Here is a 49,309-nt window from a genome sequence, read left to right on the forward strand (position 1 = left end):
CCCGGGATCGGGCCGCCAGGGGGTGTTCACGGCGGCCCTGGCGGACCTCCTCGCCCAGCGGCACAGCGCACGGGTGCCGTGGTCGGTGCTGATGTCCCGGATCCGCGACCGCATCGCCCAGCAGCAGATACGCCAGTGGCCCGACGCCGGGGGACCCTGGGGGCGGCTGCCCTTCACCACGGAGGAGCCGGCCGAGCCCGAGCGGCTGCCGCTGACGCGCAGGGACGGCCGGTTCCTCGTACCCGGCGGTGCCGTGTTCGGCCTCGGGGAGTGCGACACCGTCAGCATGGTCCTCCCCGGTGGCGACCCGGGCGAGACGACGGAGGCCGAACCAGGGCCTTTGGCAGCGGAGATCCGTGTCCCGGCGACGGTGTACGGGCTGAGTGCGGGCGACGCCCTGCTCAGCCCCCGGCCGGAGGAGGCCACCTGCGACCGGACGGACGTCGACCGCCCACCGGTCACGGCGGGCGAACTGCGCACCGCCCTGCTGCCGCCGGGCTCCTACGCGTTGCCGGTACGGGTCCACGACCGCAGGCGCGTGGCCGTCGACGCCGAGGGCCCCTTCGCGGACGCACTGCGCGAAGGGATCGCACGCTGCCCACGGCTGACCTGCACCGAAGAGGAACGGGAGGTGTTCGCCACCGTCCGGGTCCGCGACGGAAGGTACGAAGTACGGAACCCGGAGGGCCGGCCCTGGCGGGCACCGTCGCCGGTGAACCCGGCCGACCCGTCCCCGACGATCACCCTGCTGGAGGAATTGGCCCGAGGAGACCGCGTGCGGCAGTTGCGCACCCCCGAGGGATCGGCCCTGCTGCACTCCGTACCGGAGATCCTCGTCGAGCGGGAGCACGCGACCGGCGACGGCGCCAGGCGACCGCTCGCCCCGGAGGGGGAGTTCCTGTACGACGGCGACCGCTACTGGGTGACCGTGACGAACACCTCCGACGCACCGCTCCACTTCTGGGTCGTCGGTGTGGGACTGAGCGGCCGCACCGCCCTGATCACCAACGACCAACCGAGCGGCTACCGGCTCGAACCCCGGGACGCCGAACACGGCAGCAGCCGTACAACCCCCGGGGTGAAGGTGTACTGGCCGTCCGACGTACCCGAGCAGGGACCGTGCCGGGAGACCATCCACGTCCTCGTCGGCGACCGGCAGATGGACCTCGGCGGGCTGGCCTCGCGCACGGACTTCGAGCGCTCCGTGCGCGCGGGGGACTCCGCCCTGGAGGCGCTGCTCACGGAGGTCTGGGACGGCGTCCGGGACCAACAGCCCGTGGCGGGGGACGAGTTCCACTACCGGGTACGGACCGTGCACGCGCAGGCGGTGCCACCCTCGTCGGCACGCGGCCGGTCAACTACCCAGGGAAGAAAGGGTGGTTGGTGACACGCCGGTGGATATGCTGACAAGTACGCGAGTGCCGGAGAGGTACGCAGAGGCCCGTGCGGGAGGTGCTGTCGTGCCGTCACACAGGTCCACCACGGGGCCGGAATCCGCCGCCCGCTGGCCGCACGGCACCTTCCTGGCCGAGCTCTCCGTCTCCCCGGCGGCCACGAAGTCCCTGCTCTGCCTGGGGACACCGCACACGTACGACCAGGGGGAGATCCTGCTCGCCGAAGGGCGGGTCGAGACCTTCGTACTGCTGCTGATGAGCGGCGTCACCAAGGTCACCGCCCTCATGGAGAACGGGGACACCGCCCTCCTCGCCGTACGCCTCGGCGGTGACCTGGTGGGGGAGTTCGCGGCGTTCGACGACAGACCGAGATCCGCCACGGTCACCGCCGCGGGCAAGGTCGTCGCACGGCGCATCGGACAGCGGGACTTCCTCGGCTGCCTCGACGGGCACCCCGCCGCCGCGATGGCCGTCAGCCGCATGCTCGTGCGCAAGAACCGCTGGTCGGTGCGGCGCAGGGCCGACTTCGGCGGCAGCCCGGTGGCCATCCGGGTGGCCCGGGTCCTGGTCGACCTCGTCGAGGACTACGGACAGCCGCGACGCGGCGGTGCGCTGACCGGGCCGCGCCTCACCCAGGCCGAGGTCGCGGGACTGGTGGGTGCGAGGGAGCGGAGGGTGCACCACGTGCTAGGCGAACTCGCGGAACGGGGAGTCATCGAGGTCGGCTACAGCCGGGTGACCGTCCTGTCGCTGAACGAACTGCGGGATGCCGCACGACTGTGGGAACCGGGCGGCTGACGGACCGGAAGCTGGAAGGGGAAGCCAGGATCATGACTGCCGCAGACTCGGAGGACACCGCCTTCCCGGACGTACTGGCCGCTGTGGACCTGCTCGCCGTCGACGGAGCGGTGCCCAAGGGGGGCGAGGCCCCGGCCGACAGGCTGGGCGGCGCCTCGCTGGGACGCCCACTCGCGTACTCCCTCTCCCATACGGCCACGGACGCGCACCACGACGTACTCCTCTGCTTCCCCTTCGACCTGGAGGAGCCGGCGGAGGCTCTCGGCTACCAGGAGGCCACCCTCACCGTCCGGTTCGAGGACGAGGCGTACGCACGGTCCCTGTACCCGGCAGCGGCCACGACCACGGCTGACGGCGCGGAGATCTCCGCGTTCGGGCTCGGCCAGAACCGGCTGCGCTGGACCTTCCGGGCCCCCGGTCGCGGCGGAATCCTCCGGCCCGACGGCCGCTGGGCCCAGACCGTCGTACGCCTCCCGGCCACCTCGGACGCCGTCTCCGGGCAACTGGACCTGAGCGTGGTGACCGTGCAGCCGGTGCTCGGCGGTCTCCTGCGGCGCCGCGAAGCACAGGCGGTGACCGGGACGCGATTTTGGATCCCGGCCGAGGACGCCTGGCGGTCGACGACCGGAATCACCGAGGACGGCATGCTGCCGGGCACCTGGGCGCTGGCACGCCACGAGGACGACGAAGCCGACGAGACCGCCGGGGAGCCGGCGCGCGAAGAGCTGCCACCGGGGCTCCGCAGGCTGTGCCTCGCCGTGGACATAGAGAAGTACAGCGCGCGCGACACCGCGGACATGATCCGCCTGCAACGCGTGCTGCTGCACACACTGCGGACGGCCTGCCGACGTGCCGGTGTGGACTGGCACCGTTGCGGACGGCAGGCCCAGGGCGACGGCTACCTCCTGGTCCTGGAACCGGGCATCGACGAATCCCGGGTCGTACCCGCCCTGCTGGCAGGCCTGGCCGGCGCACTGGCCGAGGCGAACGCGCACGCGGCCACCGAGGACGTACGCATGCGCGCGGGCCTGCACCAGGGCATCGTCCACGAAGCGGACAGCGGGTACGCGGGCAACGCGGTGATCCTCCTCTTCCGTGTCCTCGACTCCGACGCCGTCCGCCGGACCCTCGCCGAGACCGGCTCCACCCACCTGGTGGCCGCCTTCTCGGACGCGCTCTACCACGACCTCGTCGCCCACGGGTACGCAGGACTGTCCGCCCAGGGCTTCCAGCGCGTCGAGATCGAGATCAAGGCCAAGAACTTCACCGGCGTGGCGTGGATCCGCGCGGTACGGCCACCGCGGAATCACCAAGAGGCGCACGGATGAGGTTGCCCGGAGCGCAACGCGCCGTCCGGGCAACCGAGGCGAAGCTCTAGAAGAACCCGAGCTTCTTGGGGCTGTAGGAAACCAGAAGGTTCTTCGTCTGCTGGTAGTGGTCCAGCATCATCTTGTGCGTCTCGCGGCCGATGCCGGACTGCTTGTAGCCGCCGAAGGCGGCGTGTGCCGGGTAGGCGTGGTAGCAGTTGGTCCAGACGCGGCCCGCCTGGATGGTGCGGCCCGCCCGGTAGGCGGTGTTCATGTCGCGGGTCCACACGCCCGCCCCGAGCCCGTACAGGGTGTCGTTGGCGGTCTTCATCGCGTCGTCGAAGTCGGTGAAGGAGGTGACGGCGACGACCGGGCCGAAGATCTCCTCCTGGAAGACCCGCATCCGGTTGTCGCCCTCGAAGATGGTGGGCTGCACGTAGTAGCCGCCCTCCAACTCGCCGCCGTGCTCGATGCGCTGACCGCCCGTCAGGATTTTTGCGCCCTCCTGCTGGCCGATGTCCAGGTAGGACAGGATCTTCTGGAGCTGGTCGTTGGAGGCCTGCGCCCCGATCATCGTGTCCGTGTCCAGGGGGTGGCCCGGCTTGATGAGTTCGGTGCGGGCGATGGCGGCTTCGAGGAACTCGCTGTAGTGCCCGCGCTGGATGAGTGCACGCGAGGGACAGGTGCACACCTCGCCCTGGTTGAGGGCGAACATGGTGAACCCTTCGAGCGCCTTGTCGCGGAAGTCGTCGTCCGCGCTCCAGACGTCGTCGAAGAAGATGTTCGGGCTCTTCCCGCCGAGTTCCAGGGTGACCGGCTTGATGTTCTCCGAGGCGTACTGCATGATCAGCCGCCCCGTCGTGGTCTCTCCGGTGAACGCGATCTTCGCGACCCGCGGGCTGGACGCGAGAGGCTTGCCCGCCTCCACGCCGAAGCCGTTGACGATGTTCACCACGCCCGGCGGCAGCAGGTCGGCGATCAGGCTCATCCAGTAGTGGATGGAGGCGGGCGTCTGCTCGGCGGGCTTGAGGACGACGGCGTTTCCTGCCGCCAGCGCCGGCGCCAGTTTCCAGGTCGCCATCAGGATGGGGAAGTTCCACGGGATGATCTGGCCGACGACGCCCAGCGGCTCGTGGAAGTGGTACGCGACCGTTTCGTCGTCCAGCTCGCTGAGAGAGCCCTCCTGGCCGCGCAGGGCGCCCGCGAAGTACCGGAAGTGGTCGATGGCCAGGGGGATGTCGGCGGCCAGGGTCTCGCGGACCGGCTTGCCGTTCTCCCAGCTCTCCGCGACCGCCAGCTCCTCCAGGTGCGCCTCCATCCGGTCGGCGATCTTCAGGAGTACGTTCGCGCGCTCGCCGGGTGCGGTGCGTCCCCAGCCGGGGGCCGCGGCGTGCGCGGCGTCCAGGGCGAGTTCGACGTCCTCGGCGGTGCCGCGTGCCACCGCGGTGAAGGGGAGACCGTTCACCGGGCTCGGGTTCTCGAAGTAGCCGCCGCGCACCGGGGCGACGTACTCGCCGCCGATCCAGTGGTCGTAGCGGCTCTGGTACGACATGATCGCGCCGTCGCTGCCGGGGGCGGAGTATCGGGTCATGGCACGGCCTCCTTCGGGCGGTGCCGCCCGCCGTTGGACGGCACCGGCAGGGACGCTAGGCGGGCGGACGTTGCAACACCGTTGCAGGGGGCGTCGCGGACGCCGGCGCCGGTGATGGGTTCGCGCGCACCGGCGCCGGTGATGGCGTCCCGTGCACCGGCGCCGGTGCACGCAGTTCGGCCTCCAGTGCGCGTACGCGTGCGTGCACAGAAGGGTGCTGCCGTACGGAGGTCACCTCCGCCAGCGCCTGCCACACCGCCACGTCGTCCTCGCCCCACGGGCTGTGCACCCAGTCCGACAGCAGCCCCGGGTCCGCCCGCGCCACCAGCGCCGCCCGCAACTCGCCCTCCAGCCTGCCGCGCAGCCGTACGACGGCGGGGGCCTGCGACCCCGGCAGCAGCGGGCCCGCGTACGCGCCCATCGCGGCGGCCACCGCACCGGAGCCCAGCCGCCGGGCCACCACGGTGAAGTCCGCCTCCACCGGCACCGTCAGCCGGTAGGGGCGCGAGCACAGCAGGTCGGGTCCCAAGAGTCGCCGCAGCCGGGAGAGTTCCGCGCGCAGCGTCACCGGTGTCACCGACTCGTCCTCGTACAACTCGCACAGCAGCCGGTCGCCGGACAGCCCCTCGGGGTGGCGGGAGAGCAGCACCAGGATCTCGCTGTGCCGCCTGCTCAGGCGCACCTTGGAGCCGCCCGCCACCAGCAGTGCTTCGTCCCGCCCGAGGGCGTACAGCAGCGCGGTGTCGTCGTCCGCGCGCGGGGCGGGCCCGGACAGTGCCAGATGCGATTCGGCTGCCCGTGCCACCGCCTGCACGAACGCCAGGCTGTGCGGGTGGGCGAGGCTGTCGCCGCCGGTGATGTCGACGGCGCCCAGCAGCCGCCCGGTGTACGGGTCGTGCAGCGGGGCCGCCGCGCAGGTCCACGGGTGCACGGGCCGCAGGAAGTGCTCCGCCGCGAACACCTGCACAGGGCGGTCCAGCGCGAGCGCCGTCCCCGGTGCGTTCGTGCCCACCGACGACTCCGCCCACCGGGCACCCGGTACGAAGTTCATCCGCCCCGCCCGCCGCAGCGACCGCGCGTCGCCCTCCACCCACAACATCCGCCCGAACGCGTCGCACACGGCGACCAGGTGCTCCCCGTCGTGGGCGTACGCACCCATCAGTTCCCGGAACAGCGGCATCGCCCGCGCCAGGGGGTGGCTGTCGCGGTACGCGTCCAGGTCGTCGTTCGCCAGCTCCACGGGCGCGGTGCCGTCGGGGCTCACCCGGGCCCGTGCGGAACGCCGCCAGGAAGCGGCCACCACCGGGCGCACCGGGCGCTCCACCCGGCCCGCCGAGGTGAACGTCTCGTGCGCCCGGCGCAGCAGGCCGAGCCGCTCATCGGGATCGGCGCCCGGTTCCAGAGCCACCCAAGCGTCGGTCAACTCGTCCTCCCCGGCGAAGACTTCGGACGGCAGCGGGCCCCTCGGGCACCGAAAGCCCCATCGTCGTCCCGCCGGGGGAGGGCGGCAAGCATCCCGGCAGCGGCAACCCCGGTGCGGGCCCGGCTAGCCCTCCGACTGCGCGGCGATGATCAGTTCCTTCATCAGCTCGCGGCTCAGCTCCGGATCGTCCTCGAACGGCAGCCAGTCGTACCCGCACCGGCACCGCATCCGCACCACGTCCCCCCACCTGCCCCCGGCGGAGAACCCGGTGACCGCCTCGCAGCCGGGACAGGCCATCGGTCCCTCGCCCGCCACCACGATCGGCGCGAGCATCTCGATCGACCAGGGGTCGAGCAGTTCGAACTCCTCCACGACCGCGCGCCTACCGGGGCGGGATCTCGCCGAGCTGGGCGCTCAGCGTCCGCAGATCGCCCGTGGGGATCCCCGAGAGGGCGGTCACCTCGTCCAGGTCCTGCCCGGCCTGCGCGGCCGCCACGGCCTCGGTCTCGACGTCCGCGCGGGCCGCGTTCAGCGCGACCTCCGCCTCCCGCAGCCGCTGTACGGCCAGTTCCAGCGCAGCCAGGCTCTTCTCGGTGTCCATGCTGCGGATACTGGCACGGGAGGGGAGCGCACGGCCAACCGGCGACGTGGACTAGACGAGACCACCGAGCGTCCCGGCCACCTCCCGCAGGTGCCGGTGCAGCCCCCGGTGCGGGTCCCCGGACGGCAGCCACTCCTTGCGGATCTTGGCCACGCACGTGTAGTTCGTGTCGCAGACGTTCGCCAGCGGCGCCTCACCGGCCTGGCTGACCAACTGGTACGCGTCCAGCTCGGACAGCCCGTAGTCGCGCGCCAGCCACTGCACCAGATCCAGTTGCGAGATCCGGAACGCGTCCTCCAGAGGGCGCGCGGACCCCGTCGACAGCAGATGCGTGTCCGACTCCAGCCGAGGCCACGGCGTCGCCACCCCCTTGAGCAGCTCCACGACCACCACCGTGTTCATCGCGCACTCCACCGCCACGCCACAGGTCTCGCCCTCGCCCTGCCGGGCGTGCCCGTCGCCCAGGCTGAGCAGCGCCCCCTCCACGTTGACGCCGAGGTAGCAGGTGACACCGGCCCGCATCTCCGGGGTGTCCATGTTGCCGCCGTGCGCGTCGGGCACCAGCGCCGAGCGCACCTCCAGGTTCGCCGGGGCCACCCCCACGGTGCCGTGCGTCGGGTCCATCGGCAGCTCCACCTCGATGTCGCTGTCCCGCGCCCGGAACAGACAGGTGCGCCTTGCGCGATCCAGCTCCCACATCCACACCACCTCCGGCAGTGGTGCTTGCAGGGAGGCCGTGGTGTGCGTCGAGGTCAGCGCCCCGAACAACGGCACCGTCGTCGACGCCGCCCAGTCGCGGGCCGGCTCGATCGACACGAAGTGCACCGCCACGGTGTCGCCGGGCTCGGCGCCCTCCACGTAGAAGGGCCCCGTCTGCGGATTCAGGAACGGGAACTCGCACACCTGCGACACCAGGTCCTTCTCGGAGCGCACCCGCCCCGCGAAGCAGTCCTCGGTGTACAGATCGAGCACCGTGCCCGGTGCGATCCGCGCCACGGGCGCGGCCCCGCCGAACGTCCAGGCGTACTCGCCCTCTTGAGGCCGTACGGTCACCACGCGGGGATCGGTCATCGCTGAGCTGCTCCACTTCCGGGGCGGGACGGGTCGGACCCTTCGTACAGGTCGCAGGGGAGGCCGTCCAGGTGCACGCGCCCCCACAGCATCCGGAATGTTGCGGTCCGCCACGGGCTGGGCCGCAACTTCGGCACAGGGCTCGCGAGTTGTCCCCGTACGGCCGACCCTGGAGGGTATGGCCACGCCGCCCGTACCACCGCACCAGCCGCCCGGAGGAGGCTTCGGCCCTCCTCAAGGCCCCCCGCAGGGCCCTCCGCAAGGACCACCCCCAGGAACGCCTCCAGGACCCCCCGAGGGGCCGCCCCAGGGCCCGCCGTACGACGCACCGCCCGGCGGCTACGGCCCGCCGTCCGTCGGCGGCGGCCACGGTTGGCCCCCCGAGGGACCGCCGCCGGACGGGCCCGCAGGACCGCCCGGCGGATCCGGCGGCGGCCGGCGCTCCCTGGTGCTCGTCCTCGCCGCCCTCCTGGCGATCGCCGCCGTCGTGGCCGTCGTCCTCGTCGTGACCGGGGGCGACGACTCGAAGAAGCCGGTCACGCCCACGACCACCAGCCCCGCACCGAAGCCGACCTTCAACCTTCCGACGGAGTTTCCCACCAGCCTCCCGACGAAGCTTCCCTCCGGATTCCCCACGGAACTGCCGAGCGACTTCCCCACGGGCATCTTCGACGACCTCCCCACCGACATCCCCTCGGACCTGGAATCCCTCTTCCCCTGACACCGGCCCCGGTGCCAGGACGGGGTGCACCCCACCCCTCGGTGTCACGGGTGCTGGCCCCCCACCGGCTCCGGGGGGTGACGCCATGGCCGGGACAGGACGTGCTCCGTAGCGTTCCCGGGAGACGCGCGCCGCAGACGCGGTGCGCGCCTCCACAGACCGGAGCCCCCACATGCCTCAGGCCGTCGACGCTGCGCCGGTGCACCCTGCCGGCACCACCCCCGGAAGCGATTTCGCACCACTGTTGCGCACGGTCAGAGGACAGGGGCTGCTGGAGCGCCGCCACGGCTGGTACACCGCCCGCGCGGCCGTGAATCTGTGCTCGCTCGCCGCCGTGGTCACCGGGGTGATCCTGCTGGGACACACCGGGTGGGTGCTCCTGCTGGCCGTCCCGTTCTCCTTGGTGTGGACGCGCACCGCCTACCTCGCCCACGACGCGGGGCACGCGCAGATATCCAGCAGCCGCCGCACGAGCCGCTGGATCTCGCTCATGCACGCCAACCTGCTCCTCGGTATGAGTCAGTCGTGGTGGAACTCCAAGCACGAGAAGCACCACGCCAACCCCAACCACGTCGACAAGGACCCGGACGTCGGCGTCGGCGCCCTGGTGTGGACGCAGCAACAGGCCGCAGGACGCGAGGGTTTCGCCCGCTGGCTCACCCGTAACCAGGCCCGGCTGTTCTTCCCCATGCTGCTGCTCGAAGGTATCGCCCTGAAGGTGTACGGGTTCCAGGACCTGCGCCGCCAGGACCGGCGCGAGCGCCGCACCGAAGGCGCCCTGCTGGTCGTCCACCTCGCCCTCTACGCGACGCTGCTGCTGACCGCCATGTCACCGCTGACGGCGCTCGCCTTCGCCCTCCTGCACCACGCCCTGTTCGGCCTCCAGCTCGGCATGGCCTTCGCCCCCAACCACAAGGGCATGGAGATGCCCGACCCCGACGGCGAACGCTGGGGACATCTGCGCCGCCAGGTCCTCACCTCGCGCAACGTCCGCGGCGGCCCCGTCACCGACTGGTTCCTCGGCGGCCTGAACTACCAGATCGAGCACCACCTCTTCCCGAACATGCCGCGCCCCCACCTGCGGCTCGCCCAGCCCCTGGTGCGCGACCACTGCCGGGCGGTCGGCGTCCCGTACACCGAGACCGGACTGCTCGACTCGTACCGGCAGGCCCTGGGCCACATGCACGAAGTGGGCGCACCCTTGAGGGAGAAGCCTGCCGTCCCGAACGGGTGAACCACTGCCGGAGGGAACCTCACCGGCCCGCATTGCGTTCTCAGAAGCAGGAGCGGCGACAGCCGCGGAGGAGGCGTCGAAGATGTCGAAGAGTTCGAAGGTCGCGGCCGGCGGTGTCGTCGTCGGCATCGCCCTGATCTGGATCATCGGTTTCTGGCCCGCGCTGCTGGTCATGGTGGGCGTGCCCGTCGCCGCCTACCTGATGCTGGACAAGACCCAGCGCCGCAGGCTCCAGCGGATCACCCGCAAGGAACTGGGCCGCTGAAGCTCCGCCGCGACGCCGCCCGCACCCCGGGGCGAAGCCTCCCCGGCGAGCCCCCGCAGCCGCCCGTATAGGCTCGCGATCGATCATCTGTACGGAGAAGGGGGCCCTCATGGGCGCGGCAGTCACGGCGGTCAGCAGCAACGGCACCTACACGTTCACCAAGCCCAACCGCGACAGCATCACCCTGCTCGCCGGGCTCGGCGTCGAGGGCGACGTCCACTGCGGGGAGACGGTCAAGCACCGTTCCCGCGTCGCCCAGGACCCCACGCAGCCCAACCTGCGCCAGGTCCACCTCATCCACGGGGAACTCTTCGACGAGGTACGGGAAGCGGGCTTCGACGTGACCCCCGGCCAGCTCGGCGAGAACGTCACCACCCGCGGCATCGACCTCCTCGCCCTGCCCACCGGCACCCTGCTGAAGCTGGGCGACCAGGCGGTCGTGGAGGTCACCGGCCTGCGCAACCCCTGCCTCCAGATCGACACCTTCCAGGACGGGCTGCTCAAGCGGGTCGTGGGCCGCGACGCCGAGGGCAACATCGTCCGCAAGGCCGGAGTCATGAGCGTCGTGCGCACCGGCGGCGTGGTCCGCCCCGGCGACACCATCGCCGTCGAACTCCCCGCCGCCCCGCACAAGCCCCTCGAACGCGTCTGACCTCCACGACAGGCCGCCCGCAGCGGCGGCACGGCCTCAGGACGGCCGTGCCGCCAGCTTGTCCAGCGACTCCAGCAGCCCCGGCAGTTCCGTGCCCCGCCCCACCGGCAGGATCTCCCCGGGCTCGTCGTCCAGCAGCAGGAACGCGATGTCGTCGGTCCTGGCCACGAACGACCAGCCCGGACCGTCGGCCCGCAGCGTCCGCGCCTCGCCCGAGGCGAACGCCGAGCGCACCCGCCCGACCGGCGGCGGATTTGCGACGTACCCGTGCAGCGCGTCGATCACCCGGCGCACCTGCGGATGCAACGCGCCCTCGCTGCCCTCGAACGTCTTTGAGTCGCTCTGCTCGTCCAGCTGGTCGCGCCAGGTCGCCCACTGCCGGGCGATCTCGTCCGCACCCAGCCGCCGCTGGGCCGGCCCCCACTGCTCGGTGTCCGGCGGCGTCAACAGCAGCCCGTCGGGGGAGTCGTCCGGCAGCTCGGGATCGTGCGGCTCCGGAACACCGGGAGCGGCGACCGCGAGCGCGAGCGGCCACCCGGGCAACGCCGCCACCACCGAGCGCTCCGGCGGCGACAGGTCGTACTCCATGCCGCAGTCCCAGGACGCGATCGCCACCGCCACCAGCGACACATCGTCCACGACCACCGTCCAGCGCGCCCCGGTGCCGTCCTGGCCCAGCACCAGCCCGTAGCCGCGCTCGTCGGACACCAGGCCGAGCGCCCCGCATGCCTCGGGGAAGTCGTCGCCGAGCACCGCCGGGAACTGCGCGGGCGTCAGCAGCACCGCCGTGAGGACGAACAGCTCGTCCTCCCCGGCAGCCTCCTCCCGCGCAGCAGCCACCTCCTGCGCGGTCTCTTCCCCGGCAGCTTCCGTCCCGGCCACAGCACCCTCCCCAGACGTTCGGTCGTCGGCGCACCTTAACCAGCGGGTAACCTGCGCGTCGAGAGGTGACGGCCGATTCGCCGCAGACCCGCCGGACACTTCTCGCTCCGGCCTTTTGCCGAGGTCAGGCAGAGGGCGGCCCGTGGTCAGGCCGCAGGCAGCCCGAGCAGGCTGCGGGCCACCCGCTGCGGCTCCTCGTCGCGCTCCCGGGCGAGCGCGATCACCGCCCGGCACGCCAGCTCCGTCACCCCGAACGACAGCGCCTCGGGCGACACCCAGCCCGCGGCCTCGTCGCTGCGCGGCTCGTCGTCCTCCACACAGGCCGCCACGTACTCGGCGGCCGCCTCGAAGATGTTGTGCGGACGCCGGGCCCGGTGGGCCGACTCCTTCGCCGGACGGGGCTCCTGCGACCACTTGAAGAACCGGGCGATTCTGTTCAGCATCCGCACCACATCCCCGTGAGCAGTAGATCTCGGATGCTTCAAGTGTGCCCCGTGGCCGTAGAGTTGAGCCGCCTCGCGCCGTCCGCGATGGTGTGCACCAGGGCGTCGCACGGTGCGGCGCGGACTTGGACCGACCGCCGGAGGCGACCCGGCAGAAGGGCGACACGTGGTGAAGCGCTACGACCGGCTCCAGCAGATCCGGCGACTCGACCCGGAGCAGGACTTCCTGCGGATCTACCGCCTGATGTCCACCTACGAATTCCCCTGGGACTTCACCCGGGCCCTGGAACTGGCCCTCTACCGCACCTACGCGGTCCCCTCCATCGGACGGCTCCTCGCCGAGACCGCCGAACTCACCGACCGCTCGCAAAAGCGTTACGACGACACCGCACTGCTGCTGGACACCGTCGTGGAACACGGCTTCACCAGCGCCGAGGGCCGCACCGCCATCCAGCGCATCAACCGGATGCACCGCAGCTACGACATCAGCAACGACGACATGCGCTACGTCCTGTGCACGTTCGTCGTCACCCCCAAGCGCTGGATCGACGCCTACGGCTGGCGCAGGCTCAGCGACCACGAACTGCGCGCCTCCGCGGCGTACTACCGCACCCTCGGCGCCCACCTGGGCATCCGGGAACTGCCGCGCACCTACGAGGACTTCGAGCGCTGCCTCGACAGTTACGAGGCCGAGCGCTTCGGCTGGGACGAGGGCGCCCGCAAGGTCTCCGATGCGACGCTCGACCTGATGGGCTCCTGGTACGGGCCCCTCGCACCCCTCGCGAAGGGCGCCAGCCTCGCCCTCCTGGACGACCCGCTGCTGAGGGCCTTCCGCTACGAACGGCCGCACCCGGCGGCCCGGGCCGCCGTCCGGGGCGCACTGCGGCTGCGGGGCCGGGCGGTGCGCCTGCTGCCCCCGCGCAGCGCCCCGCACTACGCCCGCCAGAACCCGGAGATCAAGGGCTATCCGAACGGGTACGAGGTCGCCGCCCTCGGCACGTTCCCCGTGCCCGGCGTGCGCGGCTGCCCCGTGCCGCACAACCAGCGCACCCCGTAGCCGCGCACACCCGGCGCACCCCGTAGCGGCCCGGCTCAGCCCTCGCGGACGGCCAGCGCCAGATACCGGTCGTCCTCGTCGACGTACGACACAAGACGCCAGCCGGACGCCGCCAGGAGCGGCCGCAGCCGTGGCTCGGCCCGCAGGTCGTCGTCGGTCAGCTGCCGCTTCTGGTGCGCCGCGAGGGCGGCCCGGCCCACCGGGTGGAACAGCGCGAGCAGGCCGCCGGGACGCACCGTGCGGGCCAGTTCGCGCACGTTCTCCCCGGGGCTGGGCAGGTGCGAGACGAGCCCCGACCCGAACACCGCGTCCAGCACACCCGTGCCGAGCGGCAGCCGTGCCACATCGGCCCGCACCAGCAGGGCGCCGCGGTCACGCCCCCTGCGGACGGCCTCCGCCAGCATCTCCCGGGTGAGGTCGACGCCCAGCACCGTCCCGGCGGACCCCACCGCCTGTCGCAGGTACGGCAGCGCCCTCCCCGTACCGCAGCCGGCGTCCAGCACCACCGAACCCGCACGCAGCCCCAGGGAGGCGATCGCGGCCTCGAAGGCGGGACCGTCGTCGGGGAAGCGCTCGTCCCACCGTGCGGCGCGGGAACCGAAGAACTCCTGCACCTGCGTGTGGTCATGAACCCGCGTGTGGTCATTCGTCATACCCACATGATCCCCCTGGGACACCGTGCAGCCACATTGCGCCGCCTTTCGAAACGAGCCCCGGGAAGCCATGGCCCCGGGACTACCGTCCACATCCCACGGGGCGCAGCGCGCCGCACCCAGGCCGGAGCCGGAGAGACCCACGGATGATCGAGCATCAGAGGGCAGCCGAAGGCGCCAACCAGTGGTACGACGCCGAGGCGGGCCCCCTCGTCCGCCCCTACGCCAACACCGGTGTGCGCGCCGCCACCGGCGCGGTGCGCCAGGACCTCGACCTGGTCGCCCACCTCACCGCCACCCCCGGAGCCGGCGCACCGGATGCCTCCCTCCTCGGCCGCGAGCACCAGGCCCTGCTGTCGCTGTGCCGCAGCGGCACGCACACCGTCGCGGACCTCGCCTCGTCGGCGGGGCTGCCCACCGGCGCCGTACGCACCCTGCTCAACGACCTCATCAGTGCGGGCCAGTTGGAGCTGCGCGGAGCGGCCCGGCCCACCGCCCTGCCCGCGGAACTCCCCTTGCAGGACGTCATCGACGCCCTGCGCGCCCTGTGAAGGCCACCGACGACCGCCCCCTTGCCGGGCGGGTCGCCCCGACCTCAGACCACCTCCGAAGGAAGCACCCATGGCCCTCGACCGCAGCGACCGCCCGGACAGCACCGACCTCCCCGACGCCACCGACACCACGGACGTCCGGGCCGAAGCCGATGCCGAAGGGGACAGCGCTCCGCTCGCGCTGAAAATACTGGTTGCGGGCGGATTCGGCGTCGGCAAGACCACCCTGGTCGGCTCGGTGAGCGAGATACGCCCGCTGCGCACCGAGGAAATACTCAGTGAGGCCGGGGAGTCGGTGGACGACACCGCCGGCCTCGACCACAAGGCGGCGACCACCGTCGCCATGGACTTCGGACGCATCACCATCCGCTCCGGGCTCTCCCTCTACCTGTTCGGCACCCCGGGGCAGGACCGCTTCTGGTTCCTGTGGGACGACCTCTCGCAAGGGGCGCTCGGCGCCGTCGTCATCGCCGACACCCGCAGACTCGCCGACAGTTTCTTCGCGGTGGACTACTTCGAGGACCGCCGCATCCCCTTTGTCGTCGCGGTCAACTGCTTCGCCGGCACCCAGACCTACGGGGCGCTCGAAGTCTCCCGTGCGCTCGACCTCGACCGAGGCACCCCCGTCGTGCTGTGCGACGCCCGCGACCGCGACTCCGGCAAGGAGGTGCTGATCCGGCTGGTCGAGTACGCGGGCCGGGTGCACACCGCGCGCATGCTCGACGCGATGAGCTGACTTCGTCTCCCCTTCCTCCCCTTCCTCCCCTTCGACCGCCGAATTTTCCTCCGCCTGCCGGAACTCCCGCCTCCCGTACACCGCTTGGTGATCCCGATCTGCTTGCCGCTGCGGCGACTGTGGGTAAGGCTTGCGGGAGAACAGGGGAAAACGGGAAACGGGGAACGACCGAGCGGGGAGAGCCGAAACATGGCACTGAGCAAGGGACTTGACTGGCTGCTCGACGACCTGACCAACCGGATCCAGCACATCCGGCACGCACTGGTCCTGTCCAATGACGGACTGGTGACCGGGGCGAGTTCCGGGCTGGCACGGCCCGACGCGGAGCATCTCGCCGCGGTCTCCTCGGGGCTGCACAGCCTGGCGAAGGGCTCCGGGCGGCATTTCGGGGCCGGGAAGGTGCGCCAGACGATGATCGAGTTCGACGACGGAATCCTCTTCGTCACCGCTGCGGGCGAAGGCAGCTGTCTGTGCGTACTGGGGGCCGCCGAGGCCGACTTCGGGCAGGTCGCCTACGAGATGACGCTGCTCGTCAACCGGGTCGGTGAACATCTCAAGGTGGATGCGCGCCAGCCGGGAATCTGACTGACCTGCACGAACGCGCTCGGCCTGAGAGTTATCCACAGGCCGAGCGCGATCCGGCCCTTCCGGGCTACGGTCGTCACCGAGAGTAATTCACAACTCACGGGGAGGACCGTCATGGTCGTACAGAACGCAGTCGCACAGAACACAGTCGTACGGAACGCCGCCGTGCCGACCGCGAGCGAGCAGCTCTGGGGCGCGAGAGACGTGAACAGGGCGGTGCACGAGACCGTCACCGCCGTGCGCGCGGCCCAGGAACTGGGCCTGAAGAAGCACGAGTTCGACCTCGCGGTGCAGCTCGGCCGCATCCGCACCGTCGCCGACCTCGACGGCGGACGGCGCCGGGTCGCCCGCGAAGAGGTCGACCGGCTCCTGGAGCTGGACCTGCGGGCCACCCCGCTCCGGGAACGGCTGCGCACGGCGGGAACGAGCGAGGGCGCCACACTCCTGAACATCGGCCGCGCCCGCTTCACCGGACTCGCCCGCGCCGGATACCTGCAACCCGTCCGCTTCTACCTCAACCGCTACCGGGCGGTCGTCTGGCTCTACCTCGTCGAGGAACTGGCCGACTTCGCCGCCCGCCACCCCGAACTGCTCCGCGGCCACTACCCGGACACCATGCGCGCCGCGCTCGCCGCCGGGGAGGACCGCAGGCCACGGAACTGGCGCAGCCGACGGCTCGGCCAACTGCTGGCCAGGACCGAGGACCCCTGGGAGCAGGCCGCGATCTTCAGCTCACTGCTGGCACCGGACCGGGTCGCCCGCGTGGTGGACGCCCCGCACGAGGCGGACCGGCTCGCCGCACTGAGGGCCGGACTCGTCGCGGCCGAGCCGCGCAGCCCCGCCGCCCGCGAGGCCGTACGCACGCTGCTGGTGGCCGACGACCCCGACGAGATCGACTGGATCGTGCTGAACCTGGCGATCTCGCTCAACGAGGCCCGGTCCAAGGACACCGGGAGCGCCCCGCAGCGCCCGGCGTGCGAGGGTCCGACGGCCCGCCGCCCCGCACGGCACACCGGGCTCCGCCTGCTGCGCGGCCTGGAGCGGATGCCCTCGTGGCGGCCCTGGCGGGCGTTGCCGAGGAGGTGGAGCAGGGGGAGCCGGAAGCCGCAGGCGCATGAGGCACACTGATCGACGTGTCTTCTCCTCGCCGAGTCTGCCCCGTGTGCCGTCGTGAGATCGCCGTCGTCGCCGCACGCTTCGCCCGCCACGACCCGCCGGGGGCGCGAGGCACCACGGAGCTGATCTCCTGCCCCGGCTCGCGCACCACCGCACCCCTCGGCTCGGCCGTGCAAGCGTCTCTGGACGGCTACGCGGTGCCGGAGTTCCCCGGTCAGCTCCCGCTGTTCTGACCGTCCAGGTACGTCCACTGCCCGTCGACCCGTACGAACCGGCTCACCTCGTGCTGACTGTCGGCCTCGCCCTCGTGGACGTAGTGCGCACGGAACTCCACGACCCCCTCCTGGTGGAAGGCGCTGCCGCCCTCAGTGCGGAGAATGTCCAGCCCGGTCCACCGCACGGCGGGATCCAGGTCCAGGTCGGCCGGCCGGGCACTCGGATGCCAGGTCCGCAGGAGGTAGGGCACGTCGAGGACCACGAAGGCGCAGTAGCGGGAGCGCATCAGACGCTCGGCGGTGGGCGCGGAGGCGTCCCCGCGGTGAAACCGGCCGCAGCAGTCCCCGTAGGACTCCGCCCGCCCGCACGGGCAGGGCACGGCGGGGTCGGTCGGGGCAGGCGCCGGAGCGGGCGCGGGCCGGGCCGGGCGAGAAGGCTCCGTACGCGAGGACTGCGTACGGGAACGACGGGAACGTGAGGCTTTGGACATGCCCCCATCCTCCCCGACCCGGCCACGCCGCTGCCCCGGGGCCATCCCGCAGCTCAGAGCCCGCCGCGGAGCTGCTCCCACTCGCGGCGGTCGCGCTTGGTCGGGCGGCCCGTGCCGCGGTCGCGGATGCCCGCGCCCATCACCTCGCGCGGAGGGCGCGGCGCGCTCTTGTCGACGTACGCCTCGGCGGCCGGAGCGGCCCCCACGCGCTTGCGGATCAGCTGGGACACGATGACGACGCGCTCCCAGCCCTCCTGCCGCACCCGTACCTCGTCGCCGATCCGCACCGCCTGCGCGGGCTTGACCCGCTCGCCGTTGATGCGCACGTGCCCGGCCCGGCAGGCCGCAGCGGCTGCCGACCGCGTCTTCGCCAGCCGCACCGACCAGACCCAGCTGTCGACCCGTACCGTTCCCGTCTCCGAAGCCATGCGGGCCAGCCTAATGCCGCAGCGCCTCGCGCAAGGCGGTCAGTGACGGCTGGGCCGCCGCCCGGCAGGACGGCAGGAGGTCCGCGAAGTTCAGGAAGCCGTGGACCATCTCCTCCTGGACGTCCAATTGCGTGGGCACCCCGGCCGCGCGCAGTTGCCCGGCGTAAGCGATGCCCTCGTCCAGCAGGGGATCGTTGCCCGCCACCAGGACGTACGCGGGAGCCAGCCCCGAAAGGTCGTCGGCGAGCGACACGGCACCGTACGGCACCGCTTCCCGGCGGGAGATCGCGCCGAAGTGGTGCCGGTGGAAGAACGCCATGGCCTGCGCCCCCAGCATCGCGGCGTCGGCGAAGCGCTTGCGCGAGGGGGTCTCGTCCAGGCCGGTCGCCGGGTACCAGAGCAGTTGCAGCACCGGCTGCGGAACCCCCCGGTCACGGGCCATCAGGCAGACCCCGGCCGTGATCGACGCCCCCGCGCTGTCCCCGGCGAGGGCGATGCGCGACGGGTCGCCGCCCCACTCCCGGGCGTGCTCCCGCGCCCACACGTACGCGGCGAACCCGTCCTCCAGGGCGGCCGGGAAGGCGTGTTCGGGGGAGAGCCGGTAGTCGACCGCCATGACGATCGAGCCGCTCTCCTTCGCCGTCGTACGGCACAGCGCGTCGTGGCTCTCCAGGTCACCGATCACGAACCCGCCGCCGTGGCAGAAGACGGTGACGGGCAGATCCGGGTCGGCAGAGGGGTGGTAGAAGCGCACCGGGATCTCGCCGCCCGGTCCCGGAATGACACCGTCCTCGACCTTCGGCAGCGGCGTCGTGACCGGCAGCAGGGCGAGCCGTGCCGCCGACTGCTCGCGGAAGGAGACCGGGTCCAACGACCAGTCCAACTGCGGAACCTGATCCAGAAACTGCTCGAGCGCGGGCTCGATCGGCATGCCACAACCCCCTGACGGTCCATCAGCAAGGCCCCGAATGTACGTGTCGTTTGAACCGAAAGGAAGTGCCGTGCCCGAACCGGAAAGAAGGCCCGTGCCGCATCTTCCGGCGTGCGAAAGTCGCCCGCACGCTGCCTACTGGAAGGAGGACCGACCGGCATCCGGTCGGCCCCGCCGACCGCCCTAAGGACCCGCCATGTCCCGCCCCCGCACCGTCCCCGCAGCCTTCGCCACCGCCCTGCTCGCGGGCGGCCTCCTGCTCGCCCCCGCAGCCGCCGCCGACGCGCCGCCCGGCGGAGACCGCTGCGCCGCCATCCAGCGCGACCTCGACGCCTACCGGCGCGGCGAGGTCCAGTACTTCGTCGATCCCGAACCGGCCTGGCGGGCAGAAGCCGCCGAACTCGGCTGCGAGATCTGCGGGCTCTGACGACGCGGGGAGGCAACGCCAGGGCCCGCAGGCTTCCGTGCTTACCGGCGGTACCGATCGCCTCAGGCCGGAAGCCGGTTCGGGTGCGACATCCGGCGCGCCGCCCGCAACAGTCCCTGGATCTGCGGTCCCGCCTGCTCCACCCCGGTCACCGGCGTGGGGAACGCCAGCCGTACGTCGGCGTGCGCACGCGGGTACTCCAGGCGCAGCGTGAGCCCGTACCGGTCCATCGCCACCGGCATCGCCCGCGTCAGGTCCGCGGTCCGCGGCGCCCGCACCAGGCGCAGCAGCAAGGGCACCAACTCGGCATGCGCGTCCAGCAGATGCGTGAGCATCCCCGCCTCGCAGACGGCGAGCGGGTCCGGAAGGGTGTGCTCCAGCTCCTCCAGGGTGACGTAGGCCCGCCCGTCCGCGTCCTCGATCACCGCCTGCCCGAACTCCATGCAGGTGCTGCCCTGGGGGGCCTCGGAGGAGTCGTACGGCGCGGCCAGCAGACCGGTGACCGTGACGCGGGCGCGGACCCGGTCCCGTACCGGAGTGGGTGCGACGTCGGTGAACTCCAGCCGCACGGGGATGCGTTCGTGCCCGGGGGAGGGGTGGGCCTGGTCGGTGGGTTCATGGACGTGGATGCGGCTCATGACGCCTTCTCCGTCGAGCCTGCGCACCTCCGTGTGCACGCCGTCGCTGACGACGGTCATCGAGTGGGCGGCGGCCAGCACGGAGCGGACGCGCTCGGCGCTGGTCGGCTGCTGGGCACGGGAGGGGCGGGGCAGGCGCATGCGGGATCTCCAAGAGGCAACGGCAGGACACCGGATCGAGCAACTTAGGTAAGCCTAACCTAATGCTCTTCCGGTGACTGCGGTGTGACACGGATCAGCCGAAATCCGCTCCCGCGCCGCGCGAAGCCGTAAGCGAAACGGGCCTGCACGCAACGGCCGTACGTGAAATGGCCTTACTCGAAGCGCTCGGTGTCCCCCGCCCCGCGCCGGACGATCTCCGCCTCGCCGTCCGAGAAGTCGACCACCGTCGTCGGCACCGTCCCGCAGTCGCCCGAGTCGATCACCGCGTCCACGACGTGATCGAGCCGCTCCTTGATCTCCCAGCCCTGCGTCATCGGCTCCTCCTGGTCGGGCAGCAGCAGCGTGCTCGACACCAACGGCTCGCCGAGCTGCTCGAGAAGGGCCTGCGCGACGACGTGATCGGGGATCCGCACGCCCACCGTCTTCTTCTTCGGGTGCAGCAACTGGCGCGGCACCTCCTTCGTCGCGGGCAGGATGAAGGTGTAACTGCCCGGCGTCGCCGCCTTGATGGTGCGGAACACCCGGTTGTCGAGCTGCACGAACTGGCCCAGCTGCGCGAAGTCGTGGCAGACCAGCGTGAAGTGGTGCCGGTCGTCCAGGTTGCGGATCGTACGGATCCGGTTGATGCCGTCCTTGCTGCCGAGCTGACAGCCCAGCGCGTAACAGGAGTCCGTCGGATACGCGACGAGCGCGCCCGCCCGGATGCTGTCCGCCACGCTCGCGATGGTGCGGGGCTGGGGGTTCTCGGGGTGCACGTCGAAGTACTTGGCCATCTGCCGAGTCTAGGCGATCACCCCCGAACCGCCCGGCGAAGCCCACCCGCCTCCGCACCCCCTACTCGACCGCCGCCCCGTCCATCGTCCGCCGCATCGCCATGTTGCTGACCAGCAGACCGCCGTCCACCGGCAGCGTCACCCCGGTGATCCACGCCGCGTCCGACGACGCCAGAAAAGTCACCGCCGCCGCGATGTCCTCGGGCTCCCCGAGCCGCCCCATCGGGTAGTGCGCGGGGAGCGCGTCCAGCGGCGTCTCGCGCCCCTCCCAGGCTCCTGTGCGTACGGTTCCGGGCTCGACGACGTTCACCCGCACCCCGCGCGGCGCGCACTGCACGGCCAGCGTGCGCGTGAGGGACGCCAGGCCCGCCTTCGCGGCGCTGTAGGCGTGGTTGCCGAAGTGCCGCTCCGCGTTGACGGAGCCGATGTTGACGATCGCCCCGCGCCCGCCGGCCGCCGCCAGATGCGGCAGGGCGGCGCGCACGCAGCGGAAAGCGCCGTGCAGGCTCACCTCGAAGTCCTCGTACCAGGACTCGTCCGGAGTCTCCTCGAAGAGCGCGGGCTCCGCATGACAGGCGTACGCGTTGTTGACCAGCACGTCCAGCCGCCCGAAGGACTCCACGGCCCGCGCCACCGCCGCCTCCACCGCCGCCCGGTCGACGACGTCACAGCCCTGGGCCAGCGCCGCCCCGCCCCCCTTGCGTATCTCCGAGGCCACCCGCTCGGCCCGCTCCGGTTCCCGGTCGGTGACGAGCACCTTCGCCCCCTCCGCCGCGAACCGCCGTGCGGTCGCCTCCCCGATGCCCTGACCTGCGCCGCTGATGAGTACGCCGTATCCGTCGAAACGAGTCATGGCCGAACCGTAGACACGGGGCCGGGGCCGACGGGCGGGTTTCGCACAGGAGCCGCACCCCGGCCCCCGGCCAGGAACCACGGGAGCGCCTATGCTCCTGCGAGACCGTCCGGCGACGAATCCCGAGGACCCCTCCGTGCCCCCGACTCCCGCACCGCGCACCCCCCTTGCCGACTTCACGCTCCCCGGAGGCGTGCTCACCGACGACGCCTTCGTTCGCGGCGACTACACGCTCAGCACCCGGCGCGGCCGCCCCCTCGTCCTCGCCTTCTACCCCGGCGACGACACCCCCGTGTGCACCAAGCAGCTCTGCTCCTACTCCAGCGGCCTCGACGCCTTCGCCGACACCGGGGCCGAGGTGTGGGGCATCAGCCCGCAGAGCGTCGACAGCCACGAGGCCTTCGCCCGCAAGCACGGCCTGCGCATGCCGCTGCTCGCCGACACCGACCGCTCCGTCGCCAAGGCCTTCGGTATCACCGCCCCCGGCATCGGCCTGCGCCGCGCCGTGTTCATCGTGGCCCCCGACGGCACCCTGCACTGGAAGCACGTCTCCCTGCTGGGCGCCACCTTCCAGAACACCGACACCCTCACCCGCGAACTGAAGGCGCTCTCCGCCTCCTGACCCCCGCCCCAGGTCCACACCCGGCCCCCGCCGCGTATGCCGATGGGGCAGGGTGCGGTTCCTGCCCCGGTACGACGGCGGGCCGTGCGGCCGCTCCGAGGATGGAGGAACACCCCCTTCCCCTTCCTCCGGAGCCCGGCATGCCCGCCACCTTCGTCCATCCCGCCGCCGTCGTCCCGCTGTGCAGGGGCAGACTCGTGCCGTCCGCGCTGATCATCGGATCGACGGTGCCCGACCTGTACGAGCTGCCGTTCCCCGACAGCGGCGGCATGCACGAGTGGATACCGGGCCTGATCTTCTGCCCCTCCAGGCCCTCCCGATGCTGGCCGGCTACCACCTGCTGCTCAAGCGGCCACTGGCCGACCTCGCGGGGCCGAGGCTGCGTGCCAGGCTCGCCGGTCCCGTGCGGGGCTTCCGGCCGCGCACCGTCGACGACTACGGCTGGATCTGGCTGTCGGCCGCCCTCGGCACCGCCACCCACCTCTTCTTCGACGACCTCACCCACGGGACGTACGTCGACTGGGGCCTGACTCCCGTCGTCGGCTCCTACAGCGGCACCCAGCTCGTCCAGGAGGGTCTCTCGCTCGTCGGACTGCTGGTGCTGGTCCTGGCCGTGTGGTCCTGGTACGGCAAGGCCCCCGTCGCCACCGACCCCGGCGCCCTGCTGCCCGCGCAGCCCCGGCCCGCCCGGATCACCGCCCGTACGGCCCTCGTCGCCGCCGTGCTGGCGGGCGCCCTCGCCGAGGTGCTCGACCCGCGCGTCGCGAAGGTCTACCCGGGCATCATCCAGACCGAGCCGGTCCCCATGGGCTTCGCCTTCGTCTGGGACGTCTCCGTGGACGCTTCGCTGCGGGCCCTCGACTGGGGCGTCGCGGCGATCGTCGTGTACGCGGCCGTCTGGCAGGCGTGCCGCCTGCTGCCGTCCCTGCGGGCGGGCGCCTTCTCCGTACGGAAGTAGGCACGACAGCAGCAGAAGCAGGGGTACGAGGCCGGACGCGCCCGGCGGCTCACAGCCCGCCGGTGAGCCCCGCCTCGTGCGCCACCAGCGCCGCCCGCACCCGGTTGGTCGCCCCGAGCTTGGTCAGGATGCGGCCCACGTGCGCCTTCACCGTGCCGGGTTCCACGCCGAGCCGCTCGGCGATCTGCGCGTTCGAGGAACCGTCGCCCAGCAGGGCCAGCACCTCCCGCTCCCGCTCGGTGAGGCCCGCCACCAGCTCGGCGGCCCGCGCGGCGGCCGCACCGCGCTCCTGCTCCTGCGCCGCGCGCAGCCTGCGCAGCACGTGTCCGGTCACCCCGGGCGAGAGCACCGCCTCGCGGGAGGCCGCCGCCCGGGCCGCGCCGATCAGCTCCTCGGGGCGGCTGCTCTTCAGCAGGAAACCGTCCGCCCCGGCCGCCACGGCCCCGGCCACGTACTCCTCGGTGCCGAACGTCGTGAGCATCAGCACCGCGGCCGCAGGACGCAGCTCCTTGATCCGCCGCACCGCCGAGAGGCCGCCAGCACCCGGCATCCGTACGTCCAGCAGCACCACGTCGACCGGGACCCGCCCGGCCTCGGCGACCGCGCTCGCGTCGTCGCCGGCCTCCGCGACCACCTCGATGTCCTCGGCGTGCCGCAGCACCAGCCGGATGCCCGCACGGACCAGGGCCTCGTCGTCCACGAGCAGCACTCGGATCACGGGAAACTCCGGAAAGGGGCACGGGATGCAGCAGGGCACAGGGCTCAGCGGCGGACGGTGAACCGGGAAACCTCGACCAGCCGGTCGTCGCGGAAACAGTAACGCACCAGGTGGACGGGGTGCGGGCCCGGTTCCTGGCCCACATACGGGAACACGCAGTCCGCCCCGGCGGGCACCGCGGGCTCATGGCCGAGCGCCGCGGCCCGGGCCAGCGGATCGTCCGGGCCCACCCGCCGCCCGACCTCCTCCCGGTCCATCCCGACCCGCACCGGCCCCGGCTCGGGCAGTGGTACGGGGCCCGGCGCGTACCGGTCCACGAGCCGCAGCCCGAGCAGCAGCAGCGCCCCGACCACCAGCAGCCCCGCCGCCCCGGCCGCCGCCCGCAGCACACCCGGCCAGCGGGAGGGCACCTGCTCCGGGTCGACCGTCGGGGCGGACGGCACCAGGGCGAGCGCCCGGGGCAGGACGGCCTCCACGGCGAACCCCGCCCCCATGCTTGTGGCCCGGAGCGTCCCGCCGAGCAGCCCGACACGCTCCCGCAGCCCGGCCAGGCCCCGCCCCGTACCGGGGGAGGGGAGGGAGGGCGACGGCCCGTTGCGCACCCCCACCCCCACGGTGTCGTCGTCGACGTCCACGCGCACGTCCGACGGTGCGCCCGGGGCGTGCCGGTGCGCGTTGCTCAGCGCCTCGCGCAGCACCCGGTGCACCGCGAGCCGCAGCCGGGGAGCCGCCCCGGTCAGGTCCTCGCCCGTCCACTCCAGGGAGACGGGAGTGCCGGTCGCCCGGGAGGCGGCGACCAGGGCGGTCGTGTCGGCGCGCGTGCCGGTGGCCTCGGTGGGGCGGGCGTCGTCGGCCTGCCCCAGCACGCCGAGCACCTCCTGGAGTTCGGCGACCGCGAGCGAGGCGGCCGTGTGGATCTGGGCCGCCTCCTCGCGCAGCGCCGGCTGCCGGGCGGCGAGGGCCAGTTCCAGGCCGCCGGAGTACAGGGAGATCAGGCTCAGCCGGTGCCCGAGGAGGTCGTGCATCTCGGCGGCGATCCGCGACCGTTCGGCCAGCCGGGCGTTCCCGTCGGCCGCCCGCGCGCTCTCCCGCAGCATGCGTACGGCCCGCTCCTGCTGCCCGACGACCACACCGACCAGCCCGGGACCCAGCACCGCCAGAACCGACATGACCACGCCCAACGGCACGACCTGAGCCGCCGAGGGAGCCGTCGCCGGCGCGCCCGCCAACGGCAGCAGCGCCGCCACCGCGAACACCGCGACCGGCCACCGCACCGTCTGCACCCGCCGCCCCGCCCCGAAGGCGGCCACGGCCGTCAGCAGCGCCACCGAGGGAACGGCACCCACGGCCGCCGCCAGCACCCACAGCACCGCGACCGGAAACCTGTGCCGCAGCACCAGCAGCAGCGCGCACGCCACGGCACCGAGCCGGGCCCAGGAGCCGTGCGGCCCCCATTCCAGGGACCACTCCAGTACGGCTGCGGTCGCCGCAAGCACTGCGCACGCGAGCACGACCTCGGCAGCAAGACGCCGCCGGGCGGCAGGAGAGGAGGCTGCATCACTGGCGGTCGCGTCACTGGCGTACGGAAGACCCACCTCCCCATGATCACCCCGAGCGTGCGTACGCGTCCGAGCCGCAATCCACAGCTATCCGCGGTTATCCGCCCGCGACCCGTCCCGCCTCCCACGCCCACGCGGCGATCCCCACCCGGTTGCGCACCTTCAGCTTGGCCTGGATGTTCGCGATGTGGGTCTTGGCCGTACCGGCGGAGATGAACAGCCGGTCCCCGATCTCCGCGTTCGTCAGCCCGTCCGCGACCAGGTGCGCGATCTCCGTCTCCCGGACCGTGAGCGGCGATGGGGGAGCGGCGGAGGGAGCCGCCGCCTGCTGCGCCGGAAGGTCGCGCAGCAGGCGGACCGTGATCTGGGGACTGATCAGTACGTCGCCAGCCACCGCCGCCCGTACCCCCTCGATGAGCAGGTTCGGCCCGGACCGCTTCAGCAGGAACCCGCAGGCGCCGTCCCGCAGCGCCGTGCGCACGTAGTCGTCGTGGTCGAAGGTCGTCACCACCAGCACCCGCACCGGGTCCTCGACCCCGGGCCCCGCCAGCCTGCGGGTGACCTCCAGGCCGTCGAGGCCCGGCATCCGGATGTCGGCGAGCACCAGGTCGGGGCGGAGCGAGCGGGCCAGTTCGACGGCGGTGGTGCCGTCGGCCGCCTCGCCGACCACCGTCATGTCCGGCTGCGAGTCCAGGACCATGCGGAACCCGGTGCGGACGTCGGCCTGGTCGTCGGCGAGCAGGATACGGATCACTTCGGCTTCTCCGATGCGTCGTGAGGGGTACGGGGCGGGACGGTCCCGGAGGCGAACGGCAGCCGTGCCGTCAGCCGCCAGCCGGTGTCGCCGTCCGGGCCGACGGCGAGCGTGCCGCCCAGGGTGGCGGCGAGTTCGGTGAGCGCGGGGACGCCGCGACCGCCGCGCCGCTGGGCGAAGGGGCGGGGACGGGACCGTACGCCGTCGTTGCGCACGCTCAGGTCCAGGGCGTCGCCGGTGACGGCCAGCGTGACGTCCACGCGGGTTGCCGCGGGGGAGTGGCGGCGGACGTTGGTGAGGGCCTCCACGACGATCCGGTACGCGGCCGCCCCGACCTCTCTCGGCAGCTCCTCCGGGAGTTCCGCGGCCATGTGCAGCTCTGCCTGCGTGGAGCCTGCGGCGGCGAAGTCGGCCACAAGGGAGGGGAGTTGGGACACGGAGGGCAGGGCGGTCGCGGTGCCGTCGGGGTCGAGCATCTCCATGGTGCGGTCCATGGCCGACAGGGCGTTCAGCCCCGCCCTCTCGATGCGTTCCAGTGCGAGCACGGCCTGCCCCGGGTCGGTCGCCGCCACGAACCGGGCGGCCTGCGCCTGCACGACGATGCCGCTGATGTCGTGCGCCACGAAGTCGTGCAGGTCCCGGGAGAGTTGGAGGCGCTGTGCCCTGCGCGCGTCCAGTACCGCCCGGCCCCGCAGGTCCTGCTGGCGGCGGAAGTGGGCCCCGGCCGCCACCGCCGCCAGTGCGGGCAGCAGCCAGACGGCCGCGATGCCGGTGCTCTCCAGCAGTGAACCGCCGGGGGCCAGCGGCACCGGCCACAGGGCCACGGCCAGGGACGCCAGCACCACCGAGGGACGCAGTTCCCTCGGGGCCGACCACCGGGTCACCGCCGCGATGAGCGGCAGCAGCAGGAAGGCCTGTGCCAGCTTCCAGCCCGACCCCGCCTCGTCGGCGGGCAGCGCGAAGGAGGTGACGAGCGACAGCACCGCGCACCCGGCGGTGGCGGCCGAGACGTCCACGCCCCCGGCGGCGCCGAAACCGCCACGCCGCATCCCGATCCCGATCCGTACCAGCGCACCGCACGCCACCAGCACGACCAGGCCGTCAAGTGCCGTACGCACCAAGCCGATTGTGTCCCCCATGCGTGCACCTTAAGCGCTCGGCCCCCGAACCGGCATCTGCCGATCGGCATACCCGCCGCACCCACTGTGGCCTCGGCTTTTGTGCCGAACGGCGGATGGGCGGAAGGGACTGCGACGGCTGAGATGGGAGGCATCGCAGGACGGCCCGGAAGGGGCCTCCGGAGCAAGGGAGTTGGCATGCGGAAGCAGCACGTGGCGGGGCTGGGCGAGAGGGAGGCCCGCCGTACGGCGGAGTGCGGCACCGGGAGCGCGGGGGCACGGAGGTCGGCCGCACGGGAGAGCGCGGCACGAAGGCGGGCAGCCGAACGAAGCGCGCCACCGTGGTCCTCGGACGGGCAGCGGGAAGCACTCGCCAAGACGCCGCCCGCACCCGCCGCCCCCGCTGCGTCGCTTGCCGGACCTACTGCGACGCCTGCCGTGCCTGCGGCACCCGCTGTCGCGCCTGCCGCGACGTCCGCCGCGCCCGTCGCCGTCCGGGAGGCCGGTCGCCGTGGCTGACGTACTGAGCGCGACCCAGGACCCGTACCTCCGCGACAGCAGTGCGCAGGTCCCGCGGGGCATCCGCCGGGCCGCCCACGTGGCCGCGCTGACCGCCCTGCCGACCGGGCTGTGGCGCGTCGCCACCGCCCTGGGCTGGGACAGCGGCTTCCGTGACGACTACCTGCGTCCCGACCGGTTCCCCGGCTCCGACTCCTTCTACCTGATCGCCCTGAGCGTCTTCGCCGAACTCCTCGCGCTGCTCGCGCTGGGCCTCGTCCAGCGCTGGGGCGAAGTCCTCCCGCGCTGGGTGCCGTGGCTCGGCGGGCGCAGGATTCCGGTGGCGGCGGCGGTCGTCCCGGCCGCGCTGGGAGCGGCGGCGGTCCTGTACGTGACCGTGACGATGGCGCTGACGTGGAGCGACCAGCTGGCCGAGCCGGGCGCCCCGACCGGGGGCAAGCAACTGGTGATGACGCTCTGCTACGCCCCGTTGCTCCTGTGGGGCCCGCTCCTCGCGGTCGTCACCGTCGCCTACTGGAGGCGCCGGACCGGGCGGTCGGCCCGGACGCGGTATTCGAACTGACGGTACGTGCGCGAGAGGCCCGGGTCCGCCGACCCGGGCCCCGCCTGCGACCGGACCCGCCCCGAGCCCGTGCATCCGTACGAGTCGACAGCGTCACACCCGAACGGCTTTGCATGGCCATGCGTAGTCATGCATACTCTTCCTATGTCTAAGGTCCTCACCTCCCTCCCCGCCGGCGAGCGCGTCGGCATCGCCTTCTCCGGTGGTCTCGACACCTCCGTCGCGGTCGCCTGGATGCGCGACAAGGGCGCCGTCCCGTGCACCTACACCGCCGACATCGGCCAGTACGACGAGCCCGACATCGCGTCGGTGCCCGGCCGTGCGAAGGCCTACGGTGCCGAGATCGCCCGCCTGGTCGACTGCCGCGCCGCGCTGGTCGAGGAGGGCCTGGCCGCACTCGCCTGCGGTGCGTTCCACATCCGCTCCGGCGGGCGCGCCTACTTCAACACCACCCCGCTGGGCCGGGCCGTCACCGGCACCCTCCTGGTGCGGGCGATGCTGGAGGACAACGTCCAGATCTGGGGCGACGGCTCCACGTACAAGGGCAACGACATCGAGCGGTTCTACCGCTACGGCCTGCTCGCCAACCCGCACCTGCGGATCTACAAGCCCTGGCTGGACGCGGACTTCGTCACCGAGCTCGGCGGCCGCAAGGAAATGTCGGAGTGGCTCCTGGCCCACGACCTGCCCTACCGGGACTCCACCGAGAAGGCGTACTCCACCGACGCCAACATCTGGGGCGCCACCCACGAGGCGAAGATCCTGGAGCACCTGGACACGGGTGTCGAGACCGTCGACCCGATCATGGGCGTCAAGTTCTGGGACCCCTCGGTCGAGATCCTCACCGAGGTCGTCACGATCGGCTTCGAGCAGGGCCGCCCGGTGACGATCAACGGCAAGGAGTTCGTCTCCGCCGTCGACCTCGTCATGGAGGCCAACGCCATCGGCGGCCGGCACGGCATGGGCATGTCCGACCAGATCGAGAACCGGATCATCGAGGCCAAGAGCCGCGGCATCTACGAGGCCCCCGGCATGGCCCTGCTGCACGCCGCCTACGAGCGCCTCGTCAACGCCATCCACAACGAGGACACCCTCGCCCAGTACCACAACGAGGGCCGGCGGCTCGGCCGGCTCATGTACGAGGGCCGCTGGCTGGACCCGCAGGCGCTGATGGTCCGCGAGTCCCTCCAGCGCTGGGTCGGCGCGGCCGTCACCGGCGAGGTGACGCTGCGGCTGCGGCGCGGCGAGGACTACTCGATCCTCGACACCACGGGCCCGGCCTTCTCGTACCACCCGGACAAGCTGTCCATGGAGCGCACCGAGGACTCGGCCTTCGGCCCGGTCGACCGGATCGGCCAGCTCACCATGCGCAACCTCGACATCGCCGACTCGCGCGCCAAGCTGGAGCAGTACGCGGGCCTCGGCCTGATCGGCTCCTCGAACCCGGCGATCGGCGCGGCCCAGGCCGCCTCGACCGGCCTCATCGGCGCGTCGATGCCGGAGATGCCCGAGGGCGGCGCCCAGGCCATCGCCTCGCGCGGCGAGGTCTCCGCCGAGGGCGAGGCGCTGGACCGCGCGGCCATGGAGTTCGGCACGGACTGACCCTCCCCGTGCCCGGCCGTGAGGCCCCGTCAGACGCTCGCGCCGCCTGACGGGGCCTCACGGCGTTCCCCGATTGGACGAACTTCCTCCGCGGTCCGAAAAAGCCGGGAACCGCAAGGCCACAGCCATGTTCACGCCATGTCGACGTGCACGGAAGGTGACCGAAGTAGCTCCAAATATTGCGATAAGTGACCAATGTTCGGACGGTGGTGACGAGCAGTCCGCTCACTCACATCCGAAAGGACCCTCTTCATGCGCATGTCCCGGAAAGCCGGCCTGATTGTCTCGACCGCAGTGTGCGGCGCCCTCGCCCTGGGCACCGCGGGCCCGGCCTTCTCGGCCGTCCACGACGCGCCTGTCAGCTCCGAGGCGCCCGTACCCGCCATTCCGGGGGCCGATGCCCTCGCCAAGCAGACGAAGACCCTGGGCGACCTCGGCGGTGCCCTCACCCCGGTCACGGACCTGGTGAACGCGGTGCTCAAGGCCCCCAAGGGCAAGCTCGCCCCGGCCGACGCGGCCAAGCACGCCAAGGCGGTAAAGGCGGCGCTCGCGAAGGTCGGCAAGGCCGCCCCCGCTCCGAAGGCCGCCCCTGCTCCGGCGGCGGACCTGCAGGCCAAGGCCGTGGCCACGCTTCAGGCCAGTGTCGACGCGCTCCTGAAGGCGTCCGCCAAGGGCGACCCGAAGGCGGTCGCCGCCGCTGTCACGGTGACCCTCACCGCCAGCGTTAACCTCGTGGTGGGCGTCGCGCTCGCCGGCGGCCTGCCGGTGCCGAACCTGCCCGGCCTGCCGAAGCTCCCGAAGGTCCCGGGTGCTCCCGCGGTTCCGAAGATCCCCGGCGTGCCGGCCGTCCCGGCGCTCCCGGCGGTCCCCGGCCTCGGCGGCTAGGACCTGCGCGCACCGCCCGTGGGCCCGTACGGATTCGTCCGTACGGGCCCACGGCCTTGTCGCGGCTGCCGTGCCCGGTGCTACGTGGCGGGGCGCGTGACACGCATCCGCTCGTATGCGTACACGCACCCGGCCAGCGCCAGGTCCGACAGCAGCATGAAGCCGATCGAGTACGAGTCCTTGGCGCTGTAGATCGCGCCCATCAGCAGCGGCGGCAGGAATCCGCCGAGCCCGCCCATCGCCCCGACGATGCCGGTGACGCTGCCCACCTGGGCCTGCGGCGTCACCTGCGAGACGAGCGCGAACACGCTGCCGCCCGCGGCTCCGAGCCCCGCCGCCATCGCCAGCAGCGCGATCGTCCCCAGCGGCCCGAGCGCCGGGTCGAAGGCCTGCACGACGGCGAACACCGCCACCACCAGGAGCGCGCCCGCCGTGACGGCCGCCGGGTGGAAGCGGTCCGACAGCCGCCCGCCGATCGGCCGGAAGATGACCGTGACTAGGGCGAACCCGGCCGCCTTGGTGCCCGCGTCGGTCGGCGACAGCTCGTACCAGGTCTTCAGGTACGTCGGCAGGTACACGCCGAACGCGACGACGCCGCCGAACCCGATCGCGTACAGCGCCGACAGCTCCCACGTCACCCGCAGCCGGCCCGCCCGCCCCAGCCGGGAGGCCAGCGAGGCCGTCGGCACCGCACGGTCCGGGGGATCGGTGATCAACACGGCGGCCAGCACCGCGAAGGCGGCCAGCGCCACCGCGACCACCACGAACGGCAGATTCTCCCCGTGCGCCGCGATGCGCGGCGTGAAGTAGCCGGACAGCGCCACCCCGCCCGTGCCCATGCCGAACACCCCGAGCGCGAAGCCTCTGCGGGACGGCGGGAACCACGAGTTGACCAGCGGCACACCGATCGCGAACGTCGTGCCGCCCAGCCCCAGCAGGAACCCGACCAGCAGTATCATCGGGTAGCTGTCCCGCGCCGGGATCAGCAGCAGCACCGGCACGATCGTCAGCGCCGACACCAGCGGAAACATCAGCTTCGCCCCGTACCGGTCGGTCAGCGCACCCGCCGGGATCCGCCCCACCGACCCCACCAGCACCGGCACCGCCACCAGCAGCGACTGCTGGAAGGAACTGAGCCCGAGGCGGTCCTTGTAGCCGACCGCCAGCGGGGCGATCAGGTCCCACGCCCAGAACGTGAGCGTGAACCCGAGCGTCGCCACGAGCAGATTCCGGTACGCGGCGGCCGGAGGCTTCACGGCCGGGGGTGTGCGTGCGGTGTCCATCCTTCCAGTGAAGGATTCGTACGGCCCACGGGCGCGGGGGAGTGGGCCGTACGCAGTAGCCGGGCCCCTACCCCCGGGCGGCCTCCTCCGAGGCCGAGGCGGCCTCCAGCGCCAGATCCAGCTGTACGGTCCGGTCCTCACCGTGGTGTGTGGCCGCCGCCGCGCGCGGGGCGTGGCCGGGGGCCTTCGCCGCGAGGACGTACGGGCCCTGCGCCGGGACGGAGAGGGCGTACCGGCCCTCGGCGTCGGTGAGCGCCGCACCGGCCTGGCGTCCGCGCCGGTCGATCAGCGTCACCCGGGCGCGGGCCACCGGTGCGCCCTCCGCGCCCAGCACCCTGCCGCGGAACGCCGCGAGGGTCTCCTCGGTGCGCGCCAGGACCGCGTCCTCCTCGCTGCTGGCCCGTAGTTGCACGACGGGCTTGCGGCGGCCCGGCAGGAACAGGGCGAGCAGCACACCGACGACGACCGCACCGGTGGCGATCAGGAACGACAGCCGGAAGCCGTGCATGGTCGGGATCGCCACCCCGCCCGCATGGGTCGCGGTGTTGGCCAGCACCATGCCGATGACCGCCGACGACACCGAGGTGCCGATCGACCGCATCAGGGTGTTCAGGCCGTTGGCCGCGCCCGTCTCGGACGGGTCCACCGCGCCGATGATCAGCGCGGGCAGCGAGGAGTAGGCGAGGCCGATGCCCGCGCCGATGACCACCGAGATGACGACGGTCTGCCAGGCGGCACTCATCAGGCCGAGCCCGGCCCCGTACCCGATCGCGATGATCAGCATGCCGAGGATGAGGGTGACCTTGGGGCCGAACCGCGCCGAGAGCCGGGCGTACACGGGGGCGGTGAACATCATCGTCAGGCCGAGCGGCGCCACGCACAGCCCCGCGACGACCATCGACTGGCCGAGCCCGTACCCGGTCGCGGACGGCAGCTGGAGGAGCTGGGGAAGGACCAGCGAGATCGCGTAGAAGGCGACGCCGACCATGATCGAGGCCAGGTTGGTGAGCAGCACCTCGCGCCGGGCGGTGGTGCGCAGATCGACGAGGGGGGCCTTCAGCCGCAGCTCCATGAAGCCCCAGGCGAGGAACACCACGATCGCCGCGCCGAACAGACCGAGCGTCGTGCCGCTGCCCCAGCCCCAGTCGCTGCCCTTGGTGATGGGCAGCAGGAGCAGGACCAGGCCGAGCGTGAGGCCGAGCGCACCGGCCACGTCGAAGCTGCCCCGGGCACGCAGCGGGCTCTCGGGTACGACGGCGAGCGTCAGCACGATCGACAGGACGCCGAGCCCGGCCGCGCCGAAGAACAGCGCGTGCCAGTCGGCGTGCTGGGCGACGAGGGCGGCGACCGGCAGTGCGAGCCCGCCGCCCACGCCTATGGAGGAGGACATCAGGGCCATGGCCGAGCCCAGCTTCTCCGCCGGAAGCATGTCGCGCATCAGCCCGATGCCGAGCGGAATGGCGCCCATGGCGAAGCCCTGGAGCACCCGGCCCGCGATCATCACCAGCAGCTGGTCGGTGAAACCGCAGATCAGCGAGCCGACCACCATGATCGCCAGGCTGGTGATCAGCATCCTGCGCTTGCCCGCGAGATCGCCGAGGCGGCCCATGATCGGGGTGGAGACGGCACCGGCGAGCAGGGTCGCCGTCATGACCCAGGTGGCGTTCGAGGGCGAGGTGTCGAGGAGTTCGGGCAGGTCTTTGATCACCGGTACGAGCAGGGTCTGCATGACCGCGACGACGATGCCGGCGAAAGCGAGGACAGGGACGACGCCGCCTGTTCGGCGGGTGGAGGTCGTCGGCTGTGGCATGGGGTGGGGCCTCCGGTGGGAAGTCACGGGCGGGAGCCGGGGGTTCGGCAGGAACGGGGTCGCAGCGCGGGCGGGGGTACGTGTAGCTCGAACCTGTTTCCCGAGGCACCTATTCCGACGATCGCCGTACGAACGGATTCTTGACCTTCCATTGACCGCGGGCGCCCCTCGCCGCCCCCGTACCGTCGGCCCGATATGCCGTCCTTGCCCGGAAGATGATTTGATCGTCGGGGAGTCCGGGTACGCGCACCGGGTTCCCCGTACGCGAAGCGAAAGGACGGCACACATGCAGGGACAGGACGCCATATCCGTCGAGGGCCTCACCACCCGCCCCCTCACCCGGGACGCGGTCCCCGCCTGGCAGGACCTGCACGAAGCCGTTGAACGCGCCGACCGCACCGGCGAGCACGTGGGCCCCGCCGAACTCGCCGAGGCCCTCGCCGACCCCAAGCTCGACCTCCAGCAGGACAGCCTCGCCCTCTGGGAGGGCCCGCGCATGGTCGCGTACGCCGTCCTGCACACCCCGCACGGCGCCGTCGACGCGGCCCGCTTCGGCGCGGACGCCGCCGTGCACCCCGACTGGCGGCGGCGCGGCATCGGCACCCGCCTGGTCACCTGGCTCGCCGCCCGCGCGAAGGACCGGTACGCGGCCGACACCGAACTCTCCGCCCTGACCGGCGAACTCCTCCTCGACGGCAAGGCCGGCGACGAGGGCCTGCGCAAGCTGGCCGAGAAGTGCGGCTTCACGCCCGTCCGCTGGTGGTTCTTCATGAAGCACCCGCTCAAGGAGATCGAGGAGCCCCGTCCCGCCCCGGACGGCACCCGCCTGGTCCCGTACGACACCCCGTACGACGACGCCACGCGCCAGGCCCACAACGACGCCTTCCGCGACCACTGGGACTTCGCCCGCTTCGACACCGCCGACTGGCAGACCTGGGTCACCGGCGTCAGCGCCTTCCGGCCCGCCATGTCCCGGCTGCTGGTCGCGGGCGACGAGGTCGTGGCGTACCTCCTCGCGGAGGAGAACGAGGCCGACACCGCAGCGACCGGCAGCCGCGACTGCCACGTCGGCTACCTCGGTACGCGACGGGACTGGCGCGGCCGGGGCGCGGCCCCCGCCCTGCTGTCCGACCTGCTGCGCGCCGCCGCCGACGCCGGGTACGACACCGCCTCGCTCACCGTCGACACCGCCAACCCGAGCGGCGCGCTGGGCTTCTACGAGCAGACCGGCTTCGTGGCCGACCGGGAGTCGGTGACGTACGCCCGGCCGCTGTGAGGCGACGCGCGGGGGTGCCGCGCATCCCCAGTGGATCACCGGGTACGAGGTCGGACACCTTGGCTCACCGAACGGTCGTGGAGGCGGACGCATGGCGGACAACCTGCTGGAAGAGGACCTGTACCGGTTCGAGGAACTGCTCGACGAAGCGGAGCGCACCACCCTCCACCGCGTCCGTGAGTTCCTGCGCGAGGAGGTCGCCCCGCACGCGGACACCTGGTGGGGGCGGGCCGCCTTCCCGCACCATCTGATCCCGCGCTACGGCGAGTTGGGCATCGCGGGCATGGCGTACGAGGAGTGCGGGGGCGCTCCCGGCGGCAGCGGGGCCACCCCCGCCAGCAGCCTTCTCAACGGCTTCGTCGCGCTGGAGATGGCCCGCGTCGACGCCTCCATGGCCACCTTCTACGGGGTGCACTCCGGCCTCGCCATGGGCAGCATCGCCCGCTGCGGCTCGAAGGAGCAGCGCGAGCGCTGGCTGCCCGCGATGGGCCGCATGGAGAAGGTCGGCGCGTTCGCCCTGACCGAACCGCAAGGCGGCTCCGACGTCGCGCTGGGCCTGCGCACCACCGCCCGCCGTGAGGGCGACACCTGGGTCCTCAACGGTGAGAAGCGGTGGATCGGCAACGCCACCTTCGCCGACCTCGTCGTCGTCTGGGCCCGCGAGGAGGGCGAGGACGGCGGCGTCCGGGGCTTCGTCGTCGACACGGCGACCCCCGGCTTCAAGGCCACCCTCATCGAGAACAAGATTGCCCTGCGGACCGTCGAGAACGCCGACATCGTCCTCACCGACTGCCGCGTCCCCGAGGAGAACCGCCTCCAGGAGGCGGGCGGTTTCCGCGACACCGCCGACGTCCTGCGCCATACTCGCAGCGGCGTCGCCTGGGAGGCGGTCGGCGTCATGCTCGCCGCGTACCGCATCGCCCTCGACTACACCCGCGAACGCGAGCAGTTCGGCGGTCCCGTCGCCCGCTTCCAGCTCGTCCAGGACCTCCTGGTCAAGATGCTCAGCGACGCCACCTCCTGCCTCGGCATGGTCGTGCGCCTCGCCCAACTGGAGGACGCGGGCACCTTCCGCGACGAACACTCCGCGATGGCCAAGGCGCACTGCACGACCCGGATGCGCGAAGTCGTCGGCTGGGGCCGCGAACTCCTCGCGGGCAACGGCATCGTCCTCGACTACAGCATCGGCCGCTTCGTCGCCGACGCGGAGGCCCTCTACTCGTACGAAGGCACCAGGGAGATCAACACCCTGATCACCGGGCGCGCGGTGACCGGGCTCGGCGCGTTCGTCTGAGTTCCGCCGGACCTCACCCGGACAGCGACCGTCCGCCCTCCGCCTCCCAGGCCGCCCGCCGCGCCTCCTCGTCGCCGAAGTCCGGGCCGAAGTGTGGGCCGAGGTCCGGGCCGAGGTCCGGCGCCTCGGCGACGAGGGTGCTCGCCGTGACCCTGCGCGCGGGGTCGGACGCGGCGGCCATCAGCCACGCGGCGGTACGGGCCGGGGTCTGCGGCGGAACCACCAGCAGGTCCCAGCGGCCCACCGTGCGGGACAGCAGAAGCAGCTTGTGCGGATCCTGCTCGGCCAGGAACCAGCCGACCTTCACCACATGCCCCGCCACCGGCACCTTGCGCGGGACCACCGGCCAGTGCGTCGGATTGACCGTGACCCGGGTGATCAGTCCCCACAGCGGATCCAACTCCGCTATCAGCAGCGGAAGTTCGAAGGCCAGATCACGGGAGTACGGCCACCACGCGCCGTCGAGCAGGGCGGGCGCGGAACCCGGCGGAGCCAACGCCAGCCGCAGCGGGCCGGTGGCACGCGCTGCCGGAGGCGCGGGGGAGGAAGCGGAAGAGGGGGAGGAAACGGTCGCGGTCATGGCGCGGGCCTCGCTCCGGCCGGTACGACCCGGCACGGTGTTGTGGATCGCCGGGAACGGCACCGGCAGTGGAGGCCGGTGCCCGAAGTGCCCTCGGTACCCCCAACCGTACTCCCGAGGGCTCCCCGACGTACCCGCTCAGCGCGCGCACAACTCCGTGAAGCGAGCGGTGTCGATGTTGCCGCCGGACACGATCACGCCCACCCGCTCCGGCAGGTCCGTCACCTGCCCCGCGAGCAGCGCGGCCAGCCCCGTCGCCCCGCTCGGCTCGACCACGATCTTCAGCCGCTCGAAGGCGAAGCGCATCGCCTCCCGAATCTGATCATCCGTCACCAGAACCACCTCGTCGACCAGTTGACGGTTGATCTCGAAGGTCAGCTCGCCGGGGCTCTGGATCGCCTGCCCGTCGGCGATGGTGCGCGGCACCGGCACGGTGATCCGCCGGCCCGCCGCCAGCGACTGCCTGGTGTCGTCCCCGGCCTCCGGCTCCACCCCGACCACCCGGGTGTTCCCGTGCAGCCCCTTGACCACCGTGGAACTCCCGGCGATCAGCCCACCGCCGCCCACGGGGGCAAGGAGCGCACCCAACTCGCCGGTCTCCTCGACCAGTTCCAGCGCGGCCGTGCCCTGCCCGGCGATGACGTGCGGATGGTCGTACGGCGGAATGAGCGTCAGTCCGCGCTCGGCCGCCAGAGTGCTGCCGAGCACGATCCGGTCGCCCTCGTACCGGTCGTACGTGACGATCTCCGCCTCGTACCCGAGAGTCGCCTCCACCTTCGACCGGGGCGCGTCCTCGGGCATGAGGATCACCGCGCTCGTGCCCAGCTCGCGTGCCGCCAGCGCGACGGCCTGCGCGTGGTTGCCGGAGGAGAAGGCGGCCACCCCCTTCGCCAACTGCTCCGGCGAGAGCCGGGAGACGGCGTTGTACGCGCCGCGGATCTTGAACGCGCCGATCCGCTGGAAGTTCTCGCACTTCAGATGCACCTGCGCGCCGACGCGCTCGTCCAGCGTGCGCGAGCGCAGCACCGGGGTGCGGTGCACGACGCCCTTCAGCCGGGCGGCGGCGTCGCGTACGTCGTCCAGTGTCACGGGAAGAGTCATGGGGGTCCTTCGCTCGGATGCTTGGGGCGGTTCGTGGGTCTTCCTGTACGTCCATGCTGGGGCCGTGCTGTACGTCCGTGTGCTTCGAGCCGTACAACGTCCGCGCCCGCCTCCGGGGTTCCCGGGAATAGTGGGGCGCGAGTGACGGAAGGGGCCGCTATGCTCCACTCCGCATGTGAATCCTCGGGCACATCCGCTCGACACTTTGCGCACATCCTGGGGGGATGAGTTGCGTTCCACCTCCGCGCGCCTGGCGCGCAGCACGGCCGTCGCCGTCGCCGCCTCACTGGCGGCCCTGACGCTGTCCGCCCCGTCCGCCTCCGCCGCGACCGGCGAACGCCGTTGCCCGGCGGGCAAGTTCTGCCTCTTCCAGTACCAGGACTTCAAGGGCGAGATGAAGATCGTCACGTCCAGCATGCCCACAATGGGCAAGTGGGACAATTCCACGTCCTCACTGGTCAACAACAGCGCGTACTGGGTCCAGGTCAACACCAACCCCGAGACGGCCCTGCCGGGGGAGCGGTGGATCATCGCCCCGCACCACGGGGCCGACAACTTCGGCGGACCGAAGTTCCGCAAGCTGTGGGACAACACCATCAGCTCGCTGCGCATGGCCACCACCGAGTACGAGACCGTGCACCGCGTCCCGTGGATGGACTGGTCCCGCTCCGCCTCCGACGACCGTCCCCAGGGGCTCCCGGCCGTGGCCCAGTTCGGCGACCTGAACAACGACCGCCGCCCGGACCTGCTGGAGCGTGCCGACGACGGCCGTCTGTGGTTCCTGTCCGGCATCACGGGCGCGGACGGCGGGACGAGGGGCAGGCTGGTCGGCGGCGGCTGGAACAGCATGACCCAGCTGTCCCGGCACGGCGACCACAACTCCGACGGCAAGGAGGACCTGTACGCCCGTGACACCGCAGGCACGCTCTGGTTCTACCCGGGCAGGGGCGACGGCGCCTTCGGCAACCGTACGAAGGTCGGCGGCGGCTGGAACTCCATGCGCGAGATCAGCGCGGCCGGCGACCTCACCGGTGACGGCCGCCGCGACCTCCTCGCCCGCGACACCGCCGGAACCCTCTGGGCGTACCCCGGCAACGGCAAGGGCACCTTCGCCGCCCGCACGAAGGTCGGCGGCGGCTGGAACACCATGAACCGGCTCGTGTCCCCCGGCGACCTCACCGGCGACGGCAAGGCCGACCTGCTGGCCCGCGACGGCAGCGAGACGCTGTGGCTGTACCCGGGCAACGGCAGGGGCGCCTTCGCCGCCCGCAAGAAGATGCCCGGCAAGTGGCCCGCTGACGAGCACGTCATCGCCGCCGGTGACATCAACGGCGACGGTCGCTCCGACCTCCTGCACACCGTCTTCTCCTCGCTGTACGTCCAGCACGGCAACGGGAGCGGCGGCCTCGGCGGCGCACAGTACGACACCCTGTGGGACGAAGGGGACCGGGTGCGCGCCTTCTGATCCCCTCCCTTCCCCGCGCGCCGGACGCTTCACCGTCGGCGGGCGGGGGAAGGGATGGCCTCGTTCGCGGAAGCACCGCCCGAACCGCACGAGGCCAGGGATGCACATGGAAGACAATGTCCAACGGCCCGCGGCATGGCACCCGGCCACCCTCCGTCAGGCCGACTGGCTGATCCGACTGCCCACCGGCTGGAGCCCTGCGGACACCTCCGGCCCTTCCATCGTCGGACGCCTGCTGACCGCCCTGCGGGACGGCCCGGGATTCGCCGTTCTGCGCGGCCTGCACCTGGACGGGCTCGACGACCGGGCCTGCGCCGGACTGGGCCAGGAGATCATCGCCCTGGCAGGCACCCCGCGCCCGCACGAATCCGCCGCTCCCGGGGACCACCTCTTGGCGCGCGCCGATCACACCCAAGGGCCCGAGGAGGCGGCGCTCGCCCCGCACACCGACCGCGCCGGACCACCGGGCCCGCCGCACCTGCTCGCCCTCCTGTGCGTCCGGCCCGCACCCGTCGGCGGCGACTCACTGCTGGCGAGCGGAGCCACCGTCCACGACCGGCTGGCAACGGTCCACCCCGGCCAACTGCCCGCCCTGTACGGCGACTTCCGCTTCGGCACGGAACCCGGCCTCGCCCGCACCGGCCCCGTCTTCGCCCGTACGGGCGACCGGCTGACCGTGCACTACAACCGGCACCAGATCGAACGCGGCCACCACGCGGCCGGCGACCCGCTGAGCGCGGCACGGACCCGCGCCCTCGACGCCTTCGACGACGTACTCGCCGACCCGGACCTCTTTCTGCGCGTGCCGCTGCGCCGGGGCGACCTGCTGCTGCTCGACAACACCGCCGTGCTGCACGGCCGTACCGCCTTCACCGACCACCCCGACCCGCGCCGCCGACGCTGCCTGACCCGGTCCTGGGCGGACTGAACCGCCCGCATTAGGGGATCCGGCCCGGCTGCACCACCGGGCCTTGCCGAGAGCCTGGCCGATTCGTGCCGCGTTCTTGCCTCGCGGGCGTGAACTCCCTTGCGCCGCAAGCCCGTTGACCATGCGTACTCGGCCGAATCCCGCTGGTGGCGGGGCAAACATCCAGCGGGCCCGATCATCGTATCGAGTTAATGTCACCGGCTTCTGCGGGCCGGAAGGGCGAACCGGTGGTTACTGTTCCACGGTGTCTGGGCCGATTCCCCGGCTTTTGCCCCTGCTTACCCCTCTTTGCCCGGCGGGCGGACGTATCCAGCCGCCGTCCTCCCCGCCGAGTCGAGCCCAAGGAGAGCCCGCCCGATGAGCGTAGAAACGAGCCCCGAACCACAGGTGGGGACCCCGCAGCAGGCCCTGAGCACGGCGGCCGCCCGCAACCTCGCCACCACGACCAAGTCCGCCCCGCAGATGCAGGAGATCACCTCCCGCTGGCTGCTGCGGATGCTCCCCTGGGTGGAGACCAAGGGCGGGGCCTACCGGGTCAACCGCCGCCTGACGTACACCGTCGGCGACGGACGCGTCGACTTCGTGCAGGACGGCGCCGACGTCCGCGTCATCCCCCGCGAGCTCGGCGAACTCGCCCTGCTGCGCGGCTTCGACGACGTGGACGTGCTCACCGCACTCGCCGACCGCTGCGAACAGCGCGACTTCCGCGCGGGCGAGACCCTCGTGGAGCGCGGCGCGCCCGCCGACCGGCTGCACCTCATCGCCCACGGCCGCGTCAGCCAGAAGGCCGTCGGCAAGTACGGCGACGAGCAGGAACTGGCCGTGCTCGCCGACGGCGACCGCTTCGGCGACCAGGCCCTCCTGGACGGCGAGTCCCACTGGAAGTTCACCGCCACCGCCGAGACGTCGGGCACCCTGCTGACCCTCAGCCGCGACGACTTCGAGTCCGTACGCGCCTCCGCGCCCGCCCTGCACGACCACATCGAGAAGTTCCGGTCGCTGCCGCAGCAGCGGCAGAACCACAAGGGTGAGGCCGAGATCGCCATGTCCGCCGGACACGTCGGCGAGCACGCGCTGCCCGGTGCGTTCGTCGACTACGAGGCCAGGCCCCGCGAGTACGAACTCTCCGTCGCCCAGACCATCCTGCGCGTCCACTCCCGCGTCGCCGACCTCTACAACGGCCCCTTCAACCAGACCGCCGAGCAACTGCGGCTGACCGTAGAGGCATTGAGGGAGCGTCAGGAGTACGAGCTGATCAACAACCGGGAGTTCGGGCTCCTGCACAACGCGGACTTCAAGCAGCGCATCCAGCCCCGCAGCGGCCCGCCCACCCCGGACGACCTCGACGAACTGCTCACCCGGCGGCGCGGTTCGAAGTTCTACCTGGCCCACCCCAGGACCATCGCGGCGATCGGCCGCGAGTGGAGCGCCCACGGCCTCTACCCCGACCAGGTCGACCTCGGCGGAGAGCTGGTCCGGGCCTGGCGCGGCGTCCCGATCCTGCCCTGCGACAAGATCCCGATCACCGAGGACAACACCAGCTCCATCCTCATCATGCGCACCGGCGAGGACAACCAGGGCGTCATCGGCCTCCACCAGACCGGCCTGCCCGACGAGCACGAACCGGGTCTCTCCGTCCGCTTCATGGGCATCAGCGAGCAGGCGATCCTCTCCTACCTGGTGACCACCTACTACTCGGCCGCGGTCCTCGTCCCGGACGCGCTCGGCGTGCTGGAGAACGTCCAGATCGGTCACTGGCGGTCCTGAGCGGGGGCCCGACCCGTCGTTCCGTCCAGCCCGCCCACCCGAGAAGGAGCCCCCGGATGTCCGCCCCCGACCCGACCCCCGCCGTGTCGAGCCTGCCCGAGGCCGCCGCACGCTTCGGGGCGCAGGTCCTCGCCGAAGCGGCGGCCCGCGCCCTCGACCTCGCGACCGCCACCGGCGGCGCCCCCCTCGCAGCGACCCTGCCGGCCCCCGCGCCTCCGGCCGCCGAGCCCCCGCCCTCGTTCCTCCCGACCGGCCCCAGCGGCCTCGGCACCTCCAGCCTGCGCCTGCTCGCCGCCACCGCTCCCGCGCCCGAACCCTCTCCGGCACCGCCGTCGGAGCCCGCTGGCCGGCCCATCCCCGGGCTCTACTTCCACCCCGTGCCCGAGCCCGACCCCGTGCGCGTGGAAGAAGTCAGCCGACGGATCAAGTCCTGGGCGATGGACGAGATCGACCTCTACCCCGACGACTGGGAGGAGGAGTTCGACGGTTTCTCCGTCGCCGGGTACATGGTCGGCTGCCACCCGGACGCCCCCACGATCGACCACCTGATGCTCGCGACCCGCCTGATGGTCGCCGAGAACGCGGTCGACGACTGCTACTGCGAGGACCACGGCGGCTCGCCCGTCGGCCTCGGCGAACGGCTGCTCCTCGCCCACACCGCACTCGACCCCCTGCACACCACCAAGGAGTACGAACCCGATTGGGCGCAGTCCCTCCACGCGGACGCCCCCCGCCGCGCGTACCGCTCCGCCATGGAGTATTTCGTCCGGGAGGCCACCGCCTCCCAGGCGGACCGGCTCCGCCACGACATGGCCCGCCTCCACATGGGCTACCTCGCCGAAGCCGCCTGGGCCCTGGAGGAGCGCGTGCCCGAGGTGTGGGAGTACCTGGCGATGCGCCAGTTCAACAACTTCCGCCCCTGCCCCACCATCACCGACAGCGTCGGCGGTTACGAACTCCCCGCCGACCTGCACGCCCAGCCCGCCATGCAGCGCGTCATCGCGCTCGCGGGCAACGCGACCACCATCGTCAACGACCTCTACTCGTACATGAAGGAACTCGACGCCCCCGGCGTCCACCTGAACCTGCCGGTGGTGCTCGCCGCACGGGAAGACCTCTCCGAACGCGACGCCTACCTCAAGGCGATCGAGGTCCACAACGACCTCATGCACACCTTCGAGGCCGAGGCCGCCGCCCTGGCCGCCGCCTGTCCCGTGCCGAGCGTGCAGCGCTTCCTGCGCGGCGTCGCCGCCTGGGTCGACGGCAACCACCGCTGGCACTGCACCAACACCTACCGCTACACCCTGCCCGACTTCTGGTGACGGGCTCAGACCCCGAAACAACCCTCCACGCACCGAGCAGAACGGATTCCTCTGTGACCACCACCACCTCCGCCTTCGTCCCCACCCCCTCCACCCCCTACCAGGGCGACATCGCCCGCTACTGGGACGGCGAGGCCCGGCCCGTCAACCTCCGCCTCGGCGATGTCGACGGCCTGTACCACCACCACTACGGCATCGGCGAGATCGACCACGCAGCGCTGGGCGACCCCCAGGACAGCGAGGCCGAGAAGAAGCTGATCGCCGAACTGCACCGCCTGGAATCCGCCCAGTCCGAACTGCTCCTGGACCACCTCGGCGACATCGCCCGCACCGACACCCTCGTCGACGCCGGCTGCGGCCGCGGCGGCACCAGCGTCATGGCCCACCAGCGCTTCGGCTGCACCGTCGAGGGCGTCACCCTCTCCGCCAAGCAGGCCGACTTCGGCAACCAGCGCGCCCAGGAACTGGGCATCGACGACCACGTCCGCGCCCGCGTCTGCAACATGCTCCACATGCCCTTCGAGACCGGCCAGGCCCAGGGCTCGTGGAACAACGAGTCCAGCATGTACGTCGACCTGCACGACCTCTTCGCCGAGCACTCCCGCGTGCTCGCGGTCGGCGGCCGCTACGTCACCATCACCGGCTGCTGGAACCCGCGTTACGGCCAGCCCTCCAAGTGGGTCTCGCAGATCAACGCCCACTTCGAGTGCAACATCCACTCCCGCCGCGAGTACCTGCGCGCCATGGCTGACAACCGCCTCGTCCCGCAGGCCGTCATCGACCTCACCCCCGACACGCTGCCCTACTGGAAGCTGCGGGCCACGTCGTCGCTGGTCACGGGCATCGAGGAAGCGTTCATCAACTCGTACGAGGACGGCTCCTTCCAGTACGTCCTGATCGCCGCCGACCGCGTCTGACCGCACCCGGTCCGCTCTGATCCCACCCGGTCCCCGGGGCCCGCGCGCCCCGGGGATCACCGGCGCCGGAACGCCGCCCGGTACTCGCCCGGCCGCCGGCCCGTGTGCCGGGCGAAGACGGAGCTGAACGTCCCCGTGTCCCGGTAGCCGACGTCGGCGGCGACGCCCGCCACGGTGCGGTCGGTGGTCTCCAGCAGGTGCCGGGCCCGCTGCACCCGCGCCGCCTGGAGGTACGCGAGCGGGGTGACCCCGGCCTCGTCGCCGAAGCGCCGCAGCAGGGTGCGCGTGCTGACGTGGAACTCCCGGGCCAGGGCGGGCAGGTCGTACCGGGCGTCGAGATGCTGGTCGAGCCACCGCTTGACGCCCAACGAGAACTCCCGGCCGGGCGTCGGCAGCAGCGCCGGGTCGACGTACGGGGCCTGCGTGGAGCGCGCGTCGTCCACCAGCGCGATGCGCGCCGTGCTCCGGGCGACACCACTGCCGTGGTGCGTGCGGATGAGCTGGAGCGCGAAGTCGTACATCGCACTGAACCCGGCCGTCGTCGTCACACCCCGATCGGTCACCACCAGCCTCTGGGGAAACACCCGTACCTCCGGGAACCGGTGGGCGAGCCGGTCCGCGAACAGCCAGGACGTCGTCGCCTCCCGCCCGTCCAGCAACCCGGCCCCGGCGACCAGAAACGCACCCACACAGATCGACACGACCGCCGCCCCGGCCGCTGCCTGCGCCCGGATTACCGCCACTTCCGGCCCGAGGCGGGCGAGTGTCGCGTCGAGGTCGAGCGTCGGCGACAGTTCGAAACCCGGCACGACCAGCACATCCGCGGGCCGCACGGCCGACACGTCGAGGGCCGTGCCGCCGGACGCGCTCACCTGGCGCCGCGGCGAGACGACCGACACCTCGAACGCCGGCTCCCGCCCGCCGCTGACATGACCGGCCATGGTCAACAGGTCCGGGACCCCGTACACCTCCGACGCGAAACACCCCGGATAGGCCAGCACACTCACCCGCAACGCACCCATGCGGCCCCCTGCCGTCTCCGTGGTCATCGGTGGCGCTCGGTGGCGAGATTACCGGGACCCATGGCGATACCGCCGCTTCCGTGCACCGCCCACCGGCACGCACCATCACCCCCATGCCCCTCACACGCGGACAGCGCGACCCCCTGGACGACTTCTCACGGCGCACCGTCGCCGTCGACGGCGTCGAGAAGACCGTGTACGTCGCCGGATCGGGACCGGCGGTCGTCCTGATGCCGGAGATGCCCGGCATCAGCCCCGACGTCGCCCGGTTCGCCCGCTGGATCCGGGACGCGGGCTTCACCGTCCACCTGCCCTCCCTCTTCGGCGTCGACGGCGCCTACCCGCTGGCCGAGGCCCGCGAGACCGTCGTCCAACGCGCCTGCGTCAGCGCCGAGTTCAGGGCCTTCGCGGGCGGCGGCACCAGCCCCGTCACCGCCTGGCTGCGGGGCCTGGCCCGCCAGGCGCACGCCGAGTGCGGCGGACCGGGCGTCGGCGCCGTCGGCCTCTGCTTCACCGGCAACTTCGCGCTCACCATGGCCCTGGAACCCGCCGTCATAGCCCCCGTCGTCAACCACCCCTCCCTGCCGCTCGACGACCCCGACGCCCTCGAACTCAGCGAGGAGGACGCGGCCGCCGTCGCCGCCCGCGTCCGGCGCGACGGCCTCACCGTCCTCGCCTACCGCTTCGAGAACGACAGCTGGTGCACGGGCCGACGCTTCGCCGCGTACCAGAAGCTGCTCGGCGACGCCTTCGACGGCCGCGTCCTGCCCGCCGAGGCGGCCAACCCCGACCCGCCGCCCTTCTTCCGCGACGTCGTCGGCTGCGCCCACAGCGTGGTCACGGCCCACTTCGTCGACGCGGAGGGGCACCCCACGGTGCGGGCCAGGGACGAGATCCTGGCGCACCTGGCCGAACGGCTGCGGCCACGCGCTCAGTGAAGAACGCGTGGCCGCAGCACACTCCTTGCTCAGGCGAACATCTCGGCCAGCAGCTCCGGCCCGATGGGGATGGGAGCGGGACGGTACGCGGGCGGGCGCACCCCCATCAGCTCGCGCACCAGGAAGTCCCAGGCGCGGGTGCGGACGTAGGCGATGCAGTCGATGAACGTGTGCTCGGCGCCGGGTACGAGGAGCAGCTCGAACTCCTTGTTCGCGGCGACCAGCCGGTCGGCGAGGCGCAGCGTGTGGCTCGGGTGGACCTGGTCGTCCAGCTCGCCGTGGACGAGCAGCAGCTTCCCGGCCAACTGGTCGGCGAGGGGGAGACTGGACGTACGGGCCCAGGTCTCGGGGCTGTCCGCGCCGTCGTACGTCTCGACGAAGCCCGGGTTGAAGGTGGGGGCGTCGTGCGAGCCGGACATCGCGACGCCCGCCTTGTACGTCTCCGGGTGGTCCAGCATCGCCCGTGCCGCCGCGAAGCCGCCGCCCGAGTGCCCGAACACACCCACCCGGTCCAGGTCCAGCCACGGCCGGTCCACCGCCAACTGCCGCAGTGCCGCGACGTGATCGGCCAGCCCGCCGCCGTCCGCCAGCCGCCCCCACGAGGCGTCGTGGAAGGCCTTGCTGCGGCCCGGGGTGCCCCGCCCGTCCAGCGCGACGACGGCGAAACCGAGCGCGGCGAGGGGTTCGGCGTCCAGGCCCATGCCGCCGGGGTCGAAGGACGGGGCGACCCGGGCGACCTGCGGACCGGGGTAGACGGTGTCCACCACCGGGTAGCGGCGCTCGGGGTCGAAGCCGTGCGGCCGGTACAGCACCCCGTAGAGATCGGTCTCCCCGTCGGCCGCCTTGACGCAGAACCTTTCCGGCGCGGACCACCCGGTGGCGACGAGCGCGGAGACGTCGGCCCGCTCCAGCTCGACCCGCACCTTCCCCGACCAGTCCAGGACCCGGGTCACCGGGGGAGTGTCGACGGTGGAAGCGGAATCGAGGAAGTAGTCCTGTCCCGGCGCCACCGTGACGACGTGGTCCAGGTCGTCGTCCGTCAGCCGCTCAAAACCGGAACCGTCCAACGAGATGCGGCACACGCTGCGCCGGTACGGGTCCGCCGCGACCAGCCCGTACGCGGTGAAGTACACCGCCCGCGCGGCCTCGTCGACGCGCAGGATCTCCCGCACCGCCCACTCCCCGGCGGTGACCTGCCCGAGCAGCTCGCCGGAGCGCAGGTCGTAGCGGTACAGGTGCCCCCAGCCGTCCCGCTGCGAGTACCACAGCACCTCGTCGGCCAGCACCCGCACGAGCGGCGGCTCGTAGAACGACTGGTTGGGCTCCACCCGCGTCCGACCGGACTCGCTGAGCACCGTAGTGACCTCACCGGTCGCGGGGTCCAGCCGGTGCAGGGCGAGCGTGCGCAGGTCGCGCGGCCGGGACAGGTAGTACACCGCCGCACCGTCCGGCGCCCACCACGCCCACCGGGCCGTCACCGGCGACAGTGCGGGCATGAGCAGCGGCTCGGCCTGCGCACGGACCACGGCGGCGGGAGTGACGTCCAGGACGACGAGTTCGGCCAGCGGCAGGTGCGCGTCCCCCGGGTGGGCGTAGCGCTGCGTGTGCAGGACGGGCGGGCCGCCGTCGGCGGGGCTGGACTCCACGAGGTGCGCCTGCCGGACCTGGCGCTCGTCGGTCCGGTGGGTGAGCACCTTCGTCGAGTCCGGCGACCAGGCGACGGCCGGGGGCAGGTGCGGGAGGCCGATCTTGCGCAGGAGGGTGGGGTTGCCCGTGGACTCGGGGCCCACACCGTACGCATGGCCGGGCGCGCCGTCCGTGGTCAGGGCCCACTCGCGGCCGTCGGCCAGGCAGCGCACCCAGAGGTCGTGCCCGCGCCGCGACACCGCGAACTTGCCGTCGGGGGAGGGGACTTCGAGCGGATTGCCGGGCGGGGCGGACTCGGCGCCTGCGGTGAGCTGTGCGGGGTCGAGGACCGGTTCACGGGTGCCGGTCGCCGGGTCGACCCGTACGAACCTCTGGCCGGAGCCGGTGTTCACTGCGTACCAGAAGCGGGCGCCACCGTCGGTCCACTGCGGCGTGACCCTGTCGCCGGTGACGAGCTCGCCGGGTCGGGCGGGGCGGCGCAGGAGCTGCTCGGCGGTCCGGTACTGCTCGGAGGTGCTCATGGGGAAGGTGTGCCCTTTCTCGGTGCGGGTGACGGGGGGTCAGTTGCTGCGGGCGGTGATGTTGCCGTACGAGGTGGTGGCGTGGACGGTGAGCTTCGCGGCCGAACCGGCGCTGTTCTGGAGGGAGTTGGCGATGCGGCCGT

51 protein-coding genes and 2 pseudogenes (1 of these 53 running past the window's edge) are annotated in these 49,309 nt (G+C 72.3%); 28 read left to right on the forward strand and 25 right to left on the reverse strand.

Annotated features, from left to right (window positions below; genetic code table 11):
* From IE269_RS28895 to IE269_RS28905, 3 genes are all read left to right on the forward strand, one after another.
* On the forward strand, positions 1 to 1,387 hold the 3' portion of the coding sequence (locus IE269_RS28895) for a caspase family protein (RefSeq protein WP_189826115.1). It extends 578 nt beyond the left edge of the window; the window shows 1,387 of its 1,965 coding nt (coding positions 579-1,965); its start codon lies beyond the left edge, outside the window; it ends in the stop codon at positions 1,385 to 1,387.
* A gap of 73 nt (positions 1,388 to 1,460) precedes the next feature.
* Complete coding sequence (locus IE269_RS28900; protein ID WP_189826116.1) at positions 1,461 to 2,192, forward strand: Crp/Fnr family transcriptional regulator; 732 nt, start codon at positions 1,461 to 1,463, stop codon at positions 2,190 to 2,192.
* A 32-nt stretch (positions 2,193 to 2,224) separates the two neighbouring features.
* On the forward strand, positions 2,225 to 3,520 hold the full coding sequence (locus IE269_RS28905; protein ID WP_189826117.1) for a hypothetical protein: 1,296 nt from the start codon (positions 2,225 to 2,227) through the stop codon (positions 3,518 to 3,520).
* 46 nt (positions 3,521 to 3,566) lie between these two features.
* Here IE269_RS28905 and adh read toward each other — a convergent pair whose 3' ends face one another.
* From adh to IE269_RS28930, 5 genes are all read right to left on the reverse strand, one after another.
* Positions 3,567 to 5,090 (reverse strand): aldehyde dehydrogenase, encoded by a 1,524-nt coding sequence (adh, locus tag IE269_RS28910; RefSeq protein WP_189826118.1) that lies wholly within the window; start codon positions 5,088 to 5,090, stop codon positions 3,567 to 3,569.
* A 55-nt stretch (positions 5,091 to 5,145) separates the two neighbouring features.
* Positions 5,146 to 6,513 (reverse strand): helix-turn-helix domain-containing protein, encoded by a 1,368-nt coding sequence (locus tag IE269_RS28915; protein WP_189826119.1) that lies wholly within the window; start codon positions 6,511 to 6,513, stop codon positions 5,146 to 5,148.
* A gap of 123 nt (positions 6,514 to 6,636) precedes the next feature.
* The gene (locus IE269_RS28920) at positions 6,637 to 6,885 is read right to left on the reverse strand and encodes a hypothetical protein (protein WP_189826120.1); all 249 of its coding nucleotides are present in this window, start codon (positions 6,883 to 6,885) and stop codon (positions 6,637 to 6,639) included.
* 10 nt (positions 6,886 to 6,895) lie between these two features.
* Positions 6,896 to 7,114 carry a hypothetical protein gene (locus IE269_RS28925; RefSeq protein ID WP_189826121.1) on the reverse strand — a complete coding sequence of 73 codons (219 nt, stop codon included), beginning with the start codon at positions 7,112 to 7,114 and terminating at the stop codon, positions 6,896 to 6,898.
* 51 nt (positions 7,115 to 7,165) lie between these two features.
* Complete coding sequence (locus IE269_RS28930; RefSeq protein WP_189826122.1) at positions 7,166 to 8,185, reverse strand: acetamidase/formamidase family protein; 1,020 nt, start codon at positions 8,183 to 8,185, stop codon at positions 7,166 to 7,168.
* 448 nt (positions 8,186 to 8,633) lie between these two features.
* On the opposite strand from IE269_RS28930, the gene IE269_RS43340 reads away from it, so the two are divergent.
* The 4 genes from IE269_RS43340 to IE269_RS28950 all read left to right on the forward strand — a co-directional run bounded on the left by IE269_RS43340 (position 8,634) and on the right by IE269_RS28950 (position 11,057).
* The gene (locus IE269_RS43340) at positions 8,634 to 8,906 is read left to right on the forward strand and encodes a hypothetical protein (RefSeq protein ID WP_229898330.1); all 273 of its coding nucleotides are present in this window, start codon (positions 8,634 to 8,636) and stop codon (positions 8,904 to 8,906) included.
* 172 nt (positions 8,907 to 9,078) lie between these two features.
* Positions 9,079 to 10,140, forward strand: a complete 1,062-nt coding sequence (locus tag IE269_RS28940) for an acyl-CoA desaturase (protein WP_189826124.1) — start codon at positions 9,079 to 9,081, stop codon at positions 10,138 to 10,140.
* Positions 10,141 to 10,222: 82 nt separating this feature from the next.
* Positions 10,223 to 10,405 (forward strand): hypothetical protein, encoded by a 183-nt coding sequence (locus IE269_RS28945; protein ID WP_189826125.1) that lies wholly within the window; start codon positions 10,223 to 10,225, stop codon positions 10,403 to 10,405.
* A gap of 109 nt (positions 10,406 to 10,514) precedes the next feature.
* Positions 10,515 to 11,057 carry an MOSC domain-containing protein gene (locus tag IE269_RS28950; protein WP_189826126.1) on the forward strand — a complete coding sequence of 181 codons (543 nt, stop codon included), beginning with the start codon at positions 10,515 to 10,517 and terminating at the stop codon, positions 11,055 to 11,057.
* 36 nt (positions 11,058 to 11,093) lie between these two features.
* On the opposite strand, the gene IE269_RS28955 is transcribed toward IE269_RS28950, so the two are convergent.
* Together IE269_RS28955 and IE269_RS28960 are read right to left on the reverse strand one after the other, a co-directional pair.
* Positions 11,094 to 11,939, reverse strand: coding sequence for a hypothetical protein (locus tag IE269_RS28955; protein WP_438817644.1), 846 nt, complete (start codon positions 11,937 to 11,939; stop codon positions 11,094 to 11,096).
* Positions 11,940 to 12,085: 146 nt separating this feature from the next.
* Positions 12,086 to 12,382 carry a hypothetical protein gene (locus IE269_RS28960; protein ID WP_189826127.1) on the reverse strand — a complete coding sequence of 99 codons (297 nt, stop codon included), beginning with the start codon at positions 12,380 to 12,382 and terminating at the stop codon, positions 12,086 to 12,088.
* Between the two features lie 166 nt (positions 12,383 to 12,548).
* On the opposite strand from IE269_RS28960, the gene IE269_RS28965 reads away from it, so the two are divergent.
* Entirely contained in the window at positions 12,549 to 13,439 is an 891-nt protein-coding gene (locus IE269_RS28965) for an oxygenase MpaB family protein (RefSeq protein WP_189826128.1), read from the forward strand.
* A 35-nt stretch (positions 13,440 to 13,474) separates the two neighbouring features.
* Here IE269_RS28965 and IE269_RS28970 read toward each other — a convergent pair whose 3' ends face one another.
* The gene (locus IE269_RS28970; protein ID WP_189826129.1) at positions 13,475 to 14,092 is read right to left on the reverse strand and encodes a class I SAM-dependent methyltransferase; all 618 of its coding nucleotides are present in this window, start codon (positions 14,090 to 14,092) and stop codon (positions 13,475 to 13,477) included.
* Between the two features lie 146 nt (positions 14,093 to 14,238).
* Between IE269_RS28970 and IE269_RS28975 the strand changes: the two genes are divergently transcribed.
* The 5 genes from IE269_RS28975 to IE269_RS28995 all read left to right on the forward strand — a co-directional run bounded on the left by IE269_RS28975 (position 14,239) and on the right by IE269_RS28995 (position 17,313).
* Positions 14,239 to 14,643: a DUF742 domain-containing protein gene (locus tag IE269_RS28975; RefSeq protein ID WP_189826130.1), complete on the forward strand. Its 405-nt coding sequence runs from the start codon at positions 14,239 to 14,241 to the stop codon at positions 14,641 to 14,643.
* A 70-nt stretch (positions 14,644 to 14,713) separates the two neighbouring features.
* A complete protein-coding gene (locus tag IE269_RS28980) occupies positions 14,714 to 15,379 on the forward strand; it encodes a GTP-binding protein (protein WP_189826131.1) in 666 nt (221 codons plus the stop codon).
* Between the two features lie 189 nt (positions 15,380 to 15,568).
* The gene (locus IE269_RS28985) at positions 15,569 to 15,964 is read left to right on the forward strand and encodes a roadblock/LC7 domain-containing protein (RefSeq protein WP_189826132.1); all 396 of its coding nucleotides are present in this window, start codon (positions 15,569 to 15,571) and stop codon (positions 15,962 to 15,964) included.
* Between the two features lie 114 nt (positions 15,965 to 16,078).
* On the forward strand, positions 16,079 to 17,092 hold the full coding sequence (locus IE269_RS28990; protein WP_189826133.1) for a DUF6397 family protein: 1,014 nt from the start codon (positions 16,079 to 16,081) through the stop codon (positions 17,090 to 17,092).
* A 5-nt stretch (positions 17,093 to 17,097) separates the two neighbouring features.
* The gene (locus IE269_RS28995) at positions 17,098 to 17,313 is read left to right on the forward strand and encodes a hypothetical protein (RefSeq protein ID WP_189826134.1); all 216 of its coding nucleotides are present in this window, start codon (positions 17,098 to 17,100) and stop codon (positions 17,311 to 17,313) included.
* Here IE269_RS28995 and IE269_RS29000 read toward each other — a convergent pair.
* The 3 genes from IE269_RS29000 to IE269_RS29010 are packed head-to-tail and all read right to left on the reverse strand — an operon-like array spanning position 17,295 to position 19,145.
* Positions 17,295 to 17,786 (reverse strand): YchJ family protein, encoded by a 492-nt coding sequence (locus IE269_RS29000; RefSeq protein ID WP_189826135.1) that lies wholly within the window; start codon positions 17,784 to 17,786, stop codon positions 17,295 to 17,297. The two genes, IE269_RS28995 and IE269_RS29000, sit on opposite strands and share 19 nt — an antisense overlap.
* A gap of 53 nt (positions 17,787 to 17,839) precedes the next feature.
* Positions 17,840 to 18,214 (reverse strand): RNA-binding S4 domain-containing protein, encoded by a 375-nt coding sequence (locus IE269_RS29005; protein WP_189826136.1) that lies wholly within the window; start codon positions 18,212 to 18,214, stop codon positions 17,840 to 17,842.
* A gap of 10 nt (positions 18,215 to 18,224) precedes the next feature.
* A complete protein-coding gene (locus tag IE269_RS29010; protein WP_189826137.1) occupies positions 18,225 to 19,145 on the reverse strand; it encodes an alpha/beta hydrolase in 921 nt (306 codons plus the stop codon).
* A 196-nt stretch (positions 19,146 to 19,341) separates the two neighbouring features.
* On the opposite strand from IE269_RS29010, the gene IE269_RS29015 reads away from it, so the two are divergent.
* Positions 19,342 to 19,572, forward strand: coding sequence for a hypothetical protein (locus tag IE269_RS29015; protein ID WP_189826138.1), 231 nt, complete (start codon positions 19,342 to 19,344; stop codon positions 19,570 to 19,572).
* Positions 19,573 to 19,634: 62 nt separating this feature from the next.
* Here IE269_RS29015 and IE269_RS29020 read toward each other — a convergent pair whose 3' ends face one another.
* From IE269_RS29020 to IE269_RS29030, 3 genes are all read right to left on the reverse strand, one after another.
* A complete protein-coding gene (locus tag IE269_RS29020; RefSeq protein ID WP_189826139.1) occupies positions 19,635 to 20,351 on the reverse strand; it encodes a DUF2470 domain-containing protein in 717 nt (238 codons plus the stop codon).
* A gap of 173 nt (positions 20,352 to 20,524) precedes the next feature.
* Positions 20,525 to 21,145, reverse strand: a complete 621-nt coding sequence (locus IE269_RS29025; RefSeq protein WP_189826140.1) for an L-threonylcarbamoyladenylate synthase — start codon at positions 21,143 to 21,145, stop codon at positions 20,525 to 20,527.
* A 61-nt stretch (positions 21,146 to 21,206) separates the two neighbouring features.
* Complete coding sequence (locus tag IE269_RS29030; protein WP_189826141.1) at positions 21,207 to 21,998, reverse strand: SDR family NAD(P)-dependent oxidoreductase; 792 nt, start codon at positions 21,996 to 21,998, stop codon at positions 21,207 to 21,209.
* Between the two features lie 136 nt (positions 21,999 to 22,134).
* On the opposite strand from IE269_RS29030, the gene IE269_RS29035 reads away from it, so the two are divergent.
* From IE269_RS29035 to IE269_RS29040, 3 genes and pseudogenes are all read left to right on the forward strand, one after another.
* On the forward strand, positions 22,135 to 22,620 hold the full coding sequence (locus IE269_RS29035; RefSeq protein WP_229898331.1) for a peroxiredoxin: 486 nt from the start codon (positions 22,135 to 22,137) through the stop codon (positions 22,618 to 22,620).
* A 140-nt stretch (positions 22,621 to 22,760) separates the two neighbouring features.
* A pseudogene (locus IE269_RS43835) lies at positions 22,761 to 22,865 on the forward strand (DUF4184 family protein); the annotation flags it as partial.
* 32 nt (positions 22,866 to 22,897) lie between these two features.
* Entirely contained in the window at positions 22,898 to 23,578 is a 681-nt protein-coding gene (locus IE269_RS29040; protein WP_229898332.1) for a DUF4184 family protein, read from the forward strand.
* Positions 23,579 to 23,627: 49 nt separating this feature from the next.
* Here the strand turns inward: IE269_RS29040 and IE269_RS29045 are convergent, their stop codons facing one another.
* From IE269_RS29045 to IE269_RS29060, 4 genes are all read right to left on the reverse strand, one after another.
* Positions 23,628 to 24,296, reverse strand: a complete 669-nt coding sequence (locus tag IE269_RS29045; RefSeq protein WP_189826144.1) for a response regulator — start codon at positions 24,294 to 24,296, stop codon at positions 23,628 to 23,630.
* A gap of 44 nt (positions 24,297 to 24,340) precedes the next feature.
* Positions 24,341 to 25,891, reverse strand: coding sequence for a sensor histidine kinase (locus tag IE269_RS29050; RefSeq protein WP_229898333.1), 1,551 nt, complete (start codon positions 25,889 to 25,891; stop codon positions 24,341 to 24,343).
* Between the two features lie 61 nt (positions 25,892 to 25,952).
* Complete coding sequence (locus tag IE269_RS29055; RefSeq protein ID WP_268253630.1) at positions 25,953 to 26,609, reverse strand: response regulator; 657 nt, start codon at positions 26,607 to 26,609, stop codon at positions 25,953 to 25,955.
* Entirely contained in the window at positions 26,606 to 27,727 is a 1,122-nt protein-coding gene (locus IE269_RS29060; RefSeq protein ID WP_268253631.1) for a sensor histidine kinase, read from the reverse strand. The genes IE269_RS29055 and IE269_RS29060 overlap by 4 nt, the downstream gene beginning before the upstream one ends.
* Positions 27,728 to 28,238: 511 nt before the next feature.
* Here IE269_RS29060 and IE269_RS29065 point away from each other — a divergent pair.
* The 3 genes from IE269_RS29065 (at position 28,239) to IE269_RS29075 (ending at position 31,295) form a co-directional block, all read left to right on the forward strand.
* Positions 28,239 to 28,808 (forward strand): hypothetical protein, encoded by a 570-nt coding sequence (locus IE269_RS29065; protein ID WP_229898334.1) that lies wholly within the window; start codon positions 28,239 to 28,241, stop codon positions 28,806 to 28,808.
* Positions 28,809 to 28,952: 144 nt separating this feature from the next.
* Positions 28,953 to 30,410, forward strand: a complete 1,458-nt coding sequence (gene argG, locus IE269_RS29070) for an argininosuccinate synthase (protein ID WP_189826145.1) — start codon at positions 28,953 to 28,955, stop codon at positions 30,408 to 30,410.
* A 258-nt stretch (positions 30,411 to 30,668) separates the two neighbouring features.
* Positions 30,669 to 31,295: a hypothetical protein gene (locus IE269_RS29075; protein WP_229898335.1), complete on the forward strand. Its 627-nt coding sequence runs from the start codon at positions 30,669 to 30,671 to the stop codon at positions 31,293 to 31,295.
* 80 nt (positions 31,296 to 31,375) lie between these two features.
* Here IE269_RS29075 and IE269_RS29080 read toward each other — a convergent pair whose 3' ends face one another.
* Both IE269_RS29080 and IE269_RS29085 read right to left on the reverse strand, forming a co-directional pair.
* Entirely contained in the window at positions 31,376 to 32,578 is a 1,203-nt protein-coding gene (locus tag IE269_RS29080; RefSeq protein WP_189826147.1) for an MFS transporter, read from the reverse strand.
* A gap of 67 nt (positions 32,579 to 32,645) precedes the next feature.
* Positions 32,646 to 34,388, reverse strand: coding sequence for an MFS transporter (locus tag IE269_RS29085; protein ID WP_189826148.1), 1,743 nt, complete (start codon positions 34,386 to 34,388; stop codon positions 32,646 to 32,648).
* 286 nt (positions 34,389 to 34,674) lie between these two features.
* On the opposite strand from IE269_RS29085, the gene IE269_RS29090 reads away from it, so the two are divergent.
* On the forward strand, positions 34,675 to 35,664 hold the full coding sequence (locus tag IE269_RS29090; RefSeq protein WP_189826149.1) for a GNAT family N-acetyltransferase: 990 nt from the start codon (positions 34,675 to 34,677) through the stop codon (positions 35,662 to 35,664).
* Between the two features lie 91 nt (positions 35,665 to 35,755).
* Entirely contained in the window at positions 35,756 to 36,958 is a 1,203-nt protein-coding gene (locus IE269_RS29095) for an acyl-CoA dehydrogenase family protein (RefSeq protein WP_189826150.1), read from the forward strand.
* 13 nt (positions 36,959 to 36,971) lie between these two features.
* Here the strand turns inward: IE269_RS29095 and IE269_RS29100 are convergent, their stop codons facing one another.
* A complete protein-coding gene (locus IE269_RS29100; RefSeq protein ID WP_229898336.1) occupies positions 36,972 to 37,538 on the reverse strand; it encodes a DUF5994 family protein in 567 nt (188 codons plus the stop codon).
* 138 nt (positions 37,539 to 37,676) lie between these two features.
* The gene (locus IE269_RS29105; protein WP_189826151.1) at positions 37,677 to 38,639 is read right to left on the reverse strand and encodes a pyridoxal-phosphate dependent enzyme; all 963 of its coding nucleotides are present in this window, start codon (positions 38,637 to 38,639) and stop codon (positions 37,677 to 37,679) included.
* A gap of 229 nt (positions 38,640 to 38,868) precedes the next feature.
* Here IE269_RS29105 and IE269_RS29110 point away from each other — a divergent pair, with 229 nt between their 5' ends.
* From IE269_RS29110 to IE269_RS29130, 5 genes are all read left to right on the forward strand, one after another.
* Positions 38,869 to 40,104 carry an FG-GAP-like repeat-containing protein gene (locus IE269_RS29110; protein WP_229898337.1) on the forward strand — a complete coding sequence of 412 codons (1,236 nt, stop codon included), beginning with the start codon at positions 38,869 to 38,871 and terminating at the stop codon, positions 40,102 to 40,104.
* A 106-nt stretch (positions 40,105 to 40,210) separates the two neighbouring features.
* Positions 40,211 to 41,032: a TauD/TfdA family dioxygenase gene (locus IE269_RS29115; protein ID WP_189826153.1), complete on the forward strand. Its 822-nt coding sequence runs from the start codon at positions 40,211 to 40,213 to the stop codon at positions 41,030 to 41,032.
* Positions 41,033 to 41,389: 357 nt separating this feature from the next.
* Complete coding sequence (locus tag IE269_RS29120) at positions 41,390 to 42,799, forward strand: family 2B encapsulin nanocompartment shell protein (RefSeq protein ID WP_189826154.1); 1,410 nt, start codon at positions 41,390 to 41,392, stop codon at positions 42,797 to 42,799.
* Positions 42,800 to 42,855: 56 nt separating this feature from the next.
* A complete protein-coding gene (locus tag IE269_RS29125; protein ID WP_189826155.1) occupies positions 42,856 to 44,121 on the forward strand; it encodes a family 2 encapsulin nanocompartment cargo protein terpene cyclase in 1,266 nt (421 codons plus the stop codon).
* 53 nt (positions 44,122 to 44,174) lie between these two features.
* On the forward strand, positions 44,175 to 45,038 hold the full coding sequence (locus IE269_RS29130) for a geranyl diphosphate 2-C-methyltransferase (RefSeq protein ID WP_229898338.1): 864 nt from the start codon (positions 44,175 to 44,177) through the stop codon (positions 45,036 to 45,038).
* Between the two features lie 56 nt (positions 45,039 to 45,094).
* Here IE269_RS29130 and IE269_RS29135 read toward each other — a convergent pair whose 3' ends face one another.
* Positions 45,095 to 46,087 (reverse strand): GlxA family transcriptional regulator, encoded by a 993-nt coding sequence (locus IE269_RS29135; RefSeq protein WP_229898339.1) that lies wholly within the window; start codon positions 46,085 to 46,087, stop codon positions 45,095 to 45,097.
* Positions 46,088 to 46,173: 86 nt separating this feature from the next.
* Between IE269_RS29135 and IE269_RS29140 the strand changes: the two genes are divergently transcribed.
* Complete coding sequence (locus tag IE269_RS29140) at positions 46,174 to 46,998, forward strand: dienelactone hydrolase family protein (RefSeq protein WP_189826156.1); 825 nt, start codon at positions 46,174 to 46,176, stop codon at positions 46,996 to 46,998.
* 29 nt (positions 46,999 to 47,027) lie between these two features.
* Here the strand turns inward: IE269_RS29140 and IE269_RS29145 are convergent, their stop codons facing one another.
* Both IE269_RS29145 and IE269_RS43840 read right to left on the reverse strand, forming a co-directional pair.
* Positions 47,028 to 49,166, reverse strand: coding sequence for a S9 family peptidase (locus IE269_RS29145; protein WP_189826157.1), 2,139 nt, complete (start codon positions 49,164 to 49,166; stop codon positions 47,028 to 47,030).
* Between the two features lie 39 nt (positions 49,167 to 49,205).
* Positions 49,206 to 49,309 (reverse strand): annotated as a pseudogene (locus tag IE269_RS43840) (DUF4097 family beta strand repeat-containing protein); the annotation flags it as partial.

This window comes from Streptomyces spiroverticillatus, assembly GCA_014650415.1.
GTDB lineage: Bacteria > Actinomycetota > Actinomycetes > Streptomycetales > Streptomycetaceae > Streptomyces > Streptomyces spiroverticillatus.

What these genes read in the sequence shown, in the direction of transcription:
- IE269_RS28905 (WP_189826117.1), top strand. Translation starts at nt 2,225, where the DNA reads ATGACTGCCGCAGACTCGGAGGACACCGCCTTCCCGGACGTACTGGCC.
- adh (WP_189826118.1), bottom strand. Translation starts at nt 5,090, where the DNA reads ATGACCCGATACTCCGCCCCCGGCAGCGACGGCGCGATCATGTCGTAC.
- IE269_RS28925 (WP_189826121.1), bottom strand. Translation starts at nt 7,114, where the DNA reads ATGGACACCGAGAAGAGCCTGGCTGCGCTGGAACTGGCCGTACAGCGG.
- IE269_RS28930 (WP_189826122.1), bottom strand. Translation starts at nt 8,185, where the DNA reads ATGACCGATCCCCGCGTGGTGACCGTACGGCCTCAAGAGGGCGAGTAC.
- IE269_RS28940 (WP_189826124.1), top strand. Translation starts at nt 9,079, where the DNA reads ATGCCTCAGGCCGTCGACGCTGCGCCGGTGCACCCTGCCGGCACCACC.
- IE269_RS28945 (WP_189826125.1), top strand. Translation starts at nt 10,223, where the DNA reads ATGTCGAAGAGTTCGAAGGTCGCGGCCGGCGGTGTCGTCGTCGGCATC.
- IE269_RS28950 (WP_189826126.1), top strand. Translation starts at nt 10,515, where the DNA reads ATGGGCGCGGCAGTCACGGCGGTCAGCAGCAACGGCACCTACACGTTC.
- IE269_RS28960 (WP_189826127.1), bottom strand. Translation starts at nt 12,382, where the DNA reads ATGCTGAACAGAATCGCCCGGTTCTTCAAGTGGTCGCAGGAGCCCCGT.
- IE269_RS28970 (WP_189826129.1), bottom strand. Translation starts at nt 14,092, where the DNA reads ATGACGAATGACCACACGCGGGTTCATGACCACACGCAGGTGCAGGAG.
- IE269_RS28975 (WP_189826130.1), top strand. Translation starts at nt 14,239, where the DNA reads ATGATCGAGCATCAGAGGGCAGCCGAAGGCGCCAACCAGTGGTACGAC.
- IE269_RS28980 (WP_189826131.1), top strand. Translation starts at nt 14,714, where the DNA reads ATGGCCCTCGACCGCAGCGACCGCCCGGACAGCACCGACCTCCCCGAC.
- IE269_RS28985 (WP_189826132.1), top strand. Translation starts at nt 15,569, where the DNA reads ATGGCACTGAGCAAGGGACTTGACTGGCTGCTCGACGACCTGACCAAC.
- IE269_RS28990 (WP_189826133.1), top strand. Translation starts at nt 16,079, where the DNA reads ATGGTCGTACAGAACGCAGTCGCACAGAACACAGTCGTACGGAACGCC.
- IE269_RS29000 (WP_189826135.1), bottom strand. Translation starts at nt 17,786, where the DNA reads ATGTCCAAAGCCTCACGTTCCCGTCGTTCCCGTACGCAGTCCTCGCGT.
- IE269_RS29005 (WP_189826136.1), bottom strand. Translation starts at nt 18,214, where the DNA reads ATGGCTTCGGAGACGGGAACGGTACGGGTCGACAGCTGGGTCTGGTCG.
- IE269_RS29010 (WP_189826137.1), bottom strand. Translation starts at nt 19,145, where the DNA reads ATGCCGATCGAGCCCGCGCTCGAGCAGTTTCTGGATCAGGTTCCGCAG.
- IE269_RS29015 (WP_189826138.1), top strand. Translation starts at nt 19,342, where the DNA reads ATGTCCCGCCCCCGCACCGTCCCCGCAGCCTTCGCCACCGCCCTGCTC.
- IE269_RS29020 (WP_189826139.1), bottom strand. Translation starts at nt 20,351, where the DNA reads ATGCGCCTGCCCCGCCCCTCCCGTGCCCAGCAGCCGACCAGCGCCGAG.
- IE269_RS29025 (WP_189826140.1), bottom strand. Translation starts at nt 21,145, where the DNA reads ATGGCCAAGTACTTCGACGTGCACCCCGAGAACCCCCAGCCCCGCACC.
- IE269_RS29030 (WP_189826141.1), bottom strand. Translation starts at nt 21,998, where the DNA reads ATGACTCGTTTCGACGGATACGGCGTACTCATCAGCGGCGCAGGTCAG.
- argG (WP_189826145.1), top strand. Translation starts at nt 28,953, where the DNA reads ATGTCTAAGGTCCTCACCTCCCTCCCCGCCGGCGAGCGCGTCGGCATC.
- IE269_RS29075 (WP_229898335.1), top strand. Translation starts at nt 30,669, where the DNA reads ATGTCCCGGAAAGCCGGCCTGATTGTCTCGACCGCAGTGTGCGGCGCC.
- IE269_RS29080 (WP_189826147.1), bottom strand. Translation starts at nt 32,578, where the DNA reads ATGGACACCGCACGCACACCCCCGGCCGTGAAGCCTCCGGCCGCCGCG.
- IE269_RS29085 (WP_189826148.1), bottom strand. Translation starts at nt 34,388, where the DNA reads ATGCCACAGCCGACGACCTCCACCCGCCGAACAGGCGGCGTCGTCCCT.
- IE269_RS29090 (WP_189826149.1), top strand. Translation starts at nt 34,675, where the DNA reads ATGCAGGGACAGGACGCCATATCCGTCGAGGGCCTCACCACCCGCCCC.
- IE269_RS29095 (WP_189826150.1), top strand. Translation starts at nt 35,756, where the DNA reads ATGGCGGACAACCTGCTGGAAGAGGACCTGTACCGGTTCGAGGAACTG.
- IE269_RS29100 (WP_229898336.1), bottom strand. Translation starts at nt 37,538, where the DNA reads ATGACCGCGACCGTTTCCTCCCCCTCTTCCGCTTCCTCCCCCGCGCCT.
- IE269_RS29105 (WP_189826151.1), bottom strand. Translation starts at nt 38,639, where the DNA reads ATGACTCTTCCCGTGACACTGGACGACGTACGCGACGCCGCCGCCCGG.
- IE269_RS29115 (WP_189826153.1), top strand. Translation starts at nt 40,211, where the DNA reads ATGGAAGACAATGTCCAACGGCCCGCGGCATGGCACCCGGCCACCCTC.
- IE269_RS29120 (WP_189826154.1), top strand. Translation starts at nt 41,390, where the DNA reads ATGAGCGTAGAAACGAGCCCCGAACCACAGGTGGGGACCCCGCAGCAG.
- IE269_RS29125 (WP_189826155.1), top strand. Translation starts at nt 42,856, where the DNA reads ATGTCCGCCCCCGACCCGACCCCCGCCGTGTCGAGCCTGCCCGAGGCC.
- IE269_RS29135 (WP_229898339.1), bottom strand. Translation starts at nt 46,087, where the DNA reads ATGACCACGGAGACGGCAGGGGGCCGCATGGGTGCGTTGCGGGTGAGT.
- IE269_RS29140 (WP_189826156.1), top strand. Translation starts at nt 46,174, where the DNA reads ATGCCCCTCACACGCGGACAGCGCGACCCCCTGGACGACTTCTCACGG.
- IE269_RS29145 (WP_189826157.1), bottom strand. Translation starts at nt 49,166, where the DNA reads ATGAGCACCTCCGAGCAGTACCGGACCGCCGAGCAGCTCCTGCGCCGC.